General features: G+C 63.3%; 56 protein-coding genes, 2 tRNA genes and 4 pseudogenes. 46 read left to right on the top strand and 16 right to left on the bottom strand.

Annotated elements, in window-relative coordinates:
• The 26 genes and pseudogenes from QZM15_RS32925 to QZM15_RS33050 all read left to right on the top strand — a co-directional run.
• Window positions 1-512: pseudogene (locus QZM15_RS32925) on the top strand (hypothetical protein); the annotation flags it as partial.
• A 180-nt stretch (window positions 513-692) separates the two neighbouring features.
• Window positions 693-830: a hypothetical protein gene (locus QZM15_RS32930; RefSeq protein ID WP_302107955.1), complete on the top strand. Its 138-nt coding sequence runs from the start codon at window positions 693-695 to the stop codon at window positions 828-830.
• Between the two features lie 9 nt (window positions 831-839).
• Window positions 840-1,025, top strand: a complete 186-nt coding sequence (locus tag QZM15_RS32935) for a hypothetical protein (protein WP_302107956.1) — start codon at window positions 840-842, stop codon at window positions 1,023-1,025.
• A complete protein-coding gene (locus QZM15_RS32940; protein WP_302107957.1) occupies window positions 1,022-1,204 on the top strand; it encodes a hypothetical protein in 183 nt (60 codons plus the stop codon). The genes QZM15_RS32935 and QZM15_RS32940 overlap by 4 nt, the downstream gene beginning before the upstream one ends.
• Window positions 1,205-1,215: 11 nt before the next feature.
• The gene (locus tag QZM15_RS32945; protein ID WP_302107958.1) at window positions 1,216-1,500 is read left to right on the top strand and encodes a hypothetical protein; all 285 of its coding nucleotides are present in this window, start codon (window positions 1,216-1,218) and stop codon (window positions 1,498-1,500) included.
• An 11-nt stretch (window positions 1,501-1,511) separates the two neighbouring features.
• On the top strand, window positions 1,512-1,850 hold the full coding sequence (locus QZM15_RS32950) for a DUF2493 domain-containing protein (protein WP_302107959.1): 339 nt from the start codon (window positions 1,512-1,514) through the stop codon (window positions 1,848-1,850).
• A gap of 1 nt (window position 1,851) precedes the next feature.
• Window positions 1,852-2,067 carry a hypothetical protein gene (locus QZM15_RS32955; protein ID WP_302107960.1) on the top strand — a complete coding sequence of 72 codons (216 nt, stop codon included), beginning with the start codon at window positions 1,852-1,854 and terminating at the stop codon, window positions 2,065-2,067.
• A 170-nt stretch (window positions 2,068-2,237) separates the two neighbouring features.
• Window positions 2,238-2,519: a hypothetical protein gene (locus QZM15_RS32960; RefSeq protein WP_302107961.1), complete on the top strand. Its 282-nt coding sequence runs from the start codon at window positions 2,238-2,240 to the stop codon at window positions 2,517-2,519.
• Complete coding sequence (locus QZM15_RS32965) at window positions 2,516-2,908, top strand: hypothetical protein (RefSeq protein WP_302107962.1); 393 nt, start codon at window positions 2,516-2,518, stop codon at window positions 2,906-2,908. Before QZM15_RS32960 ends, QZM15_RS32965 begins: the two co-directional genes overlap by 4 nt.
• Window positions 2,905-3,243 (top strand): hypothetical protein, encoded by a 339-nt coding sequence (locus QZM15_RS32970; protein ID WP_302107963.1) that lies wholly within the window; start codon window positions 2,905-2,907, stop codon window positions 3,241-3,243. The genes QZM15_RS32965 and QZM15_RS32970 overlap by 4 nt, the downstream gene beginning before the upstream one ends.
• Before the next feature lie 495 nt (window positions 3,244-3,738).
• Window positions 3,739-3,870 (top strand): hypothetical protein, encoded by a 132-nt coding sequence (locus QZM15_RS32975; protein WP_302107964.1) that lies wholly within the window; start codon window positions 3,739-3,741, stop codon window positions 3,868-3,870.
• A 75-nt stretch (window positions 3,871-3,945) separates the two neighbouring features.
• On the top strand, window positions 3,946-4,521 hold the full coding sequence (locus QZM15_RS32980) for an ERF family protein (protein WP_302107965.1): 576 nt from the start codon (window positions 3,946-3,948) through the stop codon (window positions 4,519-4,521).
• Window positions 4,521-4,799 carry a hypothetical protein gene (locus tag QZM15_RS32985; protein ID WP_302107966.1) on the top strand — a complete coding sequence of 93 codons (279 nt, stop codon included), beginning with the start codon at window positions 4,521-4,523 and terminating at the stop codon, window positions 4,797-4,799. The genes QZM15_RS32980 and QZM15_RS32985 overlap by 1 nt, the downstream gene beginning before the upstream one ends.
• Complete coding sequence (locus tag QZM15_RS32990; protein WP_302107967.1) at window positions 4,796-5,185, top strand: recombination protein NinB; 390 nt, start codon at window positions 4,796-4,798, stop codon at window positions 5,183-5,185. Before QZM15_RS32985 ends, QZM15_RS32990 begins: the two co-directional genes overlap by 4 nt.
• 75 nt (window positions 5,186-5,260) lie before the next feature.
• Entirely contained in the window at window positions 5,261-6,235 is a 975-nt protein-coding gene (locus QZM15_RS32995; RefSeq protein WP_302107968.1) for a DNA cytosine methyltransferase, read from the top strand.
• An 11-nt stretch (window positions 6,236-6,246) separates the two neighbouring features.
• Window positions 6,247-6,429 (top strand): hypothetical protein, encoded by a 183-nt coding sequence (locus QZM15_RS33000; protein WP_302107969.1) that lies wholly within the window; start codon window positions 6,247-6,249, stop codon window positions 6,427-6,429.
• Between the two features lie 2 nt (window positions 6,430-6,431).
• On the top strand, window positions 6,432-8,345 hold the full coding sequence (locus QZM15_RS33005) for a hypothetical protein (RefSeq protein ID WP_302107970.1): 1,914 nt from the start codon (window positions 6,432-6,434) through the stop codon (window positions 8,343-8,345).
• Window positions 8,342-8,830, top strand: a complete 489-nt coding sequence (locus QZM15_RS33010; protein WP_302107971.1) for an HNH endonuclease — start codon at window positions 8,342-8,344, stop codon at window positions 8,828-8,830. Before QZM15_RS33005 ends, QZM15_RS33010 begins: the two co-directional genes overlap by 4 nt.
• Before the next feature lie 2 nt (window positions 8,831-8,832).
• Window positions 8,833-9,519: a hypothetical protein gene (locus QZM15_RS33015; protein WP_302107972.1), complete on the top strand. Its 687-nt coding sequence runs from the start codon at window positions 8,833-8,835 to the stop codon at window positions 9,517-9,519.
• Complete coding sequence (locus QZM15_RS33020) at window positions 9,512-9,790, top strand: hypothetical protein (RefSeq protein WP_302107973.1); 279 nt, start codon at window positions 9,512-9,514, stop codon at window positions 9,788-9,790. Before QZM15_RS33015 ends, QZM15_RS33020 begins: the two co-directional genes overlap by 8 nt.
• Complete coding sequence (locus QZM15_RS33025; protein ID WP_302107974.1) at window positions 9,787-10,002, top strand: hypothetical protein; 216 nt, start codon at window positions 9,787-9,789, stop codon at window positions 10,000-10,002. The genes QZM15_RS33020 and QZM15_RS33025 overlap by 4 nt, the downstream gene beginning before the upstream one ends.
• Window positions 9,995-10,366 carry a hypothetical protein gene (locus QZM15_RS33030; RefSeq protein WP_302107975.1) on the top strand — a complete coding sequence of 124 codons (372 nt, stop codon included), beginning with the start codon at window positions 9,995-9,997 and terminating at the stop codon, window positions 10,364-10,366. The genes QZM15_RS33025 and QZM15_RS33030 overlap by 8 nt, the downstream gene beginning before the upstream one ends.
• 161 nt (window positions 10,367-10,527) lie before the next feature.
• Window positions 10,528-10,614 (top strand): annotated as a pseudogene (locus QZM15_RS33035) (HNH endonuclease); the annotation flags it as partial.
• A gap of 73 nt (window positions 10,615-10,687) precedes the next feature.
• Window positions 10,688-11,140, top strand: a complete 453-nt coding sequence (locus QZM15_RS33040) for a hypothetical protein (protein ID WP_302107990.1) — start codon at window positions 10,688-10,690, stop codon at window positions 11,138-11,140.
• Entirely contained in the window at window positions 11,137-11,442 is a 306-nt protein-coding gene (locus QZM15_RS33045; protein WP_302107976.1) for a hypothetical protein, read from the top strand. Before QZM15_RS33040 ends, QZM15_RS33045 begins: the two co-directional genes overlap by 4 nt.
• A gap of 444 nt (window positions 11,443-11,886) precedes the next feature.
• Window positions 11,887-12,147 carry a pyocin activator PrtN family protein gene (locus QZM15_RS33050; protein WP_302107977.1) on the top strand — a complete coding sequence of 87 codons (261 nt, stop codon included), beginning with the start codon at window positions 11,887-11,889 and terminating at the stop codon, window positions 12,145-12,147.
• Here QZM15_RS33050 and QZM15_RS33055 read toward each other — a convergent pair.
• On the bottom strand, window positions 12,132-13,217 hold the full coding sequence (locus tag QZM15_RS33055) for a site-specific integrase (protein WP_302107978.1): 1,086 nt from the start codon (window positions 13,215-13,217) through the stop codon (window positions 12,132-12,134). The two genes, QZM15_RS33050 and QZM15_RS33055, sit on opposite strands and share 16 nt — an antisense overlap.
• A gap of 192 nt (window positions 13,218-13,409) precedes the next feature.
• On the opposite strand from QZM15_RS33055, the gene rnr reads away from it, so the two are divergent.
• From rnr to QZM15_RS33085, 6 genes are all read left to right on the top strand, one after another.
• A complete protein-coding gene (gene rnr, locus QZM15_RS33060; protein WP_302107979.1) occupies window positions 13,410-15,884 on the top strand; it encodes a ribonuclease R in 2,475 nt (824 codons plus the stop codon).
• A gap of 148 nt (window positions 15,885-16,032) precedes the next feature.
• Window positions 16,033-16,776 (top strand): 23S rRNA (guanosine(2251)-2'-O)-methyltransferase RlmB, encoded by a 744-nt coding sequence (gene rlmB / locus QZM15_RS33065; protein WP_006484150.1) that lies wholly within the window; start codon window positions 16,033-16,035, stop codon window positions 16,774-16,776.
• A 104-nt stretch (window positions 16,777-16,880) separates the two neighbouring features.
• Complete coding sequence (locus tag QZM15_RS33070) at window positions 16,881-17,753, top strand: N-acetylmuramoyl-L-alanine amidase (RefSeq protein ID WP_302107980.1); 873 nt, start codon at window positions 16,881-16,883, stop codon at window positions 17,751-17,753.
• A 92-nt stretch (window positions 17,754-17,845) separates the two neighbouring features.
• On the top strand, window positions 17,846-18,541 hold the full coding sequence (rpiA, locus tag QZM15_RS33075; protein WP_059584323.1) for a ribose-5-phosphate isomerase RpiA: 696 nt from the start codon (window positions 17,846-17,848) through the stop codon (window positions 18,539-18,541).
• 282 nt (window positions 18,542-18,823) lie between these two features.
• Window positions 18,824-19,540, top strand: a complete 717-nt coding sequence (locus tag QZM15_RS33080; protein ID WP_060318338.1) for a FadR/GntR family transcriptional regulator — start codon at window positions 18,824-18,826, stop codon at window positions 19,538-19,540.
• A gap of 101 nt (window positions 19,541-19,641) precedes the next feature.
• Window positions 19,642-20,628, top strand: coding sequence for a Gfo/Idh/MocA family protein (locus QZM15_RS33085; protein WP_226223210.1), 987 nt, complete (start codon window positions 19,642-19,644; stop codon window positions 20,626-20,628).
• A gap of 77 nt (window positions 20,629-20,705) precedes the next feature.
• Here the strand turns inward: QZM15_RS33085 and QZM15_RS33090 are convergent, their stop codons facing one another.
• The 7 genes from QZM15_RS33090 to QZM15_RS33120 all read right to left on the bottom strand — a co-directional run bounded on the left by QZM15_RS33090 (window position 20,706) and on the right by QZM15_RS33120 (window position 25,995).
• Window positions 20,706-21,398, bottom strand: coding sequence for an amino acid ABC transporter permease (locus QZM15_RS33090; RefSeq protein ID WP_006484207.1), 693 nt, complete (start codon window positions 21,396-21,398; stop codon window positions 20,706-20,708).
• 122 nt (window positions 21,399-21,520) lie between these two features.
• Entirely contained in the window at window positions 21,521-22,315 is a 795-nt protein-coding gene (locus QZM15_RS33095) for a cystine ABC transporter substrate-binding protein (protein ID WP_059584318.1), read from the bottom strand.
• A gap of 99 nt (window positions 22,316-22,414) precedes the next feature.
• A complete protein-coding gene (locus QZM15_RS33100; RefSeq protein ID WP_063892440.1) occupies window positions 22,415-23,452 on the bottom strand; it encodes a quinone-dependent dihydroorotate dehydrogenase in 1,038 nt (345 codons plus the stop codon).
• A gap of 98 nt (window positions 23,453-23,550) precedes the next feature.
• Window positions 23,551-24,381, bottom strand: coding sequence for an arginyltransferase (locus tag QZM15_RS33105; protein ID WP_302107981.1), 831 nt, complete (start codon window positions 24,379-24,381; stop codon window positions 23,551-23,553).
• Window positions 24,382-24,414: 33 nt separating this feature from the next.
• The gene (aat, locus tag QZM15_RS33110) at window positions 24,415-25,179 is read right to left on the bottom strand and encodes a leucyl/phenylalanyl-tRNA--protein transferase (protein ID WP_059584314.1); all 765 of its coding nucleotides are present in this window, start codon (window positions 25,177-25,179) and stop codon (window positions 24,415-24,417) included.
• Between the two features lie 10 nt (window positions 25,180-25,189).
• A complete protein-coding gene (locus QZM15_RS33115; protein WP_006476111.1) occupies window positions 25,190-25,735 on the bottom strand; it encodes an NUDIX hydrolase in 546 nt (181 codons plus the stop codon).
• A 183-nt stretch (window positions 25,736-25,918) separates the two neighbouring features.
• Window positions 25,919-25,995 (bottom strand) — tRNA-Met (locus QZM15_RS33120).
• A 197-nt stretch (window positions 25,996-26,192) separates the two neighbouring features.
• On the opposite strand from QZM15_RS33120, the gene QZM15_RS33125 reads away from it, so the two are divergent.
• The 3 genes from QZM15_RS33125 to QZM15_RS33135 are packed head-to-tail and all read left to right on the top strand — an operon-like array spanning window position 26,193 to window position 28,218.
• A complete protein-coding gene (locus tag QZM15_RS33125; RefSeq protein WP_006476110.1) occupies window positions 26,193-26,690 on the top strand; it encodes a heme-degrading domain-containing protein in 498 nt (165 codons plus the stop codon).
• A gap of 3 nt (window positions 26,691-26,693) precedes the next feature.
• Complete coding sequence (locus QZM15_RS33130; protein WP_011545307.1) at window positions 26,694-27,032, top strand: multidrug efflux SMR transporter; 339 nt, start codon at window positions 26,694-26,696, stop codon at window positions 27,030-27,032.
• 31 nt (window positions 27,033-27,063) lie between these two features.
• On the top strand, window positions 27,064-28,218 hold the full coding sequence (locus QZM15_RS33135) for an enoyl-CoA hydratase/isomerase family protein (protein ID WP_226223216.1): 1,155 nt from the start codon (window positions 27,064-27,066) through the stop codon (window positions 28,216-28,218).
• A 127-nt stretch (window positions 28,219-28,345) separates the two neighbouring features.
• On the opposite strand, the gene QZM15_RS33140 is transcribed toward QZM15_RS33135, so the two are convergent.
• Complete coding sequence (locus QZM15_RS33140) at window positions 28,346-28,774, bottom strand: hypothetical protein (protein WP_226223218.1); 429 nt, start codon at window positions 28,772-28,774, stop codon at window positions 28,346-28,348.
• A 341-nt stretch (window positions 28,775-29,115) separates the two neighbouring features.
• Between QZM15_RS33140 and ssuD the strand changes: the two genes are divergently transcribed.
• The 9 genes from ssuD to QZM15_RS33185 all read left to right on the top strand — a co-directional run bounded on the left by ssuD (window position 29,116) and on the right by QZM15_RS33185 (window position 35,299).
• Window positions 29,116-30,273, top strand: a complete 1,158-nt coding sequence (ssuD, locus tag QZM15_RS33145; protein WP_059638768.1) for an FMNH2-dependent alkanesulfonate monooxygenase — start codon at window positions 29,116-29,118, stop codon at window positions 30,271-30,273.
• 16 nt (window positions 30,274-30,289) lie between these two features.
• Entirely contained in the window at window positions 30,290-31,102 is an 813-nt protein-coding gene (gene ssuC / locus QZM15_RS33150; protein ID WP_059584307.1) for an aliphatic sulfonate ABC transporter permease SsuC, read from the top strand.
• Window positions 31,099-32,058 (top strand): ATP-binding cassette domain-containing protein, encoded by a 960-nt coding sequence (locus QZM15_RS33155; protein WP_059584305.1) that lies wholly within the window; start codon window positions 31,099-31,101, stop codon window positions 32,056-32,058. Before ssuC ends, QZM15_RS33155 begins: the two co-directional genes overlap by 4 nt.
• A 57-nt stretch (window positions 32,059-32,115) precedes the next feature.
• A complete protein-coding gene (locus tag QZM15_RS33160; RefSeq protein WP_006476104.1) occupies window positions 32,116-32,331 on the top strand; it encodes a molybdopterin-binding protein in 216 nt (71 codons plus the stop codon).
• Window positions 32,332-32,475: 144 nt separating this feature from the next.
• Complete coding sequence (locus QZM15_RS33165) at window positions 32,476-32,673, top strand: hypothetical protein (protein ID WP_006484168.1); 198 nt, start codon at window positions 32,476-32,478, stop codon at window positions 32,671-32,673.
• Window positions 32,674-32,728: 55 nt separating this feature from the next.
• Window positions 32,729-32,974, top strand: a complete 246-nt coding sequence (locus tag QZM15_RS33170) for a hypothetical protein (protein WP_059584304.1) — start codon at window positions 32,729-32,731, stop codon at window positions 32,972-32,974.
• A gap of 128 nt (window positions 32,975-33,102) precedes the next feature.
• Entirely contained in the window at window positions 33,103-34,089 is a 987-nt protein-coding gene (gene dusA, locus QZM15_RS33175) for a tRNA dihydrouridine(20/20a) synthase DusA (RefSeq protein ID WP_302107989.1), read from the top strand.
• 54 nt (window positions 34,090-34,143) lie between these two features.
• A tRNA-His gene (locus QZM15_RS33180) sits at window positions 34,144-34,219 on the top strand.
• Between the two features lie 144 nt (window positions 34,220-34,363).
• Window positions 34,364-35,299, top strand: a complete 936-nt coding sequence (locus tag QZM15_RS33185; protein WP_302107982.1) for a toll/interleukin-1 receptor domain-containing protein — start codon at window positions 34,364-34,366, stop codon at window positions 35,297-35,299.
• Between the two features lie 10 nt (window positions 35,300-35,309).
• On the opposite strand, the gene QZM15_RS33190 is transcribed toward QZM15_RS33185, so the two are convergent.
• The 4 genes and pseudogenes from QZM15_RS33190 to QZM15_RS33200 form a co-directional block, all read right to left on the bottom strand.
• A complete protein-coding gene (locus tag QZM15_RS33190; RefSeq protein WP_302107983.1) occupies window positions 35,310-36,536 on the bottom strand; it encodes a hypothetical protein in 1,227 nt (408 codons plus the stop codon).
• A complete protein-coding gene (locus QZM15_RS34040; protein ID WP_367033324.1) occupies window positions 36,434-36,673 on the bottom strand; it encodes a DUF4224 domain-containing protein in 240 nt (79 codons plus the stop codon). The genes QZM15_RS33190 and QZM15_RS34040 overlap by 103 nt, the downstream gene beginning before the upstream one ends.
• Window positions 36,670-36,945, bottom strand: a complete 276-nt coding sequence (locus tag QZM15_RS33195) for a hypothetical protein (RefSeq protein ID WP_302107984.1) — start codon at window positions 36,943-36,945, stop codon at window positions 36,670-36,672. The genes QZM15_RS34040 and QZM15_RS33195 overlap by 4 nt, the downstream gene beginning before the upstream one ends.
• Window positions 36,942-37,841 (bottom strand): annotated as a pseudogene (locus QZM15_RS33200) (phage Gp37/Gp68 family protein); the annotation flags it as partial. The gene QZM15_RS33195 and the pseudogene QZM15_RS33200, both read right to left, overlap by 4 nt.
• Between QZM15_RS33200 and QZM15_RS33205 the strand changes: the two are divergent.
• Together QZM15_RS33205 and QZM15_RS33210 are read left to right on the top strand one after the other, a co-directional pair.
• Entirely contained in the window at window positions 37,830-38,288 is a 459-nt protein-coding gene (locus tag QZM15_RS33205; RefSeq protein ID WP_302107985.1) for a hypothetical protein, read from the top strand. The pseudogene QZM15_RS33200 and the gene QZM15_RS33205 overlap by 12 nt on opposite strands.
• Window positions 38,285-38,826 (top strand): annotated as a pseudogene (locus QZM15_RS33210) (lysis system i-spanin subunit Rz). Before QZM15_RS33205 ends, QZM15_RS33210 begins: the two are co-directional and overlap by 4 nt.
• Before the next feature lie 20 nt (window positions 38,827-38,846).
• Here the strand turns inward: QZM15_RS33210 and QZM15_RS33215 are convergent.
• From QZM15_RS33215 to QZM15_RS33225, 3 genes are all read right to left on the bottom strand, one after another.
• Window positions 38,847-39,524: a DUF6602 domain-containing protein gene (locus QZM15_RS33215; RefSeq protein WP_302107986.1), complete on the bottom strand. Its 678-nt coding sequence runs from the start codon at window positions 39,522-39,524 to the stop codon at window positions 38,847-38,849.
• 94 nt (window positions 39,525-39,618) lie between these two features.
• Entirely contained in the window at window positions 39,619-40,062 is a 444-nt protein-coding gene (locus QZM15_RS33220) for a hypothetical protein (RefSeq protein WP_302107987.1), read from the bottom strand.
• A 47-nt stretch (window positions 40,063-40,109) separates the two neighbouring features.
• Window positions 40,110-40,562 (bottom strand): hypothetical protein, encoded by a 453-nt coding sequence (locus tag QZM15_RS33225; protein ID WP_302107988.1) that lies wholly within the window; start codon window positions 40,560-40,562, stop codon window positions 40,110-40,112.
• Between the last annotated feature and the right edge of the window lie 141 nt (window positions 40,563-40,703).

Raw genomic sequence — 40,703 nt, forward strand, 5'->3', positions numbered from 1 at the left:
GCGGCTACAGCGGCGCGGCAACGGCCAGCGGCGACAGAGGCGCGGCAACGGCCAGCGGCGACAGCGGCGCGGCAACGGCCAGCGGCGACAGCGGCGCGGCAACGGCCAGCGGCGACAGAGGCGCGGCAACGGCCAGCGGCGACAGAGGCGCGGCAACGGCCAGCGGCGACAGAGGCGCGGCAACGGCCAGCGGCGACAGCGGCGCGGCAACGGCCAGCGGCTACAGCGGCGCGGCAACGGCCAGCGGCTACAGCGGCGCGGCAACGGCCAGCGGCTACAGCGGCGCGGCAACGGCCAGCGGCCGGCATTCTGCCGCGATGGCTTCTGGTTTCAATGGTCGTGCGCGCGGCATCGACGGCGCAGCACTATTTCTGATCTATCGCGACGCGGAGGCAGATGGCGACGACTACGGACGCATTCTTCACGCGCGTGCACTGATCGTAGGCCGAGATGGCGTGAAGGTCGATACCTGGTATGCATTGAATGAGGAAGGCGAAGTGATCGAGGTATGACATGCATCCCACCAAAGCCCTGCACCGCGCGGCGACCGCTAGTCTTGACGGACACTTGCGGTTCTTAGTAACTGTTCGCGGGGTCGCCCGCGTGATGACGCTTTCCGAACTCGCCTGCTGCAACGAAGCCCGCGTGCAGTGCGCCTTGTTCTGCGGGCATGTTGTTAATACGAGGTGAATATGAAAATCGTGATCAATCGCTGCTTTGGCGGTTTCTGGCTGCGCTTCTACGCAGCAATCGTGGCAAACCTGATCGTCGGATCGTTCTGCATGTATCAGGCTATTCGATTCGTTGAACTGTATGTGACGCGGAACTAGGAGAGCGAGATGATTGCGAAGAACACGGACATCAAGAATTTCGATACCGGCTTGAGCGATGTAGAGCGTCGCGATGCCATCTACGAATTCCAGCGTTTCAAACAGATCGAAGCGCTCGGGACACGGTACCTAGTGCACCGTGACAATGCGCCGAAGCGAGGAACGTATAACCCATTGACGGGAGCGCCCGCATGAACATCACAACCATGAGCCGACGCGAATTGCTGGCGCAAATCAACGTGGCTTCGAATGCCCGTCGCCGCTACGAACTCGCAGACGGCAACCGTTGGCGCGACGAGAAGTATGCGAGAGAGGCGGTTGGGGCAGAACTGGATGCGCTTATCGCTGAGTGGCGAAAGCGGAATTTGCGATAGGGGAGGGCGGCATGGGCGCGATCGAAAACTTCCGCGTTGGCTTCACGGTCGATCCGCGCGAGCTGGAACGCGAGGTGGCACGGAAGCTTGCCCGTCACGAGCTGTACGACGAGCTGGACGCGGACAACAAGGCCGAGACGAAGCTATTCGAGCTTCTGGTCGAGGACGACACTAACGCGAATCTCGTGCTGATCGGCAGAATCATTTGGGATCTGCACGACCGGTTGGTGAAGCGCGAAATCGACACGATGAACGAGCAGATTGCGGCCGAGTCGGTTCGCGATCTGGCGGTTTGAAGAGGATCACGATGAAAGTCATCGTATGCGGTGGTCGAGATTATGAAGATGCGGATCGTCTTTTTTCCGTGCTGGATGAGCAGCACCAGAAGGAGCCAATTTCTCTGCTTATTCATGGGGGCGCCGTTGGGGCTGACATGCTGGCAATGAAATGGGCAAAGTGGAGGAAAGTCGATTACCTGACTGTTAATGCTGATTGGTCGGCACATGGTCGGGCGGCAGGGCCTATCCGAAACGCAAAGATGCTTTCGTATAAACCAGATTTGGTGATCACGTTCCCCGGTGGACGGGACACAGCAGATATGACGCGACAAGCATTGGCTGCTGGCGTGGAGTTAATGGAGGCATGAGATGGACTGGACCCAACCCCTAGTAGTGAACGGCGGGACGCTCTACTCAGGTGTGAATGGCGACCGCTGGCTTGGAGAATTCAGCAGCCACGAAGCAGCGCTGGAGATCATGGCGATCCAGCGCGAACAACGGACGGTGTACAGCTCGCGCGAGACGCACTGCTGCACCGAAGGCGATCTCGAACTCGCTGCCGCGATTGATTTTGACGAGAGATAGATCATGCGCACCGGCTACGTGACCACATTCTTTTACCTTCAGTTCGCAGTCCTGATGCTGGTGGAATACGTATGCCGGGATGGTCATCGTATCCATGTTCGAACGGATCAGGTGGATTGGCAAGACAGAAAGTTCGTTTGGCAGTAACTGACACCACAACGAGGGACCAAATGGAAAAGATCAACGACGGCGGCCCGGCGTTTCCGTGCCACACGAACCCGCGACCAGGGACGATCAACGAAGCGCCGCAGGGCATGACGATCCGCGACTATTTCGCGATCCGCGCCCCGGAGCCGACTTCCGAACGCATGGCGATGGAGCGCCGGTGTGACCATAACCGCAACCCGTACAACGAAGCGCATAAGCCGACGATTCGCTCGGATGTCGAGATTCGTTGCGATCTCGCCTACGAATACGCCGACGCCATGATCCGCGCGCGAGGTGAAGCATGAACGAGATCAAGCACACGCCGCTCGTCGCCGATAACGAGTGCGTTTGCCTCGAAGACGGCGCGCTCATCGCAACGGTCTGGGTGAAGTACCCGGATGAAGCACGGCTCGATGGCGAATCGTGGCTCGATATGCGGAATCGGACCGCGGCGGATCGCGAGCTCGCAGAGATTACCGCGAAGAACCGTGCGAAGGAATTCGCGGCTGCTTCGGATGCGATTCTCGCCCTCGAAATGATCGCCGCCGAGGATGACGCAGCGCGCGAGCGCATGAAAAAGCCGCTGCTTACATCTGGCGTTCGGGCCATGCTCGACTCAGCGCTGATCAAGGCCGGCCGCAAGGCTGCGCCGGAGCCGGTGCGTGGCATAACGATCAACGGAGGTGTGCTGTGAAGATAAACGTTCGACGTATTTCTCCGGATTATTTCGACGTGTCTGTGACTATCGGTAACGCACACATCGAACTTGGGTTGATGGGGAAAGACGAGCGTGAGGAATTCGCGCAAATGCTGCGCGGCGTTGCTGACGAGCTTGTACCGGACGACGTGCCATACGAAGAACTCGAAAGTGCATGGATGCGTGAGCAAGCGCTCAAGGAAAGCGACGAAGCACTTCCGCCGCTGCCTGAAGGTCGCCAGCCGAAGTTGTATGACGTTGGGCCATGGTTCGATGAAGACGAGATGCGTGAGTACGCTCGCGCAGCCATCGAAGCGGCTAAGGAGGCATGATGCGCGCCCCTCTCAACAGCCTTAACCGTACTTCTGACGACAACCAGCTTTTAAAGGACTGCCGTCGAGTGCACCAAGGGTTGGCCGCGATCTGCTGCGTGTTGATCGTGGCTTGTGTGACCGTTCAGTTCACTGACGTTTTGGCGGGGGCGGTATGAGCGAGTGCTACTGCGATTACGGCATGCCGTCTGTCTACGTCCAAGAAACGCGGAAGGCACGGAAGGAGCATAGGTGCGCAGAGTGCGGATCGATGATCAAGCCCGGTCAGCAATACGAACACACTTTTGGCATTTGGGACGGCTATTTGGACCGGATCAAAACGTGTCAGCAGTGCGTGAACATGCGCGAGTTTGTGCGAGCTCATGTGCCGTGTTTCTGCTGGGAGCACCACAACCTGCATGAATGCTGCATCGACACAGCGCGCGAATACTCACATGAAGCGCCAGGCTTGTTGTTCGGAACATACCGGCGCTCAATTCGAAAGGAGGCGAGGCAATGAAGAAGATCCTCACCCACGACCTGACCAAGGTCTTCGCCGGATGGATTCTGCTGTTCTTGTTCTGGCTCGTACTTCCCGCTGATCCGGCGTATGTGGATCAGCCTGTCGTGTGGCGGAGTCCGACATGACACACGGAGCAGATTGGCGACAGCAGGAAGAGATTGAGGAACAACTTTTCTGGTTTGAGCAACAGCGAGCACATCATGAAAACGAGCGAAAGCATAACCAAGATGGCGGCGGCACTTCTGGTAGCTCAGAAGGCGATCACGTTCGCGTCGAAGGATGCGACGAACCCGCACTTCAAGAACAAGTACGCGGACCTCGGATCGGTCGTGGACGCCGTGAAGCCAGCATTGAACGAAGCGGGGATTGTGTTCATCCAGACGGCCTCCCCTTCTGACGACGGGAAGCTGCACCTGTCCACGCGTCTGATGCACGAGTCGGGCGAGTGGATCGAGGATACGCTTGTAATGCCTCTGCCGAAACCTGATCCGCAGGGGTTTGGTTCGGCCATGACGTATGCACGCCGGTATGCGCTGGCAGCTATCACGGGCGTCTATCAGGACGACGACGATGGCAATGCTGGATCGCGTCCGAGCGGCACGTCACAACCGGCTGACGACAATCCAGCAAGCGCATCCGATGTTCAGATCGCGATCAAAGATGCGAAGACGGTACCTGAGTTGGTCGGAATCATGAACGGCCTGTCCGTTGAAGCTCAGAAGGAAGTACGCCAAGCATTCAACAAGCGCATGGGCGAACTGAAAAAGGCTGCGTGATGGATCTGACCGAAATCGAACCTGCTGTGATCCTGGCGCGAGGCCAATACGCGACGGTGAACGGCGAATACAAAACAACCATGTCGCACCTGCAAGCGAAGGTACAGGTTGCCTGCGATTCACTGCGCCATGCGTTGCAGAACGACGAAGATCGGATCCAGTTGATCGATGAGATCGCCATCCTGCTGTCAGGAATTCGAGAAACGGCAGTCATCGCGAAAGAACTGAAAGCGCAGAAAGACGAGCTTTGGGAATCAGCTTGGGGAGGTAAGAAATGAGCAAGGTATTCGTTCTCCGCTCACCGGAACACGGCCACGCGCTCGTGAGCTACATCAAGGCGCTTGCTGGACCCATGGCGGCAGCCGGAAAGCCCCTGATGGTCACGGTGGATGAATACCAGGCTAAGAGGTCCAGCGAGCAAAATCGGCTTCTCTGGGTCCTCCTGACCGAGATTGCCGATCAAGTGGAACTGGAAGGCAAGAGGTTCACCAAGGAAGCTTGGTACGCCCACTATCTCGACCTCTACGCACCGAAGCAGGAAGGCCCGCGCGGCCTTGTGCCGGTCGGATCGAGCCAGATGACGAAAGAGCAGTTCGCCAATTTCGTGACGCGCATCGAGTGCCATGCAGCGCAGGAACTCGGTGTCGAATTTGCGGCGATTTGAGTAGACCCCCTTGGAAGGGCCGCATTCCCGGGCCCGCTCTTTTGAGGCTGACCACTTAACAGAGGATGCGCCAACGTGGCCGCGTACTACAACGAGATCGACCCGTATGCAGCGCAATGGCTGCGCAACCTGATTGCCGCCGGGCACATCGCACCTGGCGACGTCGACGAACGGAGCATTGAGGATGTCCGACCTGATGACCTGCGAGCCTACGACCAGTGCCATTTCTTCGCCGGCCTTGGCGGATGGTCACGCGCGCTGCGCGTGGCTGGATGGCCCGACGAACGACCTGTTTGGACCGGCAGTTGTCCCTGCCAACCTTTCTCCCTCGCAGGCAAGGGACTTGGGTTTGATGACCCGCGACACCTCTGGCCTCACTGGTACTGGCTCATCAAACAGCGACGTCCTGCAACGATCTTTGGAGAGCAGGTTGCGGCAGCGACTGACTGGCTCCGTCTCGTGCGCAATAACCTGGAAGCCCTGGAATACGCCGTGGGGGCAATGCCTATCGAAGCCGCGAGCGCGGGTGCGGAGCACTTTCGAGATCGTTTTTGGTTTGTGGCCCACGATGACCAGCAACGCTCCGGCGCGCGACGGCAACAACGAGGCCGGCAACAGCGCGGGACAGGTTGCGCTTCGCAAGATCCTGCTGGCCCTCTATCCGACGGCCACAACGCCGAGCGGCGGCCAGACGGTTCCAGAGGGGACGTCGATGTCAGGCCGCAAGCCGGACGGCTCGAAAGCACAAGTCACGTTGCAGAACGTGCTGATCGCGATGTGGTCGACGATTCGAGCTTCGGATGGGGGGAAGGGTGGACCGAACATGAGTTTCGGAGCCGGGGGTTCTCCGCTGCCGTCGCAAGTATCGATGGTTGCCAATACGTCGAATGCCCCGACGGAAAGTGGCGGCGGCTCCCTCCACCCCGAGTTCGCTGGCTGGGAAATGGGATACCCGCCCGAGTGGCTAAGTTGCGCGCCCTCGGAAACGCCATCGACACGCGCCCGGCGACGCAATTCATCCTCGCCGCGCGATACATCCTGACCACCTGAGGACCACCACCATGACCACCGCTATCCGCCGATTCATCTGGACGTTGCGCTGCGCTCGTGCGTTACGCCGCCATGGAGGCATGTCGTTACGCCAAGCATGGGATGTCGCCCAGTCGTGCCACGACCAATACGCCGCCGAAGGCTTCAGCCCGACTGACGCCGCTTGGGAAGAAATGTCCTACTGGAGCGAATGACCATGACCACCGACAAGAGCGCTGATGCGCTGACCGACGAACAGATTGAAGCCGAGGCGAACCTGTATCGACTTGATCTCGCTAACGGCATTGATTGGTGCTTTGATGACCATGGCCTGAAAGCACTTGTTCGATCGCTTATTTTGCAATCTGTCGAGCAGCACGAAGCAGCGCCGTGCGTCCATGCCGACGATCCGAAGGGCTGCTATCGCGTGCGCTGCCAGCTCGGCAACAAGTGCGTTGACGATAACATGTCGCCTCGCCAAGCGCAGCCCGAACCGCCAGCGGCAGATGATGTAGAGGCGCGCTTTGTGGCAGAGCACGGGCATCGACTGGCCCAGTTACTGGGCATCACCTCGTTTGATATAGCGGATCGTGATGCGCAGATCATGCAGCGGCTGAAGGGCGAGCAGCCCGAACCGCCAGCGGCAGACGAGCGGGCGGCGTTCTACGTCCACAAAAATGCGGTTAGAGAAATCTGCGAGCACGGCTTCGACTTCACGCAGACCCAAATTTTTGCCCGTCGGCGCAGCGACATCTATGTGCCCGTCTACCTGAACGCACCGGGAGCCGCCCCGGCCATCCCGGCGACATTGACCGATGAACGCATCGACGCGTTGTGGTGCCAGCGCTTCAACGGCGTCGAAGATCGGAATTCTTGCAACGCTGAAATCCGCAATTTCGCCCGCATGGTCGAGCGCGACGCCCGCGCCTCGTCGCCCAATGCAAAGCCTGTCGGGTGGGTGTGGATTTCACCGACGGGTCACATTTCGCGCTTCACGAACGACTTTGACGGGAAATACGATCAACTGTCGGAAGGGTGGAAGGTGCAGCCGGTTGCGTTTTGTGACTCGTCGCCCAATGCGACGGGGGGGGGGGGGGCAGAAGGCAACTCGCATGACGATCTCATTGGTCGCCTGTTGCTCGCAGGACGACACCCGGATTTTTCAATTTGCATGGAAGCCGCAAAGGCGTTGCGAGAGGCTCGCGCCCCTCGCACTGATGTGGCGGGAGGGGCAGACCGCTGGAGCCTCATCAATCCACAAGGAGTCGTCGTTGCGACGGAAGCGTCGTGTATCAAGGCTTGGGCGCGGATCGATGGTTATAAACCGACCGTCGAAGGATTGCTGGGATACGAACAGCATGGCTGGCGCGTCGTGCCTATCTCGCCTCCCTCCGCAGATGCAGCGGCAGAGGACAAGTACGTCATCGAGCGCCTGAGCACGGTGCTGGCGGGCGTCGCGTCGGCACTCCTTGGCGAGGAAGCTGATCGCCCTGCCGCTGAAACGCTCCAGAAACTGCCCGAGGAAGCCGCAAAACTTCGCCTCGAACTTGACCTGTACCGGGCGCAGGCCGCAGATGCAGCGGCAGCGCCGGCAGACGCGCGCGCGGTGGAAGGTGTCCGCGCATGGGAAACCGACGATGGGCGCGTGATCTCCAACAAGCAGAAACAGCAGGCGCTTCGCGACGGCGGCGCATCGGCATCGTCCGTGCGTCCGTTCTCAATCGCCCTCGGCCGAATCAGGCCCGTGCAGGCGGTGGAAGCGGTGGCGACGCCGTTCGGATGGGCGCAACCAAAGGGCGGAAACTACTTCACGCGCAGCGAAGTGTCCGCGAAAAGGGTCGGCGGTCTGGTACCCGTCTATCTCGCCCCGCCCCCTCCTGCCCCAGCATCCGCATGGCCGACCGATGACCAACTCTGGGATCAAACGCTGCGCGAGCGTGACGAGTACCACGAGGCAGCCGATAAGCTCGCCGCAGCCATTGCCAAGCATTTCGGCGTGGACATCGGCGAACACTCGAACGTGAACTGCCCGTGGAACGAAGCGCTGGAGGTGATCGAGAACGCCGCCCCGGCATCCGCTCCTGTCGGGACCGCGCGTGATACGAGCGACTCTGATTCGGGAGATGCATGATGGGCGATTCGTCTGAGCCGAAAGTCATCATGTCCACGAACGGCCAAGAAATTCTGGTCGATGCAGAAGACTTTGAGCGATGTTCGCGTCTCTGGTGGCACGTAATAAAGAGAGGTTACGCAACGCGGGCCATTTTCGAAAATGGGCGCCGATTCGAGGTTCTCATGCATCGCTTCATCCTGGGACTTGATCGACATGATGGCCGCATCGTGGACCATGCGAACGGCAATAGGCTTGATAACCGGAAATGCAATCTGCGCCTCTGCACGAAAGCCCAAAACGGCTGGAACCAAGGCCCTCAGAAAACCAATACGACCGGCTATAAAGGCGTGAGCCGGACGCCGAACGACAGATTTGTTGCGCAGATCCGGTGCCGCGGTCGGAAATATCACCTTGGCTCGTTCGACACCGCAGAACAGGCTTACGAGTTCTACTGCCTCGCTGCCGATCTACTTCATGGCGAGTTCGCCAATCATGGGAGGTGATCATGAATATGACGCTGACGGACGCTGTGGCAATTCCGCGCACTCTTCTTCAAGATCTGATCGATGACGTGTCCGACTACGCAGCATCACGCGAATTCCGGAAGCGCGAAACGGCATGGCGTGACGACATCTTGGCACGTGCCAGAGCCCTTCTCGCCACCCAGCAGCCGGAGCCGCGATCCTCTCTCACCGACGACCAGCGCGACAAGATCGAGCGAGCCGAAGAAAGGCTTCGCGGTCGAGGCCCGGAAGATGCCGCTGCTGCGAATGGGTTACTAGAAGTGCTGACCGCACATCCGGTGCAGCCGGAGCCGCGAGACGAGCCGATCGCATGGGAATCGACGACGCCGGTCTACACGAAGTACATCACGGACGATCGCTACCAGAAGTTCTCGCCCGAAGCGCGCAAGTGGTACAAACCGTACCGCTGTTCTGCATGCTCGGAGCCGAACTATATCCGCGATACCGGCCGCTCGATCGAGCAAGTCTGCGGCATGCCGGAGCCGCGAGACGAGGTGACGGACGACGACAAGCTCTGCGCTTCAAGGTACCGATGGCTGAGCCGACAAGTCGTCGCGACTCACAGCCGAGACGACCTCAATTGCCGATGGGAGGTTGACTACGTGCTGTATGGCGAATCGTTCGACGCCGCCGTAGATGCCGCCCGCACAGGAGCCTCTCATGAGTGATCCGATTCTTTCGCGCGAGGAGGTCAAAGCGCTGTATTCCAAGCACTTTGCCAATCCCTACGGCCTGCTGCCGCTCTGGGCGAAAGCTTTCACCGCCGCCATTGAAGCCGCCGTGCTGGAGAAGGTTTGCGGGGAGCCGATCTATCAGACGCGCTGGGAGACTCCTGCAACCGTGTGGGGCGATGTGCCGAAGGATGCATACGACGACTATCAATCGTACGGCTACGCCGACCGCCGCATCGTCTACGCCCTCACCCGGAGCAAGCCATGAAGATCACCGATGACATGCTGACAGAGTGGTTTCCGGATCACGTCAAACCCGTGCATGAGGGAATTTATCCAACACGCATAGTTGGGATGCCATTGAGCGAGCTTCGTTGTATTTGGAATGGAGCAAGATGGATGTATCTCGATAGCCCGAAACAACCACGCATTTTCCAGGATCTGGAATGGCGCGGCCTCAAGGAGCCACAACGTGACTGAGAGAGAAGAGTTTGAGGCGTGGTGGGTGCGCGATGTTCCGCCGGAATGCCGAGCAATGATACCGTTCCTCATGAAACGAGGTGCTAGCGGCAAATACTCCAACCCACGAGTTGAGGGTGCATGGGAAGTATGGCAAGCCGCCCGCCGCACCACTCCCGACAGGGAGGCGATCATCGAGGAGTGCGCGAAGGTGTGCGATGAGTACGCCGCGGATCAATGGAGCCTCTACAAAGGACGCGCACCGTACACAGGCAGTGAACCTGGTCGCGCTGATCCTGACGTTCAAGGCCGATCGGACGGTGCTGATGTTTGTGCTGAGCGCATCCGCGCCCTCAAGACCATCCCCAGTGGAGAGAAGAAGTGAGCACGTCGCTTCCTGATGACCATGAATTCTGGAATTTTGCTATCCGCCTTGGTCCTGATGATTGTTGGATTTGGATGGGAACCAAGAAAGGTCGCAATGGCGATCGCGCCTACTACTATGACAGATCTATGAAGAAGGAAGTAATCGCCGCCCGCTATGTAATGTCAGCCCCAAAAGGCTTGATGGTTTGCCATCGGTGCGATAACCCATCGTGCGTCAACCCAAACCACCTATTTTTGGGAACAAATTCAGAGAACCTGAAGGATGCCGCCGAGAAATGTAGGTTGCCTCTGCAAAAGAACTCTCACTGCAAGAACGGCCATGCCTTCGAGGGTGAAAATCTTAAGCCAACTAAAGGTCGGCGCCGAGTATGTCGAGAGTGCGCAAAGCAAAGAAATCGTGAATGGCATGCATCGAAGAGACGGACTGACGCCGCCCTCGCTCAACGACAAGGGGAAGACGATGATCGTCCGCGAAACAGTTGACCTCTTCGGCGAGAAGATCGTCGAGCGCATCAGCGAAGCGGCACCGGGCCGCAAGCAGACTCAACCGAAAGGCTACGCAGCCACGCCCGGAACCGGGCCTACCGGCGAGTCTTGCAAGACGTGCGCACACAAGCGTTCGACCGGCAGCATGTGCGCACGGGTCTACTGGAAATGCGCACTCATGGAGCATGCCTGGACCGGTGGGCCGGGTTCCGACATTCGTATGCGCTCGCCGGCGTGCAGTCGCTGGAGCGCCCGCACCCCTGCTAGTGAGGGAGAACAGAAATGACGGACAAAGAGATGCTGGAACTTGCTGCGAAGGCGGCCAATCAGGAACGCTCGTTTGCGGGAGATCTTTGGAGTTCGGCCAGGGGATGCTTGTGGGATCCGCTCGGTAATGACGGGGACGCGATTCGGCTGGCGATGAGGCTAAAGCTCGACATTAAGCATCTAGATAATGGCATCGTAGCTGAAAATCTGAAGATGCAATCTCGACCTTATGCCGTAGAAAGCTATGGAGAAAATCCCTTGTCCGCAGTCCGTCGAGCCATTGTCAGGGCGGCAGCAGAAATCGGGAAACGCGGATCCTGAATGCACACCACGCTCCAACGAATCTTAGAGATCACACGCGAGGAATGGGTTATGCCACAGGCAATTGACGAACTTAGGGAAGAGTGGACTGATTCTACGGCGCTCGAATGGCTAGCCGGGAATTTTCGATGGCCCGGCGGGATGATTCGGGTTCGGGCTGGCTACGTGCCAACCGAGAAGGATTTGCGAGCCGTACAGTATATGTGCGATGAGTGGGACTTTGCGTATGACGGAGTGCAGTATGAATGAGTCTTGCAAGCACGGCGTCCCATGGAAGCATCACTGCGACAAATGTGAATTCGCCATGGCGCTTGAAACAGAGGTGCGCCATGGTAGGGAAGTTGATGAGGCGCGGAAGGTGATTGAGCGGGAGCAGGAAAAAAATTGGCGGGATGGAATAGACCGCATAAACAGATTACCAGGGTGATTTTTTGCGAGGACGACATGAATACCGTATTCCTGCTTATGGCGGAATTTGGAGCCAGAGCGATTATCCCCATAGATGATGTGCGTAAGTCATACTTCTCACATTTGGAGCTTGACAAGTTGTTGCGCAAAATATCGCTTGGCGAGATCGCGTTGCCGCTTGTCCGAATCGAAAAAAGTGCCAAGTGTGCGAAGGGAGTCTATGTGCAAGACTTGGCGGACTATATCGATGCGCAGCGAGCGGCGGCGGTGAAAGAGCGCGATCAACTAGCCGCTTGAGGCGCAACCTTGTCTAGCCATTCCCAGTCAGCCCAAATATCTCCGATCTGTCGGACATGCGTATAACGCTTCAGTGTCTGCCACGAACGATGTCCAGAAATGGATAAAACGCGTTGAATAGTCCAGCCCATTTCCGATAATCGCGACGCTCCCTCATGCCTCAGATCGGTCAGCACAAGGTCATTGATGCCAAGGGCCTGCACGGCGTTGGTGAACGCCATGCTGGCCGATTTTGGCGCATACGGGAATATTCGTGGTTCGCCCTCGATCTTCGGTTGCGCGAGTATGATTCGCAATGCCTCAGATGTCAGGTAACACCAAGTGTCGTTGCCCTGTTTTTCCTCCGGATGCTTCAGGTCGCGCACCATGACCCGGCATCCTTCTATGTCTAGATCGTTCCAGGTGATATTGCATATCTCGATCAACCGACGCAGAGAGTAGAGCGTCATGAGGCAAATCGAGGTCATCGGAACGGTATCGCCGCGCGTGCTGTTGGATTTGCTGAAATAGTCCATCAGCTTGTTCATCTCGTCCCGGGTCGGGCGCCTGTCTCTTGTGTTGGATCGGGCAATCAGCCCCATACGCCGCATCACGATTCGCGCATCATCAACTGCCTTTTCATCGACCGGATAGCCCCACGCGGGTCGCGCAATCTTCAAGATTGAGGCGATGTGAGAAAAGTAGTTGTCAGCTGTTGATGGCGAAACGCCAAGACCGCCGATGAACTTGACAAATGCCGCGCTATCAAGATGGGAGCATCGCGTCTCTGAGAACGCATGTTCCTCGATCATTTTGAGGACGTTGTTTTTTGACAACCCCCATTTTTTCTTGGTTTCGGCGCGGGCTCTTTTGATAAGGTCTTTCAGGGGCGGATCGTCCGCCATGGCCTTTTTCAGGCCCGCAGGATCGGCCAGTTCCGTCTCGCGCTTCTTGATCCAGACACGCGCCGCTTGTTCGCGGGCGAACGTCTGCGTTTCCTGATGCAGCACCTTGCCGCCTTTGCGGATGCGCACCTGAGCCTTGTATGAAGTGCTACCATCCTTGTTCTTGCGTGGCGTGATTGCGCCCATGTTGTTCCCCGAGGTGCCATGATTTTCGTGGCACCAATTTTGGCACCGTGGCACCTCAGAAACAAGGCTGTACGAGGGTAAACGAGATAGGACGAGACATACCAAAATACGTCGGATGCCTTTGATTTCAAAGAAAAATCAATGAAATCAAGGGTGTTCGGCTGAACCGAGAAACCCATCATCGACAAACCCTTGAGCAAATATCCGTACCCCATTCCGAGCCGTGAAGAAATTCTCGGCGTGCTGCGTACGAGCGACGCGCCGCTAGCCGCCAACGACATCGCCGAAGCCCTGTCGATCAAGCGTCAGGAGCGCGAGGGGTTCTTCCGACGGGTCGCCGCGATGGAGCGCGATGGCCAGATCCGCCTCGACAAGCGCGGCCACTATCAGTTGACCCATCCGTCGAATTTCGTCGCGGGGCGTGTGCAGGGGCATCGCGACGGCTACGGGTTCGTGATCCGCGACGACGGCCAGGACGACCTGTTCCTCCCGAACGGCGAAATGCAGAAGGTGATGCACAACGATCGCGTCCTCGCGCGGATCGTCGGCTACGATCGCCGCGGCCGCCCGGAAGGGCATGTCGTCGAAGTCACCGAGCGCGCGAACAAGCGCGTGATCGGCCGCCTGCTGAACGAGAACGGTGCGCTGATCGTCGCGCCGGAAGACAAGCGTATCGGCCACGATATCCTGATCACGCAGAACGTGAAGAAGGCGAAGGTCGGGCAGGTCGTCGTCGTCGAGCTGACCGATTTCCCGAGCCGCCATTCGCAGCCGCTCGGCCGTGTCGTCGAGGTGCTCGGCGATATCGACGATCCGGGCATGGAAATCGAGATCGCGGTGCGCAAGTACGGCGTGCCGCACGAGTTCAGCCAGCCGGCGCTCGACGAAGCCGCCGCGCTGCCCGACAAGGTGCGTCCGGCCGACCTGCGTTTCCGCGTCGACTTGCGCGACGTGCCGCTCGTGACGATCGACGGCGAGGATGCGCGCGACTTCGACGATGCCGTCTATTGCGAGCCGGTGAAGGTCGGTCGCGGCGACGGCTACCGGCTGATCGTCGCGATCGCCGACGTGTCGCACTACGTCCAGCCGGGCAGCGGCCTCGATGCCGACGCGCTCGAGCGCAGCACGTCGGTCTACTTCCCGCGCCGCGTGCTCCCGATGCTGCCGGAGAAGCTGTCGAACGGGCTCTGTTCGCTGAACCCGCAGGTCGACCGCTGCGTGCTCGCATGCGACATGGTGATCACCGCGCGCGGCGAGATCAAGGCATACCAGTTCTATCCGGCCGTGATCCATTCGGCGGCGCGCCTCACGTACACCGAAGTCGCCGCCGTGCTGTCGAACACGAAGGGGCCGGAGGCCGCGCGCCGCGCGGATCTGCTGCCGCACCTGCAGGATCTGTACGGCGTCTACAAGTCGCTGTTCGCCGCACGTCAAAAGCGCGGCGCGATCGATTTCGACACGACCGAGACCTACATCGTCTGCAACTCGCAAGGCAAGATCGAGCAGATCGTGCCGCGCCAGCGCAACGACGCGCACAAGCTGATCGAGGAATGCATGCTGGCCGCGAACGTCTGCGCGGCCGATTTCCTGAAGCGCAACAAGCATCCGGGTCTGTACCGCGTGCACGCGGGGCCGACGCCGGAGAAGCTCGAGAACCTGCGTGCGTTCCTGCGCGGCATGGGCCTGTCGCTCGGCGGCGGCGACAAGCCGCACGCGAGCGACTACGCGGCGCTGATGGCGCAGATCCGCGACCGGCCGGACGCGCAGATGCTACAGCCGATGCTGCTGCGCTCGATGCAGCAGGCCGTCTACAGCCCGGACAACATCGGCCACTTCGGTCTCGCATACGAGGCGTACGCGCACTTCACGAGCCCGATCCGCCGCTACCCGGACCTGCTCACGCATCGCGCGATCTACGCGATCCTGTCCGGCAAGAAGTACGTGCCGAAGGCGCCGGAAGGCTTCGAGCTGAACACCGCGCTGTCGCCGCGCGCCCGCGCGATGCAGCAGGCCGACGACGAGGCGCGCGGCCGCTCGCGTTCGAACACGGCAATCTGGGAGGAGCTCGGCCTGCACTGCTCGGCGAACGAGCGCCGTGCGGACGAGGCGTCGCGCGACGTCGAGGCGTGGCTCAAGTGCTACTTCATGCGCGACAAGCTCGGCGAGGAGTATGGCGGGATGGTGAACGGCGTGACGTCGTTCGGCATCTTCGTGCAGCTCGACACGCTGTTCATCGAAGGGCTCGTGCACGTGACGGAGCTCGGCTCCGACTACTTCCAGTACGACGAGATCAAGAACGAGCTGCGCGGCGAACGCACGGGTATCCGTTATCGCCTGTCGGACCGCGTGCGCGTGCAGGTGAGCCGCGTCGATCTCGACGCGCGCAAGATCGATTTCCGCCTCGTGCGCGATACGCCGGTGAAGGCGCCGCGTCCGTCGCCCGCACCGGCTGCCGGCGTCGATCGCAACGGCAGCGGCCCGCGCGTGCGTGCGCTGCCGCCGGTGGAGGACACCGTGCCGCGTGGCAAGAAGGCCGCGAGCGCGCCGAGTGTCGCGGTGAAGGAAGCGCGCGCCGCACGTGGCGCCGCGAAGAAGAAGGGCGGCGGTGGCGGCGGCGCGCCGGCGAAGCCGACCGCGAAGAAGGCCCGCGCCCGCAAGAAGTACTGAGCGTTCAGGGCGGCGTGTGCGCACGCCCTGCAGTATCGAAAGACGCCGCGTTATCGGCCATCGGCCGGCCACGCGGCGCTTTCCTTTTCCATGGATCGCGGCTGCGCGAATCGCGCGGCCGCCTGTTTGATCGAAGGTTGTTCCAGTCATGTCACGTCTGAAGGTTCTTTACGGTTTTCATGCGGTGACCGCACGTTTGCGGCACGATGCATCGACGGTGGCGGAGGTGCTGTACGACCAGACGCGCCGCGACCGCCGCATGCAGGAGTTCCTGCACGCCGCGAAGGAAGCGGGCGTGCGGCTGATCGCAGCCGACGAAACGCGCCTGTGGGGTCTCGCGCATACCGAGCGCCACCAGGGCGTCGTCGCACGCGTCGAGGACATGCCGCTCGCGCAGAACCTGTCCGAGCTGCTCGACGGCATCAACGGGCCTGCGCTGCTGCTCGTGCTCGACGGCGTCACCGATCCGCACAATCTCGGCGCCTGCCTGCGGGTCGCCGATTCGGCCGGCGCGCACGCGGTCATCGCGCCGCGCGATCGCGCGGTCGGCCTGAACGCGACTGCCGCCAAGGTGGCGAGCGGCGCAGCCGATACCGTGCCCTACATCACCGTGACGAACCTCGCCCGTGCGCTGCGCGAGCTGAAGGAAGCCGGCGTGTGGATCATCGGGACGTCGGACGAGGCGCCGGCGACGCTCTACGAAACGAAGCTCGACGGCCCGGTCGCGCTCGTGATGGGCGCGGAAGGCGAAGGCATGCGCCGGCTCACGCGCGACACCTGCGACGAAGTGATGAGCATCCCGATGGCCGGCAGCGTGGAAAGCCTGAACGTGTCGGTCGCGAGCGGCGTGTGCCTGTACGAAGCCGTGCGCCAGCGGCGCGTGAAGGGCTGAGCCCCGGGCCCGCCCGTCCCGCGCGCGATGCGCGGGCGTCGAATCACCCAAGCGACGCGTGCCCCGATGCAAGGCGGCACGCGGCTACCCGGAACCCGCGACCGATGATCCTGTTTCGTGCCGGCATCTCCTGCGCCGTGCTCGGCCTGCTGGCGGCCTGCACGTCGCCGTCGCTCGTCGAGCGCGGCACCTACTACGCCGACACGAGCCTGCACGCGCGCGGCGCCGATTCGCGGATTCGCTTTCTCGTGATGCACTACACCGAAAGCGACGAGACGAAATCCTTGCGCACGTTGACCGGCGATTCGGTCAGCGTGCACTACGTCGTTCCGCCGCGGCCGCCCACCGAGCGCGGGATGCCCGTCGTCCACCAACTCGTTCCGGAAGCGCGGCGTGCATGGCACGCGGGCGTCAGCGAGTGGCAGGGCACGACTGAGCTGAACGCGGTGTCGATCGGCATCGAGAACGTGAACCGCGGCCCGCTCGACCCGCAGCAGCGCACCTGGCAGCCGTATCCGCCCGAACAGGTCGACGCGCTGATCCGCCTGTCGCAGGACATCGTCGCGCGCTACGGGATTGCGCCGACGCGCGTGGTCGGGCACAGCGACATCGCGCCGCAACGCAAGATCGATCCCGGGCCGCTGTTCCCGTGGCATGCGCTCGCGCAAGCAGGCATCGGCGCGTGGCCGGACGACGCCACCGTTGCCGCGCGGCTCGGCGGCCGCGACCCGCACGCGCCGGTCGACGTGCGCGAACTGCAGCTCAAGCTCGCGCGCTACGGCTACGACGTGCCGACCGACGGCGTGCTCGACACGCGCACGCGGCGCGTGTTCGCGGCGTTCCAGATGCATTTCCGGCCGTCCGACTACGCGGGCGACCCGGACGCGGAAAGCGACGCGATCGCGCAGGCGCTGCTCGACAAGTACTTCCCCGGCGCGCAAACGGCGGTCCCCGCTCCGGTGGCCGACACGCGCTGAATGCGCGGCGCATTGCACGCCGAAAAACGCGGGGGCGTCCGCCGACTCCGGTAAACTGGCGGTTTTCAGCAATCCCGCAGCATTACCACGCCATGACTCAAGACGAACTCAAACGCCTCGTCGGCCAGGCCGCCGCCGATTACGTGATCCAGAACGTGCCGGAAGGCGCCGTGATCGGTGTCGGCACCGGCTCGACCGCCAACTGCTTCATCGACGCGCTCGCGGCCGTCAAGTCGCGCTATCGCGGCGCCGTGTCGAGCTCGGTCGCCACGACCGAACGCCTGAAATCGCACGGCATCAAGGTGTTCGACCTGAACGAGATCGACTCGCTTCAGGTGTACGTCGACGGCGCCGACGAGATCGACGCCGGCGGCGCGATGATCAAGGGCGGCGGCGGCGCGCTGACGCGCGAGAAGATCGTCGCGTCGGTGGCCGACACGTTCGTCTGCATTGCGGACGCGAGCAAGCGCGTGCCGGTGCTCGGCGCGTTCCCGCTGCCGATCGAGGTCGTGCCGATGGCGCGCACGGCGATCGGCCGGCGCGTGACCGCGCTCGGCGGCGTGCCCGTGCTGCGCGTGACGAAGGACGGCGCACCCTACATCACCGACAACGGCAACGAGATCATCGACGTGAAGGGCCTGCAGATCGCCGATCCGCGCGGTTTCGAGGCACAGGTGAACGCATGGCCGGGCGTCGTGACGGTCGGCCTGTTCGCCGAGCGCGGCGCGAATCTGTGCTTGCTCGGCACGGAAAACGGCGTTGAAACGATCGCTTATCCGGCTGGCTGAAACTGAATGAGAAGCAGTCCGTAACGGCGCGATATCGGTCGTCACGGATTGCATAGTTAAATCTTGTGGAAACCGGGGTCCGGCAGGCGCGGCGCGCTTCCCGGGCTTTTTTTTTAGCCGTATAAATCACCTCGTTCAAAAGAGGGATAACCCTGTCAGGTGTTTACCAGATAGCGAAATATCGTCGAACTCATCAACTTATAGATCATAAGAACAGAGTAGTAACCAGGGCCGGCGGAACTGCGGAGCAGGTGTTCGCAAATCGACGCACGGGGAGGTGTCATGGAGCAGGGCAAAGACCGGTCACTGGTCGCCAAAGTGATGGATGGGCTTGTCTCGGGTATCGTCGAGGACAAGTACGGCGGCATCTTGCCGCCGCAGGACGTGCTGTCGAAAGAGTTCGACGTGAGCCGCACGGTGATGCGGGAGGCGTTGTCGATGTTGCTTGCGCGCGACATGCTCGACGTGCGTCCGAAAGTCGGGACGCGCGTGCGGCCGATGCGCGACTGGCGGATGATCGACGAAGACGTCGTGAGCTGGCGATTTCGGGCAAAGCCCGATCCGCAGTTCATGCGCGACGTCATCGAGTTCCGGATGCTGATCGAACCACGCGCGACCGCGCAGGCGGCCGTGCGTGCGACGGCCGCCGACATCGCGGGCATTCGCGAAGCGTTCGATGCGTTCAAGGTGCTGCAGCCGGGCGATTCCGGCTACGACACGGCGGACGAGTTGCTGCATACGCGGATCGTCCAGGCAAGCGGCAACCAGTTCTTCCAGCAGATGGCGGCGATCGTGCGCGGCGCGGTGCGTCTCGTGAATCCGCGCGTCGTGCAGAAGGAGGGCGCGCACGACATCGCGGTGAAGGCGCATGCGCGCGTCGTCGACGCGATCGAGCGGCGCGACCCGCGCGAAGCCGAAGCAGCGTCGCTCGCGCTGATCGATTTCAGCGCGGACGAGATTTCGCGCGATTTCTCGGTCGACGTGCCGGTGCGGGCCTGACGGCGCGCGTGTCGTCCATCCGTGTGCCGCGGGGCCGTTTATCATGACGGCCGGCCGGCAGCGTGCCGGCAACCGCCATACGACCGACACGGAAGATCAGGATGAACGACAACGACCATCGCCCGGTGCGCTTCGGCATCGTCGGCGCAGGCAGCATCGCGCGCCGCTTCGCGCAAAGCCTCGCGCACGTGCCGGGCGCCACGCTCGCCGGCGCCTGGGCCCGCCGCGCCGACGCAACGGCCGCCTTCTGCGAGACATGCGGCGGCACGCCTGCCGCGAGCCTCGACGCGCTCCTCGCGAGCGATATCGACGCGGTCTACATCGCGACGCTCCATGACAGCCATGCGCAGTACACGCTGGCCGCACTGGCTGCCGGCAAGGCGGTGCTGTGCGAGAAACCCGCCGCGCTGAACGCCGCGCAACTCGACACGGTGCTGCACGCGGCGCGCGCTGCCGGGCGGCTCTTCATGGAGGCGATGAAGCCGCCATTCTTTCCGCTGTACCGTCAGTTGCGTGCGCACCTGCGTGACGATCCGATCGGCGAGATCCGGCTCGTGCGGGCGGGCTGCGCATCGTCGTCGGTGCCGGAGGCGCATTCCGTCTATCGGCTCGATCGCGCGGGCGGCGCGCTGCTCGACATCGGCATCTACGAGGCGTTCCTTGCCGTCGACTGGCTCGGCGCGGCGCGCGACGTGCAGACGCTCGGACGCGTCGGCGCGACGGGCGTCGACCTGTTCGCGAGCCTGAACAGCGTGCATGAGAACGGCGGGATCGCACAGCTCTTTTGCGGTCTCGACGTGATGGGGCGCGGCGACGCGCTGATCGCCGCGGCGGGCGGCCACGTGACGATTCACGAGAAGTGGTGGAACCCCGCGCGTGCGACGATCCGCTACGCGGACGGGCGCACCGTCGAACTCGATGCGTCGGTCGACGGCGGCGGGCTGAACTACGAGACCGAGCACTTCTGCGAGCTGCTGCGTGCGGGCGAGACCGAAAGCCCGATCATGACGCACGACCATTCGCGGCGGATGATCGCGATGACCGATGCGGCGCGCGCCGTGCTCGGCGTGCGCTATTCGGGCGAATAGACGGGAAGACGGAAAGACGGAAAGACGGGAAGGTGGGCGTCGGGCCGGCGAGCGCCGGCCCGGTGCAGCCGCGTGGCTCAGTGCCGCGACGGCAGCGACAGGCGCTTTTCGTACCAGCGCTGCACCCATTCGAGGATCTGGCACAGGATCCAGTACACGGCCGCGGCGGCGAGATAGAGCGGCAGCGGCTGATAGGTCGCCGCGATCACTTCCTGCGCGCTGCGCAGCAGTTCGGTCACGGTGATCACGGACACGAGCGACGTGTCCTTGATCAGGCTGATCAGGCTGTTCGACAGGCTCGGCACCGCGATGCGCAGCGCCTGCGGGCCGATCACGTAGCGTAGCGTCTGCCCCCACGACAGCCCCAGGCTGTACGCGGCGAGCCACTGGCCGCGCGCGATCCCGTTGATCGCGCCGCGCATGCTTTCCGACATGTAGGCCGCGACGTTCGCGGACAGCGCGATGACGCCGGCCGGCGTCGGGTCGAGCGAGATGCCGAGGCTCGGCAGCCCGTAATAAATGACGAAGATCTGCACGAGCAGCGGCGTGCCGCGCATCAGGCTCACGTACGCGCGCGCCAGCCACGCGAGCGCGTTGACCCAGATGCGCTCGAAGCCGTCGAGCGCTTCGCTCTGCCGGATGCCCATCATCGCGAGCACGACGGCGCCAAGCAGGCCGAACACCATCGACAGCACGGCGAACTTGACGGTCAGCACGGCACCCTGGGCGAGCACCGGCAGCGATTGGACGAGCAGGGACGTTGTCGACATGGAATACGAAGCGAATGCGTGCGCGAAAGCGCAATCATAAACCGGACCGATAAAACAAAGGGCGGCATCGTTGCGGATGCCGCCCTTTCCGGCCCGCCGTCAGGCGGGAAATGCAGGCGTGCTTACTTGAGCGGTTTCGTCACGTCGATGCCGAACCACTTGTCGGAGATCTTCGTGAACGTGCCGTCGGCTTCGAGTTGCGCCATCGCGTCGTCGATCGCCTTCTGGAACTTCGGGTTGCCCTTCTTGAACGGGATGCCCGACGGGTTCGCCGAACCGACGTTCGCGCCCGGGCGCAGCGGCAGCTGCGAATTCTTCGTCAGGTACGCGAGCATCAGGCGGTCGTTGAGCGCCGCGTCGAGGCGCCCGGCCGCGAGATCGCGCAGGTACTCGGGCGCGCCCGGGTACGTCTTCACGTCGATGCCCGGCACCGATTTCGCCATGTCCATGTAGTTCGTGCCGAGCGCGACGCCGAGCTTCTTGCCCTTCAGGTCTTCCAGCGACTTGAACGCGCGCGTGTCGTCCTTGCGCTGGATCAGCTGCGCGGACGAGTACGTGTATGCGGGCGAGAAGTCGAGCGTTTCCTTGCGCTTGTCGGTGATGCCGACCTGGTTGACGATCACGTCGAACTTGCCGGCCTGCAGGCCCGCGATGATGCCGCTCCATTCGGTCGTCACGAATTCGGCCTTCACGCCGAGCTTCGCCGCGACGGCCTTCGCGATGTCGACGTCGAAGCCGACGAGGTCGCCTTGCGGGCTCTTCGAGTTGAACGGCGGGAACGTGCCTTCGAGGCCGACGCGCAGCGTGCCGCGTTGTTTGACCTGGTCGAGGAGGTCGGCCGCATGCGCGGTTGCCGCGGCGAACGACATGCCGATCGCGCCGGCAACCAGCAGCTTCTTCAACAGCGGAAATTTCATCGTGTGTGTCCTTGCCCTGGTGGGGTCAATGGTTTTCGTCATACGGCGATGATAGCAAAAATGCTATCGATAGCTAAATATACTTTGCTTATGGCTATATTACGCGCCGCGTTCGCTGGCGATCGCCTTCACGCATTCCGACACGAGCGCCGGGCCGCGATAAATGAAGCCGGTATAGAGCTGGACGAGCGCCGCGCCGGCCGCCAGCTTCGCACGGGCATCCTCGCCCGAGAAAATGCCGCCGACGCCGATGATCGGCACGTCGTTGCCGACTTCCGCGTGCAGCTTGCGGATCACTTCGTTCGATGCGTCGAACACCGGGCGGCCCGACAGGCCGCCGGCTTCGTCCGCATGCGGCAGGCCCTGGACGGCCGCGCGCGACAGCGTCGTATTGGTGGCGATGACCGCTTCGATCTTGTGGCGCAGCAGCGTGTCGCCGATTTCCTTGACCTGTTCGTCGTCGAGATCGGGCGCGATCTTCAGTGCGAGCGGCACGAGCTTGCCGTGCAGGTCGGCGAGGCGCTGCTGCTTGTCCTTCAGCGCGGCGAGCAGCGCGTCGAGCTCGCCCGCGCCCTGCAACTGGCGCAGGTTCTTCGTGTTCGGCGACGAGATGTTGATCGTCACGTAGCTCGCGAACGGATACACGCGCTCGAGGCAGTACAGGTAATCCTCGGCGGCGCGCTCGATCGGCGTGTCGGCGTTCTTGCCGATGTTCAGGCCGAGGACGCCGCGATAGCGGGCGGCCTGCACGTTCTTCACGAACTGGTCGACGCCGTGGTTGTTGAAGCCCATCCGGTTGATCAGCGCTTCGGCCTGCGGCAGCCGGAACATCCGCGGGCGCGGATTGCCGGGCTGCGGGCGCGGCGTGACCGTGCCGACCTCGATGAAGCCGAAGCCGAGCGCCGCGAGGCCGTCGATGGCCGCGCCGTCCTTGTCGAGGCCGGCCGCGAGGCCGACCGGGTTGCGGAACGTGAGCCCCATCACGGTACGCGGCGCGTCGGGCACGCGCGCCGACAGCGCGCAGGCGAGGCCCGTACGGCCGGCCGCGCCGAGCGCGCGCAGCGTAAGGTGGTGAGCGTCTTCCGCATCCATCTTGAACAGGGATGCGCGGGCCAGCGGGTAGAGGGAACTGAACACGGGAATGGGGCGGACGGCCGGAATGAATGACAACCCGCTATTTTACCGGGAGTTGCGCGGCACGGGCGCGCTTCGCTTCGTAGCCGCCGCGGCGCGCGTCAGCCCGACCCGGAATGCCCGCCCGGCAACGGCGCGCGCGCGAGCGCCGCGTCGACGGGCGGCAGGTCGACCCGTTCCGGATCGAGCGTCTTCCAGCGGCCGTCGATCAGCCCTTCGAGCGGATGGAAGTTCGCCTTGTAGGCCATCTTCGGGCTCTCGCGGATCCAGTAGCCGAGGTACACGTAGGGCAGCCCGAGGCTCTTCGCCTGCTCGATCTGCCACAGGATGTTGTAGGTGCCGTAGCTCGTGTGCCGGTCGTCGGGCTCGAAGAACGTATAGACCGACGACAGGCCGTCGCCGAGGATGTCGATCATGCTGACCATGCGCAGCTTGCCGGGTTCGCCGCCCGGCGCGTCGAGGTCGCGGAATTCGACGAGGCGCGAGTTGATCCGGCTTTGCAGCAGGAACTGTTCGTACTGGTCGCGGCTGTCGCGGTCCATGCCGCCGCCCGCATGGCGCGCGGACTGGTAGCGCATGTAGAGCGCGTAGTGTTCTTCGTCGTAGTGCAGCGGCGACACCGTCGCGACCAGCGCGCGATGCCGTTTCCACATCCGGCGCTGCGTGCGCGTCGGCGCGAACGCGGCGACCGGCACGCGTACCGGCACGCATGCGCGGCAGCCGTCGCAGTACGGGCGGTACGTGAACACGCCCGAGCGGCGGAAGCCGGCCTTCACGAGCTCGGTGTAGATGTCGGAATTGATCAGGTGGCTCGGCGTCGCGACTTGCGAGCGCGCGATGCGGCCGTCCAGATAACTGCACGGATAGGGCGCCGTTGCATAGAATTGCAGCGCCGAAAGCGGTGAAAGCGGCAGCTCAGTCGGATGAGTCATGGGCAGCTCTCGATGCAGGGAAGGAGTGCCGCGCTAGCGCTCGGTCCCGGTGGGCGCCGCCGTTTCGGCGGGGCTCGTCAGCGCGGCGAGCACGCGCTTGTCGAAGTGCCACGGAATCGGCGGTTCGGCTACCGCGCGGCGCACGTGAGCGACAAAGGCCTTGCGTGCGATCTCGCGGCCGCCGAGCGACGCTAGATGCGACGTATTCTGCTGGCAGTCTATCATTTCCAGCCCGTGCTCGCGAAGGTGCGCGACGAGCGCGGCCAGCGCGATTTTCGACGCGTCGGTCACGTCCGCATACATCGACTCGCCGAAAAACATCCGGCCGAACGACACGCCGTACAGGCCGCCGACGCGGCGCCCGTCGTGCCACGTCTCGATGCTGTGCGCGTTGCCGGAGCGGTAGAGCGACGTATAGGCGTCGATGATCTCGGCGGTGATCCAGGTGCCGCGCTGCCCGCGGCGCGGTGCCTGCGCGCAGGCGCGCATCACGCCGGGAAAGTCGTGATCGACGCGCACTTCCCATTGAGGCTCGCGCAGCACGCGCTTGAGCGTCTTGCGCAGCGAAGGCGACACCTTGAATTCGGCCGGCACGAGGATCATGCGCGGGTCGGGGCTCCACCACAGCACCGGCTGGCCGTCCGAGTACCACGGGAAGATGCCGCGCAGGTAGGCGTCGATGAGGCGCGACGGCAGCAGGTCGGCGCTCGCGGCGAGCAGCCCGGGCGCACCCGTCGCGGGGCCGAGCGCGCGCTCGATGGGCGGGAACGGATCGTCCGGGCCGAGCCAGGGAACCATGGGGCGCGGCTCAGCCGTTGCGCAGCGAGCGGAAGATATCGCCGGTGTGCACGCCGTAGTCGCCGGCGGCGCGATCGGCGAAGAAGAACCGCAGGGTCTGGCTGACGGTCGGGAACGCGATCTCGTCCCACGGGATGTCCGCTTCGTCGAACAGTTTCACCTCGAGGCTTTCCTCGCCGGCTTCGAAGCCCGGGTCGGTGAGCCGTGCGAGGTAGAACAGATGGACCTGGTGCACGTGCGGCACGTTCAGCAGCGTGAACAGGTTCTGCACCTCGACGCGCGCGCCGGCTTCCTCGAGGGTCTCGCGCGCGGCGGCTTCCGCGGTCGTTTCGCCCATTTCCATGAAACCGGCCGGCAGCGTCCAGAAACCGTAGCGCGGTTCGATCGCGCGGCGGCACAGCAGGATCTGGTCGCCCCAGACCGGCACCGTGCCGACGACGTTGCGCGGATTCTGATAATGGATCGTGCCGCAGTGATCGCAGACGAAGCGTTCACGATTGTCGCCCGGAGGAATGCGCGCGAGGACTTCGTGACCGCAGACGGAGCAGAATTTCATGTCGAGTGGAAGGGACGAGGTGATGCGAGTGTATCACCGGGCCGCGGCATTCTTGAACGCTTGCGCATGCGGCGGCGTGTCGTGCGAAACGGCGGGTGCGCGAGCGAAGAGCGCGCGGCGCCCGGGCGCGCAAAAACAAAAAGCCCGACGCGAGGCCGGGCTTTTTGCGAAATTCTGGACGGTTGGTTGCGGGGGTAGGATTTGAACCTACGACCTTCGGGTTATGAGCCCGACGAGCTGCCAGACTGCTCCACCCCGCGTCCGTCGAAGAATTGAATTATAGGGGCTATCCAGAATGCGTGCAAGTGTTTTGTGACAATCGCATGGCGAGCGCTGGTGGGGCCGGTACGGGCAGGCACGTGCGCTAGAATCGAGCGGTTTGTGTCGTCATCCCGGCAGCGGCCCGGCGCGATCGCATCGGCGCCGTTGCGGCTCTCCTTACTGCATCGACGGATTCATGGACATCGCTCACGATCTGCAATCGATCGGCGCGCAGGAACAGGCGCTCGTGTTTCCCCATTTCGACCCGGCTCGCGCATGGGCGCTCGGCAACCGGATGCATGCGCTCGCGACGTCGCGCGGTCATGCGATCGCGATCGACATCGTCACGTTCGGCCAGCCGCTGTTTTACGCGGCGCTCGCCGGAGCCACGCCCGACAACGCCGACTGGGTGCGCCGCAAGCGCAACGTCGTCGCGCATTTTCGCCGCAGCTCGTACGCGATCGGCCTGCGCATGCAGCAGGCCGGCGCGACGCTCGCGGACAAGCACGGATTGCCGGTCGCCGAGTATGCGTCGCACGGCGGCTCGTTTCCGCTGACCGTCGCCGGCGCCGGCGTGATCGGCTCGATCACCGCGTCCGGGCTGCCGCAGCGCGCGGATCACGAGTTCGTCGTCGAGGCGCTGTGCGCCGAGCTCGGCCACGACTACGCGGTACTGGCCCTCGCAAGGAGCTGAGCGATGCAATTGCCCGGCTACGCATGGCTCGCGATCGCGATCGTCGCGGAAGTGATCGGCACGTCCGCGCTGCGCGCAGCGGACGGTTTCACGCGCTTGTGGCCGTCGGTGCTCGTCGTCGCCGGTTACGGCGTTGCGTTCTACTGCCTGTCGCTCACGTTGCGCACGATGCCGGTCGGCATCATCTATGCAGTCTGGTCGGGCGCCGGCATCGTGCTGATCACGCTCGTCGCGATGCTGCTCTATCGTCAGGTGCCGGACGTGCCGGCGGTGATCGGCCTCGGGCTGATCATCGCGGGTGTCGTGGTGCTGAACCTGTTCTCGAAGATGCAGGCGCACTGAGCGTGCGACTGCCGTTTGCCGGACGACCTTCATGACCGACTCCACTTCCGCCGCCGTTTCCGCCGAATCCGCCCAGCCCGACGTGCGCGCGTATGTCGCGAACCGCATCGGCTTTCTCGAACTGAACCGGCCGAAGGCGCTGAACGCGCTGTCGGTCGGCATGATCCGGCTGATGCAGCAGGCGCTCGACGCGTGGCGCGACGATCCCGACGTCGTCGCGGTCGTCGTGCACAGCCCGCATCCGCGCGCGTTCTGCGCGGGCGGCGACGTGCGCTTCTTCCACGACGCGTGGCAGCGCGGCGACCGCGACGCGGTCGACACGTTCTTCATCGAGGAATACACGCTGAACCATGCGATCTTCACGTACCCGAAGCCGTACATCGCGCTGATGCACGGTGTCGTGATGGGCGGCGGCATGGGGATCTCGCAGGCGGCGCGGCACACGGGCGGCCTGCGCGTCGTGACCGATTCGACGAAGATGGCGATGCCCGAAACGCGCATCGGCCTGTTCCCGGACGTCGGGATGAGCTGGTTTCTCGCGCGTACGCCCGGCGCGATCGGCCGCTATCTCGCGGTGACGGGCGCGACGCTCGACGCGGCCGGCGCGCTGTACGCGCAACTCGCCGACGTCTATCTGCCCGATGCCGCGCTGCCGGCGCTGCTCGACACGCTGCGCGGCGCGCGCATCGACAGCGGCGCGCAGGCCGTCGCGTGCGTGACCGACGCGGCTGCCGCGCACAAGGTCGTGCCGACGCCCGACACGTCGGCGCTTGCCGATGCGCGCGCCGGGATCGACAGGCATTTCGCGCAGCCCGACCTCGACACGATCCTCGCGTCGCTCGACGCCGAGCCCGATTGCGCGGCGGTCGACGGGTGGATCGAGAAGGCGACCCATGCGATGCGCGAGCAGTTGTCGCCGCTGTCGATGGCCGTGTCGCTCGAAGTCGTCGAACGCGCGCGCGGCGCGACGATGGCCGATTGCCTGCGGCGCGATCTCGACCTCACGCGCTCGACCTTCGCGCACGGCGACGTGATCGAAGGCGTGCGCGCGCTGATCGTCGACAAGGATCACCAGCCGGTGTGGCGCTTCAAGTCGGCCGCCGACGTCGCGCGCGCCGACGTGCTCGCGATGTTCGACAGTCCGTGGACGCCCGACACCCATCCGCTGCGCAAGCTGAAGGACTGACGCCGGTCGGGCTGGCCCGCGCGGCCGACCGACGCGCGACACGGAAACGCAAAGGCCGCGTGCAGATGCACGCGGCCTTTGTCATGGAAGTCGGCTGGTCCCGAAGGACGCGTCGCGCGCGCCGGCGTTATTCGTCGCCCGCGTCGTCCGACATGAACGCGCGCATGAACACGAGCGCGCCGAAGCCCCACACCGCATTCGCCGCGAAGCCGGCCGCCAGCACGGGCAGCATGTTGCCCGACGGCCAGATGCCGCGCAGCGGATCGATCGCGAACACGCGGGCGGCCGTCAGCACGATACCGCCGAACACGAGCGCGCCGATCCACGATGCTTCGCGCTCGGGCGAGACGCGCAACAGCCACGCCATCGGAATCGCGCAGCACGCGCTGATCAGTGCGTTCGCGACAAATTCAGGAATGCCGAGCGGCGCGAACGGCTGTGTCGAGAAGCCGGTTGCGGCGATCAGGTCGGCCGTGTGGAGAAGGGCGAGCGTGGACTCGCGGAAGAACAGGGCGGCCAGGAAGCCGGACAGGAAGGGCAGGATGACTTTCTGCATCGATGAGTGCACCGCAGGCGCGCACGGCCGGGGCCGGGCGCGCGGAGTTATTCGGATAGGTGCGCCATTATAGGGCCCGGCCGCGGCGATATTCGCTCCAGCGTCGTGCTAATCACGAAAGCGGAAAACCTAAGCTCAAAAAAATCGTTCCAAAGCCTGGTACCGATCCCTAGACTGGTTTCCCAGAAACAGCCGTGCGATCGCGTCCTCGTCCGCTGCACGGCGTGACCGGCGAGCCATCCCGATTCGAATGCACACCATGCATGCGTCGCTCATCCGCGACGCGAGCAGGGCGATGTTTTTTTCAAATTTCGGCAGTGACAGTCAAGCAGGAGCAGCAGATGAATGTGTTCTGGTTTATCCCCACGCATGGCGACAGCCGCTATCTCGGCACGGCCGAAGGCGCGCGCGCCGCGGACTACGATTACTTCAAGCAGGTCGCCGTGGCGGCGGACACGCTCGGCTACGACGGCGTGCTGCTGCCGACCGGCCGCTCCTGCGAGGATGCGTGGGTCGTCGCGTCGAGCCTGATTCCCGCGACGCAGCGCCTGAAGTTCCTGGTCGCCGTGCGCCCCGGCATCGCTTCGCCGGGGCTCGCCGCGCGGATGGCCGCGACGTTCGACCGCCTGTCGGGCGGCCGCCTGCTGATCAACGTCGTCACGGGCGGCGATGCGGCCGAGCTGGAAGGCGATGGCCTCTTCGCCGATCACGACACGCGCTACGAGATTACCGACGATTTCCTGAACATCTGGCGCGGGCTGCTTGCCGCGTCGCACGACAACGGCGGGTTCGACTACATCGGCAAGCACCTGCAGTCGAAAGGCGGCAAGGCGCTTTACCCGCCCGTGCAGCGCCCGCATCCGCCGCTGTGGTTCGGCGGCTCGTCGCCGGCCGCTCACGCGATCGCCGCCGATCACATCGATACCTACCTGACCTGGGGCGAGCCGCCCGAGGCCGTCGCGAAGAAGATCGCCGACATCCGTGCACGTGCCGACGCGCGCGGCCGCAAGATCAAGTTCGGCATCCGCCTGCACGTGATCGTGCGCGAGACCGAGGACGAAGCATGGCGTGACGCCGAGCGGCTGATCAGCCGGCTCGACGACGACACGATCGCACGTGCGCAGAAGGCGTTCGCGAACATGGATTCGGAAGGCCAGCGCCGGATGGCCGCGCTGCACGGCGGCAAGCGCGGCGGCCGCGAGACGCTCGAGGTCTATCCGAACCTGTGGGCCGGCGTGGGGCTCGTGCGCGGCGGCGCCGGCACGGCGCTCGTCGGCAATCCCGAGCAGGTCGCGGAACGCATGCGCGAATACGCGGATCTCGGCATCGAGACGTTCATCCTGTCCGGCTATCCGCACCTCGAGGAGTCGTATCGCTTCGCCGAGCTCGTGTTCCCGCTGATCAAGGGCAAGGGCGTGGAGAGAGCGGCCGGCCCGCTGTCGGGGCCGTTCGGCGAGATCGTCGGCAACAACTATCTGCCGAAGACGAGCCAGAGCTGAGCGACGGAGGCCTGCGATGACAACGAAAACCTCGACGACGGGCGTCGCCGTGGCCGCCCGCGCGTGGCGCGGCGTCGCGCCGTGGCTCGTGCCGCTCGCGTTGCTGGTGGTATGGGAAGTCGGTGCGCGCACCGGCTGGCTGTCGACCCGCGTGCTGCCCGAGCCGGTGGCGGTCGTGCGCGCGGCGTGGTCGCTCGTGACGTCGGGCGAAATGTGGGCGAACGTGAAAGTGAGTACGTGGCGCGCGCTGTTCGGCTTCGCGATCGGCGGCGGCGTCGGCCTCGCGCTGGGGCTTGCGACCGGGCTGTCGAAGGCCGCCGAGGTCGCGCTCGACTCGACGATCCAGATGATCCGCAACATTCCGGCGCTCGCGATGATTCCGCTCGTGATCCTGTGGTTCGGCATCGACGAGAAGGCGAAACTGTTCCTCGTCGCGCTCGGCGTGTTTTTCCCCGTCTACATCAATACGTATCACGGGATCCGCTCGGTCGACGCGAACCTGATCGAGATGGCGAAGAGCTACGGCGTGCGCGGCTTCGCGCTGTACCGCGACGTGATCCTGCCCGGTGCGTTGCCGTCGATCCTCGTCGGCGTGCGTTTCGCGCTCGGGCTGATGTGGGTGATGCTGATCGTCGCGGAAACGATCTCCGCGCAGTCGGGCATCGGCTACATGACGATGAACGCGCGTGAATTCCTGCAAACCGACGTGGTGGTGGTCGGCATCCTGCTGTACGCGGTGCTCGGCAAGCTGGCCGATGTGCTGGCGAAATCGATCGAGCGCGTGACGCTGCGCTGGCACCCCGCCTATCAATCAGGAGCAAAGGCATGAATGCGACGACTTCGGCGGCCGCCTACGGCCCGCTCGCCGGCGCAGACCTCGAGGCCGAGCTCGCGCAGGCCCGCGTCGCGGATGGCGACGCGCGCGATGCGGCGATCCTCGAACGCGACGGCAGCGCATCGGTCGTGCCGCTGGCACGGCGGCGCCCGGGCAGCCCGGCTCCCGACGACGCGGTCACGCTGTCGGGCGTCAGCAAGCGCTTCGGCGCCCGCACGGTGCTCGACAACGTCGAGCTCGGCATTGCGCGCGGCAGCTTCGTCGCGATCGTCGGCCGCAGCGGCTGCGGGAAATCGACGTTGCTGCGCCTCGTCGCGGGGCTCGAGCAACCGAGCAGCGGCGCGCTCGTGACGCGCGGCGAGGGCGGCGGGGCGCTCGATACACGGATCATGTACCAGGATGCGCGCCTGCTGCCGTGGAAGACCGTGCTGCAGAACGTGATGCTGGGGCTCGGCCGCGGCGCGCGCGACCAGGCCCGCGCGGTGCTCGACGAAGTCGGGCTGCTGGAACGCGCGAACGACTGGCCCGCGCAACTGTCGGGCGGCCAGCGGCAGCGCGTCGCACTGGCACGTGCGCTCGTGCACCGGCCGCAACTGCTGCTGCTCGACGAGCCGCTCGGCGCGCTGGACGCGCTTACCCGCATCGAGATGCATGCGCTGATCGAGCGCCTGTGGCGCGAACACCGGTTCACCGCGCTGCTCGTCACGCACGACGTGCAGGAGGCCGTCGCGCTCGGCGACCGTATCCTGTTGATCGAGCAGGGGCGGGTGGCGCTCGATCAGTCAGTGCCGCTCGACCGGCCGCGCGCCCGCGCGTCGGCTGCCTTCGCGGCGCTGGAGGACCGCGTGCTGAAACGCGTGCTCGCCGGCGGACCCGGCGCGGGCGAGCACGACGCGGCGCATGAAGCAGACAAGGTTCGACCGGTCGGGCAGATCCGCTGGGCCGTTTAATTCCGGGCGGCTTCGGCCGCCCGTTCTGAGACTTTTTTCTTCGGAGCGATCATCCCGATGAGCATCACTGCAATCAACGTACGTAACCAGTTCAAGGGCAAGGTCAAGGAGATCATCCGCGGTTCCGTGGTCTCCGAAGTCGACGTCGAGACGCCGTTCGGCATCGTCACGTCGGTGATCACCACCCGTTCGGTGGACGAACTCGAACTGAAGGTCGGCGCCGAAGTCGTCGCGCTCGTGAAGTCGACGGAAGTCTCGATCGCGCGTCTCTGAGCGCGCGGGTCGCGCCTCGGTGCGGCGCCGCCGGGCAGCGTGCCCGCCGGCGCCGCATTGCATTTCGCGCGGCGCGTTTGCCACGGTATTCGGCTTCCGGGCGAAGTGCTAGGATGGAACGACACCGATGCCGGAGGCCAACGCATGACCCCCATCCTTTCCCCCGAAGCCATCGAGGCGCTGAAATGGATCGACCAGTTCGGCGACAGCCGGCCGGTTCCCGCCGCGTTCGACGACGTCGTCTACGCGTTGCTGAATGACGGGCTGATCTATCAGGCGACGGCCGACCGGGTCGATCTGACGGCCGATGGCCGGTCGTTTTTGTCCGACGAATACGATTGAGCGCGCGGCGCCGGCCCCGCGGGCGGCTTGGCGCGGCATCACCACGGAGCGTGCGATGGAACCGAGAGGGAGCGACCTCGGCGATTTCAGCGAGCCGTACCGCGGCTTCGAGATCGAGGTGAAGACCGAGCAGGTCTGGGACGGCGAGCGGGCGCACTATCGCGTGCTGCAGGGCGATGCCGTGCGGATCGACTGGCGGCTGGTCAAGATCGACGGGATGCTGCTCACCGAACGGCGCGTGATCGAGCGCGTGTTCGACGAGGCGCGCCGCGCGGTCGATGCTGAATTGGGCGGCCGGTAGTGCGCGTGTCGGGCGGGCAGGGCCGGTATTGCGGTAAAATGTCCGGTTGTTCCGTGCCATCTGGCCTGTAACCGAATTCCATGTCCGTTCCACCCTCGCTTCCTCCCCGCCGCGTATCCGTCGCGCCGATGCTCGACTGGACCGACCGCCATTGCAGGTCGTTCCACCGCACGCTGACGCGCAATACGTGGCTGTATACGGAGATGATCACGACGGGCGCGCTGCTGTTCGGCGACGCCCATCGGCATCTTGCGTTCACGCCGAGCGAATCGCCGGTCGCGCTGCAATTGGGCGGCAGCGAGCGGGACGATCTCGCGCGCGCGGCGAAGCTCGGCGAGCAGTGGGGCTACGACGAGATCAACCTGAACTGCGGGTGCCCGTCCGAGCGCGTGCAGCGCGGTGCGTTCGGCGCGTGCCTGATGAACGAGCCGCCGCTCGTCGCCGACTGCGTGAAGGCGATGCGCGATGCAGTGTCGGTGCCGGTGACGGTCAAGCACCGGATCGGCGTCGACGCGGTCGAGGACTACGCGTTCGTGCGCGACTTCGTCGGCACGGTGGCCGAGGCCGGGTGCGAAACGTTCGTCGTGCATGCGCGCAACGCGATCCTGAAAGGGCTGTCGCCGAAGGAGAATCGCGAGATCCCGCCGCTCAAGTACGACTATGCGTATCGGTTGAAGCGCGATTTTCCGTCGCTGGAGATCGTGATCAACGGCGGCATCACGACGCTCGATGAGGTTGCGCGGCATCTCGAGCACGTCGATGGCGTGATGCTCGGCCGCGAGGCCTATCACAACCCGTACGTGCTGGCGGAGGTCGATGCGCGCTTCTACGGAGCGACCTCGGCGGTGCCGACGCGCGAAGAGGCCGAGGCGCAATTGATCGCGTATTGCGCGGCCGAGCTGAAGCGCGGCACCTACCTCGGCGCGATCGTGCGGCACGCGCTCGGGCTGTATCGCGGCATGCCGGGCGCGCGCGGCTGGCGTCGCGTGCTGTCCGACAACAAGAAGCTCGCACGCGGCGATCTGGCCGTGTTCGACGAGGCGCGTGCGCATCTGAACGCGGCCGAAGAAATTTTTGAAAAAAATGCTTTGCAAGATTCAAAAGACTTCGTATAATCTTGTTCTTCGCTGCTGAAACAAAACAGCGAAACGAAGCAAGCAGTATCAGTGGTGGCTGTAGCTCAGTTGGTAGAGTCCAGGATTGTGATTCCTGTCGTCGTGGGTTCGAGTCCCATCAGCCACCCCAACAAATTCAAGCACTTGCAGCAGAATCAAGCTGACGTGTTACAAGTTTTGGAAGATGAGATTCCAAGATTTGGAAGCAAGGCCCGCCGACGTGCGGGCCTTTTTCGTTTCGACGGTTCGGCTCTCGTCTCGGGGAGATAGTTCGATGTCGTGGGATGACTACACGCGGGCAGAAGTTTTTGGGACTGGAATACATCGACCAGCATCGGACGTGCTGGCTGCGGTGGAGACGGCGTTGGACGCGCGGCTCTTCAACATTCCTGGCCTCGCGAAAAAGTTCTTGCCCCTGCACAAGCGCGATATTCTGATCCAGCGCGAACAAAACTACGTTCTTGTTGTGGTTTCGACAGAGCCTGCTCGGCATCGTCCAATGCACATCGATCGGCCATCCGCGATTGAGCACTTGGAAATTGGCGATGCCCCTGTCACTAAGCCGCGGCTATATGAGTCGCAAGTTGTGGCGAATGCCGCGCTCATTGCATTGGGATATGACCGTATCATTGAGCCCTTGCTACTTCTTCTGCCGCCGGATTTTTTGAACAAGTCTCTTGATCAACTGAATGGCCAGGCAATACGCGATGCAGCGGAGGTAGTTTTTCAATATGAACTGCAGCTGTATGGTGAACAGGTTCACGCCGATATGCCGAAAAAAATCTTTCTCAGCCATAAATCGAGCAATAAGGCGATCGTAAGAGACGTCGCCAACACACTGAAGGAAATCGGTTTTGATCCTTGGCTCGATGAGGATCGAATGGTTGCGGGATCTAACTTGGAACGCGAAATAAAGCAAGGGATGATGGATTCTTGTGCGGCCGTGTTCTTTGTTACTCCTGACTTCACAGATGAGGATTGGATAGCGCGCGAAGTCGACCACGCGATGACTGAAAAGCGAAAAAAAGGCGAAAGATTCGCGATAGTTCCGCTCCGACTTACCTCACCTGACGGTAGAACAGGGAAGATAATAGAAATGTTTGAGGAGTATCTCCACCCGAACGTGGCGCACCACCAAATCGTACTTGAGATTCTGAAGGCTATTCCTGTTCAAATGGGGCAAAAGGTCGCCTGGAAGACCGGAAAGTGACGATTTGATCTTAACGAGTCGCGCGCACTTTTCTTTGGCGCCGGCGGTCGTAAGTCTTTCGCACCATTCGTTCATCGGCATGGCCCGTCGCGCCTATAATCCGGTCGTCGCGTTCTTCCTGGCGATCGGTCACGGCGGCCGGCCGCATGTCGCGCAACGCAAACCGTTCGAACGGCACGCCGCGCGCCTGCGGTTCCTTCTCGCAGTAGCCCATCAGCCGCGACCAGTTCGTGTTCCATCCGCTGCGCGTATACACCTGGCCGGCGGTGTTGCCGAACACGTGGACGCTCGACGTGCGCTGCAGCGCGAGCGCCTCGTCGATCACGGCCTTCAGCTCGGGCGACCATAGCACGAGCTTTACGCGCTGCTGCTCGCCAGCCTTGCGCCTCCCGATCGGCACCTCGACGCCTTCCGGCCTGATACCTTGGCGGTGCAGCTCGCGCATCTCAGTCGGCCGGCTCACGGTCAGGTATGCCGCCTGGATGCAAAGCGCCTGGATCAGGTATGCGGAGCTGGGAAGCTGATCGCCGACGCTGCGGCGCGAACGCGCGACTTCGACAGCGAGCTCGATTTCCTCCTGGGTCACGTACCGCTGGCGCGGCCGCGTCGGGTTGTACTCGATGCCGCGGCACGGATTCGTTTCGAGCTCGCCGCGGCGCCGGCCGTATTCGAGGATCGCGGACAGGAGGGCGATTTCCTTGTTCGCTTTCGCCGGCGCGCCGAGCTGCGCACGTTTGTCGAGGTAGCCGTAGACGTGCTTCGGCTTGATGGCAGCCGGCGCCATCTTGCCGAAGACTTTGACGAGCCGCTTCGACTCGACGCGGTTCTCGTCCAGAGTGGACTGGGCCTTGCGGCGCTCGTCGGCGTGCGGCAGGCCGTCCTGCCATTCGAAGTACCGGGCGACGAGCGCCTCGACCGTGCCCGGTTCGATCGCGTTCCCGTTGAGCGCCTCTGCGCGCTCGATCGCCTGCTTGCGGATCTCGGCGAGCGCTTCCTTGTTGTGGGCCGGCGCCGACAGGCGGAACGCCCACCGCCCGTTCGGCAGCTTGTAGCCGAAGCTGACCTTGTGTTTCCCGTAGTGGGCATAGAGCCGGAAGGGTAACCCGTCCGGCCGTTTCCGGCGTCCAATCATGGTTATAGTGCAGCGAAGTTCGGTTCTTCTGACGCGGCGGCGCGGTGCCGACGCGCGGGCGACGGAGGTGCGGTGCCATTCATGCGCGCGTCGTAATACTCGCACGCGACGAGCGGCACGCCGGCGATGTTCACCGCGTATGGCCAATGGTTGCGGTCGAGCCAGCGTTTCATGCAGGCGTGGCTACGCGGCTTGCAGCCGACCAGCTCAGCCAACTCTGGCGTGGTGAGATAGCGGCTCATGGTCGTACCGTCATGGATTTGCGATTCTCCTGCCGGACAACACCCGGTGCGGTATCGAGGATATGCGCGACGTGCCGCGCGTAGGTTGCGACGGCGCGCCAGTAGGCCGCCATCGGCCCCTTACGACGCTTCCAAGCGATTTCGGCCTCGGCGTTCGCCTGTTCGCGCAGCGCACGGAGCACCGCAGAAAGGACTTTCCTAGATTCCAGTGGCGGAGTGGTGAGGGCGCACGCGGCAGGTAGCCGCAGCAGGGGGTTTATGTATCCCATCATGCCCCCGGGAATTCGTCGTGCGTGCGGCCGTCGAGATGGCGGCCGGCGGCGCGCTTGCCAAGGCGAACGGAATGCTTGCCGTCGGGCCATGGGTGAAGGGCGGAATCACCTGTGCCGAGCATGTCCACGCCTGGCTGATCATGGTCGATCCATTCGCCCCATTGCTTGAATAGAAACGGCACGCCGTAGGCTGCGCACTGATCGCGAATATCGCGAGCCCAATCGGGGTGCATCGGGCGCGCCCGGGGGCCGCTTTCGCCGCCGACAATCACCCAGTCGAGTTTGGGCGAGCTGTAACCCGTCCCGTTCTTCGCGTATTCGGTGGTGGGTCCGTGGATCCATGGCGCGTCGGCAGGGCAGTCGGAACACGACTGCATTTCCTGCATGCAGCAGACACCCGTGGGATCGAATCAGGCTCGAAGGTCGACCGGCCCCAGCAGCGGCTCCATCGATAGAAACCGGCGGCGCGCCGGCGTCATCAGCAGCTTTTCGATGTCGCGATCTGCCTCGGCCTGGTCAACGATCGTCGCGCCGAGCCAGACGTTCGGCGGCCAGCCCCGGCGCGGGCACGTCCAGTCGTACGGCACCATCGCTGCGACGTTGCCGATCCGCTTCGTGAGCAGCAGCCAGTCAAGGTTCGGCGTGGCCGTGATGAGGTCGAACAGGTCGGCACGCCAATCGTCGGAAACTTGGTTGTCGAACACGTCGGCGAGCGACGCGCAGAACACGCGCTGGCGCCGGCCGTGCACGGCGAAGAACTGGTCGTGCCGCGCATTCCAGCGGATCGGCTCGCGCCACGTCGCGGCCGACGTGCGGACACGCTCGCCATGCGGCCCCCAGATGACCTTGTGCAGCCGCGTGTCCATCATGTGCTCGGCGTAGCAGTGGTCGCAGCCAAGCGCGCGATGAAGGCGGCCGGCGGCTACGTCTGCGCGGTCTGCGACGACGACCAGGTGGTCGAGTCGCATCACCGGTTCTTCGAGTGGGCGTTCTCGCACGCGATCGACTGGAAGTGGATCCGCGGCGTCACGCTCAATCAGGTCGACACGATGTTCAGCCACAAGCTGCAGCGCATCGTGCCGATCCCGCGCCAGCACCCGGTCTGGGACGTGATCAGGTTGACACAAGGCTTCGACTGGGAGGCGTTCGACCCGGCCCGCCCGGAGGCATTCGTCGACTCGACCTACAACCAACTGCTGCTGTGCGCGCTCCATCACCGGGGCAAGGACCACGGCCGGCATGAGGAAAGCGACCCAGTCTGGAGCGTGCAGGCGTTCCTGCTGCCGGGCTTCGTCTACTCGCCGGACGAGTTGAAGCAGTTGCACACGAAGGAGCCGAAATGATCTTCTTGAAAATTGCGTGGCCGTACCTGCTTGCCGCGCTGCTCGGCGCCGCGGCCGGAGCTGGAGTGGAGCATCTGATCGGCGCGCGGCAGCTCGCCGACGAGAAGGCCGCGCGCGGGCGACGCGCAGCGGCATGCCGGCGACCTGACTGCAATCTCGCAGGCCGCGCTCGCCGCAGAACAACGCGCGATCGCTGCCCACGACGCAGCCGCCTCGCAGGTGGCTGCAGTCGACGCACAACTCACGAAGGAGCGAACCGACCATGAAACCGAAAATCGCAGCTATCGCGATGCTCTTGCCGCTGGCACTGACCGGGTGCGTGTCGCCGTCCGGAACTGCACTGCAGCCGGTGCCGACCTTATGCCTGGAACTGCCGGCGCCGCCGGCGTGGGCGATGGTACCGCCGCCGTCGCAGACCTAGACCCAGCGGTTGCGGAACGCGCTTTCGCCGTCGTTGGCGACGACCAGCGCGAAATCGACAAACTGAAGGCAGTGCAGGGGGGGGTGCGCGGTGCGCCCGGCAACGCCGGGATGTTAGTTCCCACACCTAACCCAGAGTCATTGCCCCAGCACGTATTGGAGCGGTGCTTCGACCGCGAGGGATCCACCCATACTGCCAGCGAAGTGCAGGCAATAGATCAAGGCCCAAAGGGCGGCTGGACTGCCGGGGGTACTAATGCCGTGGAAATTGTCCGTGCTGCAGAACATCAACGAATCGACAGCAAGGATTCCATCGATCACTCCTGGTTTCAACTTCGATTTCATCGTGTCGAGTGACTTCCATCCTTTGAATCCAACGACGAAAAACGGTATATGTGGTGGGGCCGTTGGGCCAAAGGAGATGCCATCGCCGAACTGCCGTTTAAGGGCTGACAGCTTGTTCGCAGTTGCTTCGACCTCACTCCATTGACTCGATAAATCTGATTTTACTTCGATGACAGCTGAAATCCCTTCGGCCAAGTAGAGGCGAGTCCTTTCCGATCCAACAATCGGCAAGCTCGGCACGAACGGATATTCGATGACCACGTCCAATTGGCCACTTCTATTCCCTGCCTGGTCCGTTGCGTCGCCAGTACCGAAGCGAAAGTGCGAGGGTAAAACCTGCGACAGAAAGCTATCGATGAAGGTCTGGCGCTCAAGTCCTTTGGTATTGGAGGATAGGCTAATGTTGGATTCATATGCCCCAATTAGCATCTTGTGAATGCCGATTAACCGGCTTATGACGTGTTGATTCAATTATCGCCCCGTGCTTTTCTTTTGTGAAAGTCAAGTGTAACCGATCTTTCGATAATCCGGACCCGAAGTGTCTCGGCGCACCAGCTTTGAAGGATCAGTTTTCGGGACCATCATCCAACTCGTCAGGGTCGCGATACGTGGCGCCTGGGATTTCGACCGGCTCAACGTAGAACCCGCGCGCTGTCAGGTCCATCTTCGCATCGCTGAACGAGTCGCAAATGTCGTATCCGCATTCGACGTATGTGGTCGTGGAATCGAACTTGAGATCCTCGATATTGCGCTTCCACGTGAGCGGCAAGTCGGCCGTCTGCCCCGGATCGAAGTGGACGACACTCAGGTACGGCGGCCGAACGCCGCGGGGCGGATACTCCGTGCGTAGTACGAGCTCGACGTTCACGACGACATGGTGTTCCGGAATGCGGTCCACGTAACGCAGCAAGTACGCTCGCAGCGAATGGCCATCCTTCCTGTCTTGCGCCGAGGCGAAGCCAAACCAGTCGTCGTCGGAATCCCTGAATTCTTCCGCAATCGTGCGCATGTCGATCTCCAAGTGCGACGAACGTTCAGGATGCCATAGCCGCACCCTCACTTCATGCCGGCGCGCAGCATCTCTTCCCCCAGCAGGTGATATAGCTTTCGAAACGGCCCAAACGGACCGTCCAGATCGCCGCGGTTCGACGTCGCACTTTCGGTCGTCTGCCACCAGTCCATGACCTTCTCAAGAGATTTTCGCAGCGCCACGATCTCGAGGATCAGGCGCCGCACCTCGGGTTCGCGGTTGGTGCGCCAGAGCTCGCGCAGCTCCGCTTCGGTCGGAGCGACGAAGTCCGGCATTGGCACGCGGCGACGGATTGGCTCCCTGAGTGGCACCATATTTCGATCGACCGTAGTCTCTTCCAGCGGGCGCGCGTCCGATTCGTCGAGGAACTGCCCGTTGTACGGCTGAAACTCACCGCGCGTGACAGCGAGGTACGTGCGTCGGCGCTCCCCGGATTCGACGTCTGTGTACTCCCAGATGTAGGCCCAGAGCGGTTTCATGATGCGATACGATGGTCGGGTAGCGACGACGCATTGCTGCGCCGCCGCCCCCTAAGAACCGTACGTGCGAGTTTCCCCGCATACGGCTCAAGCCTCTATAAGGCCAGTGGTTAAACTAACCCGGCGGCACAACGTACCGAC

Source organism: Burkholderia sp. AU44665, assembly GCF_030504405.1.
Classification (GTDB): Bacteria; Pseudomonadota; Gammaproteobacteria; order Burkholderiales; family Burkholderiaceae; genus Burkholderia; species Burkholderia semiarida.

What these genes read in the sequence shown, in the direction of transcription:
- rpiA (WP_059584323.1), top strand. Translation starts at nt 17,846, where the DNA reads ATGACTCAAGACGAACTCAAACGCCTCGTCGGCCAGGCCGCCGCCGAT.
- QZM15_RS33020 (WP_302107973.1), top strand. Translation starts at nt 9,512, where the DNA reads ATGAGTGATCCGATTCTTTCGCGCGAGGAGGTCAAAGCGCTGTATTCC.
- QZM15_RS32965 (WP_302107962.1), top strand. Translation starts at nt 2,516, where the DNA reads ATGAACGAGATCAAGCACACGCCGCTCGTCGCCGATAACGAGTGCGTT.
- QZM15_RS33040 (WP_302107990.1), top strand. Translation starts at nt 10,688, where the DNA reads ATGCCTTCGAGGGTGAAAATCTTAAGCCAACTAAAGGTCGGCGCCGAG.
- aat (WP_059584314.1), bottom strand. Translation starts at nt 25,179, where the DNA reads ATGGTTCCCTGGCTCGGCCCGGACGATCCGTTCCCGCCCATCGAGCGC.
- QZM15_RS32955 (WP_302107960.1), top strand. Translation starts at nt 1,852, where the DNA reads ATGGACTGGACCCAACCCCTAGTAGTGAACGGCGGGACGCTCTACTCA.
- QZM15_RS33105 (WP_302107981.1), bottom strand. Translation starts at nt 24,381, where the DNA reads ATGACTCATCCGACTGAGCTGCCGCTTTCACCGCTTTCGGCGCTGCAA.
- QZM15_RS33010 (WP_302107971.1), top strand. Translation starts at nt 8,342, where the DNA reads ATGATGGGCGATTCGTCTGAGCCGAAAGTCATCATGTCCACGAACGGC.
- QZM15_RS32935 (WP_302107956.1), top strand. Translation starts at nt 840, where the DNA reads ATGATTGCGAAGAACACGGACATCAAGAATTTCGATACCGGCTTGAGC.
- QZM15_RS33090 (WP_006484207.1), bottom strand. Translation starts at nt 21,398, where the DNA reads ATGTCGACAACGTCCCTGCTCGTCCAATCGCTGCCGGTGCTCGCCCAG.
- QZM15_RS32930 (WP_302107955.1), top strand. Translation starts at nt 693, where the DNA reads ATGAAAATCGTGATCAATCGCTGCTTTGGCGGTTTCTGGCTGCGCTTC.
- ssuD (WP_059638768.1), top strand. Translation starts at nt 29,116, where the DNA reads ATGAATGTGTTCTGGTTTATCCCCACGCATGGCGACAGCCGCTATCTC.
- QZM15_RS33165 (WP_006484168.1), top strand. Translation starts at nt 32,476, where the DNA reads ATGACCCCCATCCTTTCCCCCGAAGCCATCGAGGCGCTGAAATGGATC.
- QZM15_RS33085 (WP_226223210.1), top strand. Translation starts at nt 19,642, where the DNA reads ATGAACGACAACGACCATCGCCCGGTGCGCTTCGGCATCGTCGGCGCA.
- QZM15_RS33005 (WP_302107970.1), top strand. Translation starts at nt 6,432, where the DNA reads ATGACCACCGACAAGAGCGCTGATGCGCTGACCGACGAACAGATTGAA.
- QZM15_RS33155 (WP_059584305.1), top strand. Translation starts at nt 31,099, where the DNA reads ATGAATGCGACGACTTCGGCGGCCGCCTACGGCCCGCTCGCCGGCGCA.
- QZM15_RS32985 (WP_302107966.1), top strand. Translation starts at nt 4,521, where the DNA reads ATGGATCTGACCGAAATCGAACCTGCTGTGATCCTGGCGCGAGGCCAA.
- QZM15_RS33140 (WP_226223218.1), bottom strand. Translation starts at nt 28,774, where the DNA reads ATGCAGAAAGTCATCCTGCCCTTCCTGTCCGGCTTCCTGGCCGCCCTG.
- QZM15_RS33095 (WP_059584318.1), bottom strand. Translation starts at nt 22,315, where the DNA reads ATGAAATTTCCGCTGTTGAAGAAGCTGCTGGTTGCCGGCGCGATCGGC.
- QZM15_RS33225 (WP_302107988.1), bottom strand. Translation starts at nt 40,562, where the DNA reads ATGAAACCGCTCTGGGCCTACATCTGGGAGTACACAGACGTCGAATCC.
- QZM15_RS32975 (WP_302107964.1), top strand. Translation starts at nt 3,739, where the DNA reads ATGAAGAAGATCCTCACCCACGACCTGACCAAGGTCTTCGCCGGATGG.
- QZM15_RS33170 (WP_059584304.1), top strand. Translation starts at nt 32,729, where the DNA reads ATGGAACCGAGAGGGAGCGACCTCGGCGATTTCAGCGAGCCGTACCGC.
- QZM15_RS33115 (WP_006476111.1), bottom strand. Translation starts at nt 25,735, where the DNA reads ATGAAATTCTGCTCCGTCTGCGGTCACGAAGTCCTCGCGCGCATTCCT.
- QZM15_RS33135 (WP_226223216.1), top strand. Translation starts at nt 27,064, where the DNA reads ATGACCGACTCCACTTCCGCCGCCGTTTCCGCCGAATCCGCCCAGCCC.
- QZM15_RS33055 (WP_302107978.1), bottom strand. Translation starts at nt 13,217, where the DNA reads ATGGGCGCAATCACGCCACGCAAGAACAAGGATGGTAGCACTTCATAC.
- QZM15_RS33050 (WP_302107977.1), top strand. Translation starts at nt 11,887, where the DNA reads ATGAATACCGTATTCCTGCTTATGGCGGAATTTGGAGCCAGAGCGATT.
- QZM15_RS33160 (WP_006476104.1), top strand. Translation starts at nt 32,116, where the DNA reads ATGAGCATCACTGCAATCAACGTACGTAACCAGTTCAAGGGCAAGGTC.
- QZM15_RS33000 (WP_302107969.1), top strand. Translation starts at nt 6,247, where the DNA reads ATGACCACCGCTATCCGCCGATTCATCTGGACGTTGCGCTGCGCTCGT.
- QZM15_RS33015 (WP_302107972.1), top strand. Translation starts at nt 8,833, where the DNA reads ATGAATATGACGCTGACGGACGCTGTGGCAATTCCGCGCACTCTTCTT.
- rlmB (WP_006484150.1), top strand. Translation starts at nt 16,033, where the DNA reads ATGTCACGTCTGAAGGTTCTTTACGGTTTTCATGCGGTGACCGCACGT.
- QZM15_RS32980 (WP_302107965.1), top strand. Translation starts at nt 3,946, where the DNA reads ATGAAAACGAGCGAAAGCATAACCAAGATGGCGGCGGCACTTCTGGTA.
- QZM15_RS32950 (WP_302107959.1), top strand. Translation starts at nt 1,512, where the DNA reads ATGAAAGTCATCGTATGCGGTGGTCGAGATTATGAAGATGCGGATCGT.
- QZM15_RS32945 (WP_302107958.1), top strand. Translation starts at nt 1,216, where the DNA reads ATGGGCGCGATCGAAAACTTCCGCGTTGGCTTCACGGTCGATCCGCGC.
- dusA (WP_302107989.1), top strand. Translation starts at nt 33,103, where the DNA reads ATGCTCGACTGGACCGACCGCCATTGCAGGTCGTTCCACCGCACGCTG.
- QZM15_RS34040 (WP_367033324.1), bottom strand. Translation starts at nt 36,673, where the DNA reads ATGAGCCGCTATCTCACCACGCCAGAGTTGGCTGAGCTGGTCGGCTGC.
- QZM15_RS33195 (WP_302107984.1), bottom strand. Translation starts at nt 36,945, where the DNA reads ATGATGGGATACATAAACCCCCTGCTGCGGCTACCTGCCGCGTGCGCC.
- QZM15_RS32960 (WP_302107961.1), top strand. Translation starts at nt 2,238, where the DNA reads ATGGAAAAGATCAACGACGGCGGCCCGGCGTTTCCGTGCCACACGAAC.
- QZM15_RS33220 (WP_302107987.1), bottom strand. Translation starts at nt 40,062, where the DNA reads ATGCGCACGATTGCGGAAGAATTCAGGGATTCCGACGACGACTGGTTT.
- QZM15_RS33125 (WP_006476110.1), top strand. Translation starts at nt 26,193, where the DNA reads ATGGACATCGCTCACGATCTGCAATCGATCGGCGCGCAGGAACAGGCG.
- QZM15_RS33025 (WP_302107974.1), top strand. Translation starts at nt 9,787, where the DNA reads ATGAAGATCACCGATGACATGCTGACAGAGTGGTTTCCGGATCACGTC.
- QZM15_RS33185 (WP_302107982.1), top strand. Translation starts at nt 34,364, where the DNA reads ATGTCGTGGGATGACTACACGCGGGCAGAAGTTTTTGGGACTGGAATA.
- QZM15_RS33045 (WP_302107976.1), top strand. Translation starts at nt 11,137, where the DNA reads ATGACGGACAAAGAGATGCTGGAACTTGCTGCGAAGGCGGCCAATCAG.
- ssuC (WP_059584307.1), top strand. Translation starts at nt 30,290, where the DNA reads ATGACAACGAAAACCTCGACGACGGGCGTCGCCGTGGCCGCCCGCGCG.
- QZM15_RS32940 (WP_302107957.1), top strand. Translation starts at nt 1,022, where the DNA reads ATGAACATCACAACCATGAGCCGACGCGAATTGCTGGCGCAAATCAAC.
- QZM15_RS33080 (WP_060318338.1), top strand. Translation starts at nt 18,824, where the DNA reads ATGGAGCAGGGCAAAGACCGGTCACTGGTCGCCAAAGTGATGGATGGG.
- QZM15_RS33130 (WP_011545307.1), top strand. Translation starts at nt 26,694, where the DNA reads ATGCAATTGCCCGGCTACGCATGGCTCGCGATCGCGATCGTCGCGGAA.
- QZM15_RS32990 (WP_302107967.1), top strand. Translation starts at nt 4,796, where the DNA reads ATGAGCAAGGTATTCGTTCTCCGCTCACCGGAACACGGCCACGCGCTC.
- QZM15_RS33070 (WP_302107980.1), top strand. Translation starts at nt 16,881, where the DNA reads ATGATCCTGTTTCGTGCCGGCATCTCCTGCGCCGTGCTCGGCCTGCTG.